This window comes from Microtetraspora sp. AC03309, assembly GCF_020826795.1.
Classification (GTDB): domain Bacteria; phylum Actinomycetota; class Actinomycetes; order Streptosporangiales; family Streptosporangiaceae; genus Microtetraspora; species Microtetraspora glauca.
Window position 1 is genome coordinate 55336 of sequence record NZ_JADDIL010000016.1, and the last position, 55351, is coordinate 110686.

The 55351-nt window shown below is 70.6% G+C and carries 56 protein-coding genes, 1 tRNA gene and 1 pseudogene (2 of these 58 running past the window's edge); 27 read left to right on the top strand and 31 right to left on the bottom strand.

Annotation, left to right across the window (positions count from 1 at the left end):
• The 3 genes in view from IMZ11_RS11725 to IMZ11_RS11735 are tightly spaced (each overlapping or abutting the next) and all read left to right on the top strand, a layout consistent with a single transcriptional unit that may run on beyond the window.
• Nucleotides 1-86, top strand: partial view of an MFS transporter gene (locus tag IMZ11_RS11725; protein WP_228640623.1) — the 3' portion only. It extends 1171 nt beyond the left edge of the window; only the last 86 of its 1257 coding nucleotides appear in the window; its start codon lies beyond the left edge, outside the window; it ends in the stop codon at nt 84-86.
• On the top strand, nt 83-430 hold the full coding sequence (locus tag IMZ11_RS11730) for a metalloregulator ArsR/SmtB family transcription factor (protein ID WP_228640625.1): 348 nt from the start codon (nt 83-85) through the stop codon (nt 428-430). Before IMZ11_RS11725 ends, IMZ11_RS11730 begins: the two co-directional genes overlap by 4 nt.
• The gene (locus IMZ11_RS11735; protein WP_228640627.1) at nt 427-1479 is read left to right on the top strand and encodes an ArsO family NAD(P)H-dependent flavin-containing monooxygenase; all 1053 of its coding nucleotides are present in this window, start codon (nt 427-429) and stop codon (nt 1477-1479) included. The genes IMZ11_RS11730 and IMZ11_RS11735 overlap by 4 nt, the downstream gene beginning before the upstream one ends.
• 201 nt (nt 1480-1680) lie before the next feature.
• Here IMZ11_RS11735 and IMZ11_RS11740 read toward each other — a convergent pair.
• The 3 genes and pseudogenes from IMZ11_RS11740 to IMZ11_RS11750 form a co-directional block, all read right to left on the bottom strand.
• Nucleotides 1681-1970, bottom strand: a pseudogene (locus tag IMZ11_RS11740) (arsenate reductase ArsC); the annotation flags it as partial.
• 20 nt (nt 1971-1990) lie between these two features.
• Entirely contained in the window at nt 1991-2590 is a 600-nt protein-coding gene (locus IMZ11_RS11745) for a hypothetical protein (protein WP_228640629.1), read from the bottom strand.
• The gene (locus IMZ11_RS11750) at nt 2572-2910 is read right to left on the bottom strand and encodes a PadR family transcriptional regulator (RefSeq protein WP_228640631.1); all 339 of its coding nucleotides are present in this window, start codon (nt 2908-2910) and stop codon (nt 2572-2574) included. Before IMZ11_RS11750 ends, IMZ11_RS11745 begins: the two co-directional genes overlap by 19 nt.
• Nucleotides 2911-2999: 89 nt before the next feature.
• Between IMZ11_RS11750 and IMZ11_RS11755 the strand changes: the two genes are divergently transcribed.
• Nucleotides 3000-3452, top strand: a complete 453-nt coding sequence (locus IMZ11_RS11755) for a hypothetical protein (RefSeq protein ID WP_228640633.1) — start codon at nt 3000-3002, stop codon at nt 3450-3452.
• Between the two features lie 90 nt (nt 3453-3542).
• Here IMZ11_RS11755 and IMZ11_RS11760 read toward each other — a convergent pair whose 3' ends face one another.
• The 9 genes from IMZ11_RS11760 to IMZ11_RS46165 all read right to left on the bottom strand — a co-directional run bounded on the left by IMZ11_RS11760 (nt 3543) and on the right by IMZ11_RS46165 (nt 9880).
• Nucleotides 3543-4094 (bottom strand): class I SAM-dependent methyltransferase, encoded by a 552-nt coding sequence (locus IMZ11_RS11760; RefSeq protein ID WP_374462261.1) that lies wholly within the window; start codon nt 4092-4094, stop codon nt 3543-3545.
• Between the two features lie 83 nt (nt 4095-4177).
• Nucleotides 4178-5515: an IS4 family transposase gene (locus tag IMZ11_RS11765; protein ID WP_228640637.1), complete on the bottom strand. Its 1338-nt coding sequence runs from the start codon at nt 5513-5515 to the stop codon at nt 4178-4180.
• A gap of 355 nt (nt 5516-5870) precedes the next feature.
• Nucleotides 5871-6287 (bottom strand): arsenate reductase ArsC, encoded by a 417-nt coding sequence (locus IMZ11_RS11770; RefSeq protein ID WP_228640639.1) that lies wholly within the window; start codon nt 6285-6287, stop codon nt 5871-5873.
• Complete coding sequence (gene arsB / locus IMZ11_RS11775) at nt 6280-7377, bottom strand: ACR3 family arsenite efflux transporter (protein ID WP_305075868.1); 1098 nt, start codon at nt 7375-7377, stop codon at nt 6280-6282. The genes IMZ11_RS11770 and arsB overlap by 8 nt, the downstream gene beginning before the upstream one ends.
• A gap of 47 nt (nt 7378-7424) precedes the next feature.
• Nucleotides 7425-7766: a metalloregulator ArsR/SmtB family transcription factor gene (locus IMZ11_RS11780; protein ID WP_228640642.1), complete on the bottom strand. Its 342-nt coding sequence runs from the start codon at nt 7764-7766 to the stop codon at nt 7425-7427.
• Between the two features lie 82 nt (nt 7767-7848).
• Nucleotides 7849-8499: an arsenate reductase ArsC gene (locus tag IMZ11_RS11785; RefSeq protein ID WP_308066780.1), complete on the bottom strand. Its 651-nt coding sequence runs from the start codon at nt 8497-8499 to the stop codon at nt 7849-7851.
• Between the two features lie 187 nt (nt 8500-8686).
• Complete coding sequence (locus tag IMZ11_RS11790; RefSeq protein ID WP_228640644.1) at nt 8687-8953, bottom strand: GNAT family N-acetyltransferase; 267 nt, start codon at nt 8951-8953, stop codon at nt 8687-8689.
• A 223-nt stretch (nt 8954-9176) separates the two neighbouring features.
• Nucleotides 9177-9356, bottom strand: a complete 180-nt coding sequence (locus tag IMZ11_RS11795; RefSeq protein WP_228640646.1) for a hypothetical protein — start codon at nt 9354-9356, stop codon at nt 9177-9179.
• Nucleotides 9353-9880 carry an aromatic-ring-hydroxylating dioxygenase subunit beta gene (locus IMZ11_RS46165; protein ID WP_308066781.1) on the bottom strand — a complete coding sequence of 176 codons (528 nt, stop codon included), beginning with the start codon at nt 9878-9880 and terminating at the stop codon, nt 9353-9355. Before IMZ11_RS46165 ends, IMZ11_RS11795 begins: the two co-directional genes overlap by 4 nt.
• Here IMZ11_RS46165 and IMZ11_RS11805 point away from each other — a divergent pair.
• From IMZ11_RS11805 to IMZ11_RS11815, 3 genes are all read left to right on the top strand, one after another.
• A complete protein-coding gene (locus IMZ11_RS11805) occupies nt 9813-10019 on the top strand; it encodes a hypothetical protein (RefSeq protein WP_228640648.1) in 207 nt (68 codons plus the stop codon). The two genes, IMZ11_RS46165 and IMZ11_RS11805, sit on opposite strands and share 68 nt — an antisense overlap.
• Nucleotides 10020-10374: 355 nt before the next feature.
• A complete protein-coding gene (locus IMZ11_RS11810; protein ID WP_228640650.1) occupies nt 10375-11157 on the top strand; it encodes a hypothetical protein in 783 nt (260 codons plus the stop codon).
• Nucleotides 11133-12014 carry a LysR family transcriptional regulator gene (locus IMZ11_RS11815; protein ID WP_228640773.1) on the top strand — a complete coding sequence of 294 codons (882 nt, stop codon included), beginning with the start codon at nt 11133-11135 and terminating at the stop codon, nt 12012-12014. Before IMZ11_RS11810 ends, IMZ11_RS11815 begins: the two co-directional genes overlap by 25 nt.
• Before the next feature lie 151 nt (nt 12015-12165).
• Here IMZ11_RS11815 and IMZ11_RS11820 read toward each other — a convergent pair whose 3' ends face one another.
• The 3 genes from IMZ11_RS11820 to IMZ11_RS11830 form a co-directional block, all read right to left on the bottom strand.
• Nucleotides 12166-12321 carry a hypothetical protein gene (locus tag IMZ11_RS11820; RefSeq protein WP_228640652.1) on the bottom strand — a complete coding sequence of 52 codons (156 nt, stop codon included), beginning with the start codon at nt 12319-12321 and terminating at the stop codon, nt 12166-12168.
• Between the two features lie 409 nt (nt 12322-12730).
• On the bottom strand, nt 12731-14287 hold the full coding sequence (locus IMZ11_RS11825; protein WP_228640654.1) for an OmpA family protein: 1557 nt from the start codon (nt 14285-14287) through the stop codon (nt 12731-12733).
• 807 nt (nt 14288-15094) lie between these two features.
• Nucleotides 15095-15168, bottom strand: a tRNA-Pro gene (locus IMZ11_RS11830).
• Nucleotides 15169-15257: 89 nt separating this feature from the next.
• Here IMZ11_RS11830 and IMZ11_RS11835 point away from each other — a divergent pair.
• From IMZ11_RS11835 to IMZ11_RS11860, 6 genes are all read left to right on the top strand, one after another.
• Nucleotides 15258-15683: a hypothetical protein gene (locus IMZ11_RS11835; RefSeq protein WP_061258970.1), complete on the top strand. Its 426-nt coding sequence runs from the start codon at nt 15258-15260 to the stop codon at nt 15681-15683.
• Between the two features lie 203 nt (nt 15684-15886).
• Nucleotides 15887-16777: a MurR/RpiR family transcriptional regulator gene (locus IMZ11_RS11840; protein ID WP_228640656.1), complete on the top strand. Its 891-nt coding sequence runs from the start codon at nt 15887-15889 to the stop codon at nt 16775-16777.
• Between the two features lie 103 nt (nt 16778-16880).
• Nucleotides 16881-18326, top strand: coding sequence for an APC family permease (locus IMZ11_RS11845; protein WP_228640658.1), 1446 nt, complete (start codon nt 16881-16883; stop codon nt 18324-18326).
• Nucleotides 18323-19612, top strand: coding sequence for a glutamine synthetase family protein (locus IMZ11_RS11850; protein WP_228640660.1), 1290 nt, complete (start codon nt 18323-18325; stop codon nt 19610-19612). Before IMZ11_RS11845 ends, IMZ11_RS11850 begins: the two co-directional genes overlap by 4 nt.
• The gene (locus IMZ11_RS11855) at nt 19602-20786 is read left to right on the top strand and encodes an amidohydrolase family protein (protein WP_228640662.1); all 1185 of its coding nucleotides are present in this window, start codon (nt 19602-19604) and stop codon (nt 20784-20786) included. Before IMZ11_RS11850 ends, IMZ11_RS11855 begins: the two co-directional genes overlap by 11 nt.
• On the top strand, nt 20777-21937 hold the full coding sequence (locus IMZ11_RS11860; RefSeq protein WP_228640664.1) for a M20 family metallopeptidase: 1161 nt from the start codon (nt 20777-20779) through the stop codon (nt 21935-21937). Before IMZ11_RS11855 ends, IMZ11_RS11860 begins: the two co-directional genes overlap by 10 nt.
• Nucleotides 21938-22025: 88 nt before the next feature.
• On the opposite strand, the gene IMZ11_RS11865 is transcribed toward IMZ11_RS11860, so the two are convergent.
• The 6 genes from IMZ11_RS11865 to IMZ11_RS11890 all read right to left on the bottom strand — a co-directional run bounded on the left by IMZ11_RS11865 (nt 22026) and on the right by IMZ11_RS11890 (nt 30187).
• Nucleotides 22026-23429 (bottom strand): NAD(P)/FAD-dependent oxidoreductase, encoded by a 1404-nt coding sequence (locus IMZ11_RS11865; protein WP_228640666.1) that lies wholly within the window; start codon nt 23427-23429, stop codon nt 22026-22028.
• Nucleotides 23430-23561: 132 nt separating this feature from the next.
• On the bottom strand, nt 23562-24527 hold the full coding sequence (locus tag IMZ11_RS11870) for an NAD(P)-dependent alcohol dehydrogenase (protein ID WP_228640668.1): 966 nt from the start codon (nt 24525-24527) through the stop codon (nt 23562-23564).
• A gap of 78 nt (nt 24528-24605) precedes the next feature.
• Nucleotides 24606-25556 carry a permease prefix domain 1-containing protein gene (locus IMZ11_RS11875; protein WP_228640670.1) on the bottom strand — a complete coding sequence of 317 codons (951 nt, stop codon included), beginning with the start codon at nt 25554-25556 and terminating at the stop codon, nt 24606-24608.
• Nucleotides 25553-25888, bottom strand: a complete 336-nt coding sequence (locus IMZ11_RS11880; RefSeq protein ID WP_061259002.1) for a PadR family transcriptional regulator — start codon at nt 25886-25888, stop codon at nt 25553-25555. The genes IMZ11_RS11875 and IMZ11_RS11880 overlap by 4 nt, the downstream gene beginning before the upstream one ends.
• 236 nt (nt 25889-26124) lie before the next feature.
• Entirely contained in the window at nt 26125-29718 is a 3594-nt protein-coding gene (locus tag IMZ11_RS11885) for a WD40 repeat domain-containing serine/threonine protein kinase (RefSeq protein ID WP_228640672.1), read from the bottom strand.
• Between the two features lie 46 nt (nt 29719-29764).
• Entirely contained in the window at nt 29765-30187 is a 423-nt protein-coding gene (locus tag IMZ11_RS11890; RefSeq protein ID WP_228640674.1) for a DoxX family protein, read from the bottom strand.
• Between the two features lie 77 nt (nt 30188-30264).
• Here IMZ11_RS11890 and IMZ11_RS11895 point away from each other — a divergent pair, with 77 nt between their 5' ends.
• Nucleotides 30265-30738, top strand: a complete 474-nt coding sequence (locus IMZ11_RS11895; RefSeq protein WP_228640676.1) for a MarR family transcriptional regulator — start codon at nt 30265-30267, stop codon at nt 30736-30738.
• A gap of 80 nt (nt 30739-30818) precedes the next feature.
• Here the strand turns inward: IMZ11_RS11895 and IMZ11_RS11900 are convergent, their stop codons facing one another.
• A complete protein-coding gene (locus IMZ11_RS11900) occupies nt 30819-32006 on the bottom strand; it encodes an MFS transporter (protein WP_228640775.1) in 1188 nt (395 codons plus the stop codon).
• 83 nt (nt 32007-32089) lie between these two features.
• On the opposite strand from IMZ11_RS11900, the gene IMZ11_RS11910 reads away from it, so the two are divergent.
• The 3 genes from IMZ11_RS11910 (at nt 32090) to IMZ11_RS11920 (ending at nt 34939) form a co-directional block, all read left to right on the top strand.
• Complete coding sequence (locus tag IMZ11_RS11910) at nt 32090-32989, top strand: LysR family transcriptional regulator (protein WP_305075869.1); 900 nt, start codon at nt 32090-32092, stop codon at nt 32987-32989.
• Nucleotides 32990-33259: 270 nt separating this feature from the next.
• Nucleotides 33260-34030 (top strand): hypothetical protein, encoded by a 771-nt coding sequence (locus IMZ11_RS11915; protein WP_228640678.1) that lies wholly within the window; start codon nt 33260-33262, stop codon nt 34028-34030.
• 102 nt (nt 34031-34132) lie between these two features.
• Nucleotides 34133-34939, top strand: a complete 807-nt coding sequence (locus IMZ11_RS11920; RefSeq protein ID WP_228640681.1) for a hypothetical protein — start codon at nt 34133-34135, stop codon at nt 34937-34939.
• 53 nt (nt 34940-34992) lie between these two features.
• Here IMZ11_RS11920 and IMZ11_RS11925 read toward each other — a convergent pair whose 3' ends face one another.
• The 4 genes from IMZ11_RS11925 to IMZ11_RS11940 all read right to left on the bottom strand — a co-directional run bounded on the left by IMZ11_RS11925 (nt 34993) and on the right by IMZ11_RS11940 (nt 38710).
• Nucleotides 34993-36369, bottom strand: coding sequence for an ATP-binding protein (locus IMZ11_RS11925; RefSeq protein WP_228640683.1), 1377 nt, complete (start codon nt 36367-36369; stop codon nt 34993-34995).
• On the bottom strand, nt 36366-37031 hold the full coding sequence (locus IMZ11_RS11930) for a response regulator transcription factor (protein WP_228640685.1): 666 nt from the start codon (nt 37029-37031) through the stop codon (nt 36366-36368). The genes IMZ11_RS11925 and IMZ11_RS11930 overlap by 4 nt, the downstream gene beginning before the upstream one ends.
• Nucleotides 37032-37158: 127 nt before the next feature.
• On the bottom strand, nt 37159-37815 hold the full coding sequence (locus IMZ11_RS46170; RefSeq protein WP_228640687.1) for a phosphatase PAP2 family protein: 657 nt from the start codon (nt 37813-37815) through the stop codon (nt 37159-37161).
• 301 nt (nt 37816-38116) lie between these two features.
• Nucleotides 38117-38710: an ankyrin repeat domain-containing protein gene (locus IMZ11_RS11940; RefSeq protein ID WP_228640689.1), complete on the bottom strand. Its 594-nt coding sequence runs from the start codon at nt 38708-38710 to the stop codon at nt 38117-38119.
• A 129-nt stretch (nt 38711-38839) separates the two neighbouring features.
• Between IMZ11_RS11940 and IMZ11_RS11945 the strand changes: the two genes are divergently transcribed.
• Both IMZ11_RS11945 and IMZ11_RS11950 read left to right on the top strand, forming a co-directional pair.
• A complete protein-coding gene (locus IMZ11_RS11945) occupies nt 38840-41893 on the top strand; it encodes a BTAD domain-containing putative transcriptional regulator (RefSeq protein ID WP_228640691.1) in 3054 nt (1017 codons plus the stop codon).
• 267 nt (nt 41894-42160) lie between these two features.
• Entirely contained in the window at nt 42161-43090 is a 930-nt protein-coding gene (locus tag IMZ11_RS11950; protein ID WP_228640694.1) for an IclR family transcriptional regulator, read from the top strand.
• Between the two features lie 26 nt (nt 43091-43116).
• On the opposite strand, the gene IMZ11_RS11955 is transcribed toward IMZ11_RS11950, so the two are convergent.
• From IMZ11_RS11955 to IMZ11_RS11975, 5 genes are all read right to left on the bottom strand, one after another.
• On the bottom strand, nt 43117-43890 hold the full coding sequence (locus IMZ11_RS11955) for an SDR family NAD(P)-dependent oxidoreductase (protein ID WP_228640695.1): 774 nt from the start codon (nt 43888-43890) through the stop codon (nt 43117-43119).
• Nucleotides 43891-43978: 88 nt separating this feature from the next.
• Nucleotides 43979-44398 carry a MaoC family dehydratase gene (locus IMZ11_RS11960; RefSeq protein ID WP_228640697.1) on the bottom strand — a complete coding sequence of 140 codons (420 nt, stop codon included), beginning with the start codon at nt 44396-44398 and terminating at the stop codon, nt 43979-43981.
• Nucleotides 44395-45498, bottom strand: coding sequence for an acyl-CoA dehydrogenase family protein (locus IMZ11_RS11965; protein WP_228640699.1), 1104 nt, complete (start codon nt 45496-45498; stop codon nt 44395-44397). The genes IMZ11_RS11960 and IMZ11_RS11965 overlap by 4 nt, the downstream gene beginning before the upstream one ends.
• Nucleotides 45498-46112, bottom strand: a complete 615-nt coding sequence (locus IMZ11_RS11970; protein ID WP_228640701.1) for a MaoC family dehydratase N-terminal domain-containing protein — start codon at nt 46110-46112, stop codon at nt 45498-45500. Before IMZ11_RS11970 ends, IMZ11_RS11965 begins: the two co-directional genes overlap by 1 nt.
• Nucleotides 46109-47269, bottom strand: coding sequence for an acyl-CoA dehydrogenase family protein (locus IMZ11_RS11975; protein ID WP_228640704.1), 1161 nt, complete (start codon nt 47267-47269; stop codon nt 46109-46111). Before IMZ11_RS11975 ends, IMZ11_RS11970 begins: the two co-directional genes overlap by 4 nt.
• A 99-nt stretch (nt 47270-47368) precedes the next feature.
• On the opposite strand from IMZ11_RS11975, the gene IMZ11_RS11980 reads away from it, so the two are divergent.
• The 8 genes from IMZ11_RS11980 to IMZ11_RS12010 form a co-directional block, all read left to right on the top strand.
• Nucleotides 47369-47974 (top strand): TetR/AcrR family transcriptional regulator, encoded by a 606-nt coding sequence (locus IMZ11_RS11980; protein WP_228640706.1) that lies wholly within the window; start codon nt 47369-47371, stop codon nt 47972-47974.
• A gap of 253 nt (nt 47975-48227) precedes the next feature.
• Entirely contained in the window at nt 48228-48659 is a 432-nt protein-coding gene (locus IMZ11_RS11985) for a Zn-ribbon domain-containing OB-fold protein (RefSeq protein WP_228640708.1), read from the top strand.
• Nucleotides 48656-48778, top strand: a complete 123-nt coding sequence (locus tag IMZ11_RS45175) for a hypothetical protein (RefSeq protein ID WP_255706324.1) — start codon at nt 48656-48658, stop codon at nt 48776-48778. Before IMZ11_RS11985 ends, IMZ11_RS45175 begins: the two co-directional genes overlap by 4 nt.
• Complete coding sequence (locus tag IMZ11_RS11990; protein WP_228640709.1) at nt 48775-49959, top strand: lipid-transfer protein; 1185 nt, start codon at nt 48775-48777, stop codon at nt 49957-49959. The genes IMZ11_RS45175 and IMZ11_RS11990 overlap by 4 nt, the downstream gene beginning before the upstream one ends.
• Nucleotides 49960-50088: 129 nt before the next feature.
• Complete coding sequence (locus IMZ11_RS11995) at nt 50089-50730, top strand: PaaI family thioesterase (RefSeq protein ID WP_228640711.1); 642 nt, start codon at nt 50089-50091, stop codon at nt 50728-50730.
• Nucleotides 50731-51279: 549 nt separating this feature from the next.
• Entirely contained in the window at nt 51280-52863 is a 1584-nt protein-coding gene (locus IMZ11_RS12000; RefSeq protein WP_228640714.1) for an ABC transporter substrate-binding protein, read from the top strand.
• 168 nt (nt 52864-53031) lie between these two features.
• Nucleotides 53032-54678: an AMP-binding protein gene (locus IMZ11_RS12005; RefSeq protein WP_228640716.1), complete on the top strand. Its 1647-nt coding sequence runs from the start codon at nt 53032-53034 to the stop codon at nt 54676-54678.
• Nucleotides 54675-55351 carry the 5' portion of a CaiB/BaiF CoA-transferase family protein gene (locus IMZ11_RS12010; protein WP_228640718.1) on the top strand. The gene runs 436 nt beyond the window's last position, so the window shows 677 of its 1113 coding nt (coding positions 1-677); the start codon lies at nt 54675-54677; its stop codon lies beyond the right edge, outside the window. The genes IMZ11_RS12005 and IMZ11_RS12010 overlap by 4 nt, the downstream gene beginning before the upstream one ends.

Here is a 55351-nt window from a genome sequence, read left to right on the forward strand (position 1 = left end):
CCGCATGTGGGATCGCCTCGTTCGCGCTGGTTGCCTACCATCGCCTATCATTTAGACCGATATCAAATCAGGAGGTGTTGTCGTGACCGCCACTACTGGCCAGTGCTGCGCGCCGATCGCCCGCGAGCCCTTGTCGGAGACCGACGCGGCCGAACTCGCAGTGCTGCTCAAGGCGGTCGCCGATCCGGTTCGGCTGCGTCTGCTGTCGATGATCGGTTCCCACTCGGGCGGCGAGGCGTGCGTGTGCGACCTGACCGACGCCTTCGACCTGACCGCCCCCACTATCTCCCACCACCTCAAGGTGCTGCGCACCGCCGGTCTGATCGACTGCGAACGGCGCGGCACCTGGGTCTACTACTGGATCATCCCCGCCGCGGTGGCCCGGCTCGGCGCCCTCTTCACGCCGTTGGCCGAACCCGCCACCGCATGACCTCATCCTTGGTCGACGTCCTCGTCATCGGAGGGGGCCAGGCGGGTCTGGCGGCCGGGTACTACCTGCGCCGGGCCAAGGCCGACTTCGTCATCCTCGACGCCCAGGACACTCCCGGCGGCGCGTGGCAGCATGCCTGGCCGTCGCTGCGTCTGTTCTCGCCCGCGCAGTACAGCTCACTCCCGGGCCGGGGAATGCCCCCGCCACCAGGCGGCGGCTATCCCAGCGCGGCCCACACAGTGGCCTATCTCAGCGAATACGAACAGCACTACCAGCTGCCGATCATCCGGCCCGCTCGCGTGCGTGCTGTACGGCGAGGCGTCGACCGGCTGACGGTCGAAACCGACGTGGGCACGTGGCAGGCTCGTACCGTCATCAGCGCGACCGGTACGTGGTGGCGCCCCTACGTCCCGTACTATCCCGGCATCCGAGACTTTCACGGCCGGCAGCTTCACACCGCGGACTATCGGGGTCCCCAGCCCTTCCACGGCCGGCGTGTGGTGATCGTCGGCGGCGCCAACTCCGCCGCGCAGATCCTCGCCGAGGTCTCCGCCGTCGCCGAGACCACCTGGGTCACCTTGCGCCCGCCTCGGCTGCTGCCCGATGAGGTGGACGGGAGAGCCCTGTTCGAGCTGGCGACCCGCCGCTACCAGGCGGTCCAGACAGGCCAGGACGCGCCGAGCGTCGCCGATCTCGGTGACATCGTCGCGGTGCCGCCGGTCCGTGACGCGCGTGATCGGGGTGTGCTCAAGGCTGAGCCCATGTTCGCCCGCATCACTCCGCACGGTGTCGCATGGCGCGACGGCACCGAGCTGGCCTGCGACGTCATCGTGTGGTGTACCGGCTTCCGCCCAGCGCTCGGCCACCTGGCCCCGTTGGGGTTGCGCGGCTCCGACGGACTCATTCCGACCGAGGGCACCCGTGCGCTGGGCGAACCGCGACTCCACCTGCTCGGCTACGGCGACTGGACCGGCCCTGCCTCCGCAACGCTGATCGGAGTCGGCCGCACCGCGCGCGACGCCGTCGCTGAGATCACCGCCCAGCACTGAAAGCCCGGACGGTTACTCCCGAACCCAGGCGTGTTCCAACGGCCATCATTCGTTCCTGGGACGCCTCCTCTCCCGGCCCCGGTCCGCAGCGATCGCGTTGGCAGAGGCTCGGAGTATGGACCGACCTCCTTGGCGACACGCGGCTATGTCCTCCAGAGGCCGCTGGCAGCGGCGAGGGGCCAGGACTTCGACATGACACTCCCGTTTGCCGGGAAAGAAGGGGCAGGTGTCGCCGCAGCCCATGGTGATGACCACGTCGGAGGCCTCAACGGCTTCCGGGGTGAGGATCTTGGGCCGGCCGTCGGTGATGTCGATGCCGACCTCGCGCATGGCCTCGACCGCGACAGGGTTGGTCTGCTCTGCCGGAGCGGATCCGGCGGAGCGGACCTCGATCCGGTCCCGGCCAGATGGGTGAGCCAGCCCACGGCCATCTGGGAGCGTCCGGCGTTGTGGACGCAGACGAACAGAACGCTGGGCTTGCGGTCAGGCATGGACGGTCACGCCACGCCGCTCACCGAGAGCCGCCGTCCGATCGGCTGAGCGCCGGTGACAGCAGCGCCCGGAGCGTGGCGATGATCCGGATCAGGCTCGCCGACAGGGCCGGCATCAGCGGCCGCAACGCGGGCGAGGGCGCCATGGTAGCGGCCGCGAGCATGATCGCGTCCAAGGTGATCAGCGCAATCGCGCCGACCAGCGTCGCCGCCTGAGTCCGCCGGTAGGCCCGCTTCTCTGTGGCGGCCGCCAGCAGGGTGAGGGCTGTCGCAACGAGGGCCACGCCGTAGGTGATCCGGACGGCCAGAGGGATCGGCCAGGTCCACGCCTGAGCGCACACAAGGCTGAGGCCCCAGACTGCTCCCATGATCGGGCCCGTGGCCAGTAGGGCCACGGCTGTCCGCCGCCATGGAGATTCGCGACAGAAGGCGGCCGTGATCATTTTGGCGTCGCCGAACTCGGCGATCGCCGCTCGTGCGGCCGCGTCAGGGTCGTTCACTACCGCGAGGTGGGTTTCATAGGTTTCCTGTAGCCCGTCGGCCAACTCCTCCACCGCCTGCGCGGGGAGCCGAGAGGACAGGATGTCAACCTGAGCGGCGATCAGCTCGTGGCCGGCCATGGCCGTGTTCCCAGTGCGGCGGTGACGGCGCTGGCGAACTCCTGCCAGCTGTCGCGTTCGTCGCTGAGCGCCTTGCGCCCTTCGGCGGTGAGTTCATAGGTACGGCGGCGCCGCCCGCCTACGACCGACCAGCTTCCGGATATCAATCCCGCTCGCTCCAGCCGGTGGAGGGCTGGGTAGACGGTGCCGGTGGGCAGGTCGATGTGTCCCTCGGTCGATTCGCGCAGTGCCTCTTTGACCGCGTAGCCGTGCTGTGGCCCACCCTCGAGTGTCGCGAGCAGCAGGCCGTCCAGGTGTCCTTTGAGTGCTTCTGCCCTCATAGGTAGTAACGCTATACCGGGTCTTCTTTCGCGGGCAATGACCGGAGTAGCGTCACTATAGATAGAGACACTACGCATGGGAGCTCACGATGCACGAGATCGACATCTTCGGCATCCCCGTACCCGACGCGGGCCCGCTCTTCCTGACAGCCCTGGCCTTTCACATCGCGTCCGGCCTGACATGCGTCGCATGCGGGGCCGTGGCAGCCCTGTCACGTAAGGGCAGCGCCCGGCATCTCCGGTTCGGCCGGGTCTACCTGTGGGGGCTCGGGGTGGTGTTCGCGTCGATGACGGCCCTGTCGATGATCCGCTGGCAGGAGAACTCTCATCTGTTCGCCATCGGCTCCTTGGCCTTCACCGTCGGCCTGGTCGGCTCCCTGTACAGGCGGCGACGGTCCTACCTCCACATCGCAGGGACGGGTTTGTCGTACATCGCCCTGCTCACCGGGTTCTACGTCGACAACGGTCACAACCTGCCGATCTGGGACCGGCTGCCCCCTGGAGCTACTGGGTCCTGCCGAGTCTGCTCGGCCTCCCCGTGATCGCCCGCGCCATCTGGCAGAGACGGCTGGCTTCGCTGTGACAGGACAGGAGCTGCACCGGTGGCGCTTGGAGCGACAGCGATGGAGCGGTCAATGTTGATGATCTACGGGCATCGCCACGCCATGGATTATCGGCACGGTGAACGGGAGGTTGGGGTGGGGCGCGATCGTTTCGATATGGTGCACGACCAGGTCAGCCTGCTCGATCGCGGCCTGTGTCCGGCGGTTGGGACGGCATCCTGCGCCGATGCGCCGCCACAGCGGTGTGAGGAGGTCCTGGATCCGTCCACGCATACCGGTGTCGCGTACGTGTTCGCAGAACACGAACGTTCCCGTCAGTCTCAGCACCCGGCGGACCTCGGCCAATGTTCGATTCAGATCATCGACTGAGCACAACACGAGCGTGCTCACCACCGCGTCGAAGCTGGCGTCAGGGTAGGGCAGTTCCTCACCGCATGCGGAACTGATCTCGACCGGAACGCTTGCCTCGCGCTTGCGTCGGCGCAGACGCTGACGCATGGCGGGGTCCGGTTCCGCCACGACCACTCGTTCGGCCTCGCGGTAGTGAGCGAGGTTGGCCCCGGTACCCGCGCCGATCTCCAGAACCTGGCCGCTCAGATTCCCGACGAGGTGGTCGCGCAATGCCCCCAGCCAGCGCTCCTCGGCCCCTCGTGTGATGCGGTCATAGAGCCAATGCCGTGTAGTTAAGGGTCTGGGGCTGCGGGTCAAGGGTCTGTGGTGAGGATGTCGATGCTGGTAGTAGCTTTGTAGCTGGTCCGGTCGACGGTTCCTTTGGCGTTGTACTTGGAGATCGCGCGTTTGACGACGCGGGGGCGGGTCCGGATGCGCCGGGCGGGCAGGAGGCCGGCCAGGACGTGACTGCCGATGGTGCCGACAAGGTCGACGACGGCGTCGGCGATGACGCCTGCGGCTTGGATGACCAGGTCGCGGGCGGTGTGCAGGGCGATAGTGAAGCTGGCCCGGTCGGGGTCGATCTCTGGCCGGGTGCCGGTGGCGTCGGCCATCGCCAGGCGCAGGAGCTGGTAGGTGAGCAGCAGGGCGTACATCTCCTGGTCGATGCCGTCAGGGGTGCGGGCGCGCAGGACACGGCCGCCGAGGACGGTGGATTTCACCTCCAGGTAGGCCGACTCGATCTCCCATCGCTCGTGGTAGAGCGTGACCAGTTCGGCGGCGGGGTGGGTGCGGTGGTCGGTCAGGGTGGTGACCAGCCGGTACAGGCCGGTGCGGCGGCCGGTGGCGGTGGCGATGGTGATCTCGCAGTCGATGACGCGGACTGCGACGGTACCGAGCATCGAGGTGTAGGAGCCGTCCCTCAGGCGGCGCAGCACGGGTAGCCGGCGGCCGTTCTTGACCCGGACCAGCGTCTGGGCGCCTGTCGCCGCGATGGCGGACACCAGGGCCTGGACGGCGAAGCTGCGGTCCAGCAGCACGATGATGCCCGCGTGCAGGCTGCGTAGCAGGCCTGGCGCATACGTCGTCTCCCCGTTGGCGGTCGTCCCGAACACCGCGTCCATGAGGGTGCGGGTGCCGCAGGAGACCAGTACCAGCAGCCGGATCGACGGATAGCCCGAGCCGCCGTGGTTGCAGCGATGCTTGGTGAACCTGCTCAGATTGGCCGCGGTGTCGGGCACCGCGATCGTGGTGCCGTCGATCGCGCAGACCCGCAGCCCCCGCCACCACACGCCCGGGGTGGCGATCCCCGCAGCCGGGCCGCGCAGGAGTTCCCACAGCCACCACATCGGCTCGAGGCCCACCCGTCGGCGGGCCTGCACCAGCGCAGCCGCCGTCGGGACGGCGAGCTTCAACCCGGTCAACCCGGCCGTCAGCCTCTGCCATACCTGCCGCCAGCCCAGCTCGGGGAACAAGCACCCGGCCAGCAGCGAGTAGACCACCACCCGCGAGGGCAGATCCCGCACGCGCACTTGCGTTCTGCCGGTGTGCGCCAGCGCCTCATCGACCATCTCGAACGGGATGAGCCGGGTCAGCTCACCCAGATGGCCGGGCGCGAACGCTCCTGCGGCCACCACAACATCACGACGCATGACAGACTGGACATCCAACGGAGCTCCCGCCGAACAGTGATCTTGGTCGACACCGTTCTAGCAGGAGCTCCGTTGTTGTCTTCACCCACTTGACAGACCCGCCACCACGCTAACTAAGCGGCATTGGTCATAGAGCAGCGCGAAACACCGGTGTCCGTGGGCGGCCCCATGCTCGGCCATGGCAACCCCCTCTCCCGCCACGCCGGATCCATGCGCCCACGGACGGAGATTCAGGCGCGCGGTTCTCGGGAAGACCCGCCGAGGCCAACAACGCCGAGAGCCATCTACCACTGTGTTCTTTCAGGAGCCTCCCCAACGGGAGGAGGCCCCTGGGATTTGACCCGACCTGGGATGGTTACCTGGTCGGCGCCGGGTCGAGTTCCGCGATCAGCTTTTCGATCCGGGTGCGGATCTCGTCGCGGATCGGACGGACGGCCTCTACGCCCTGTCCTGCGGGGTCGTCGAGCTTCCAGTCCTCGTACCGTTTGCCGGGGAAGAAGGGGCAGGTGTCGCCGCAGCCCATGGTGATGACCACATCGGAGGCCTCAACGGCTTCCGAGGTGAGGATCTTGGGCTGCCCGCCGGTGATGTCGATGCCAACCTCACGCATGGCCTCGACCGCGACCGGATTGATCTGCTCCGCCGGAGCGGATCCGGCAGAGCGGACCTCGATCCGGTTCCCGGCCAGATGGGTGAGCCAGCCCGCGGCCATCTGGGAGCGTCCGGCATTGTGAACGCAGACGAACAGGACGCTGGGCTTGCGGTCAGGCATGGACGGGCTCCTTCGTGAACAGGCGGCGGCCCCAGAGGCTGACGTAGACCAGGGCAACCAGCACGGGCACTTCGATGAGCGGGCCGACGACCCCGGCGAGGGCCTGGCCCGAGGTGACGCCGAACACCCCGACGGCGACCGCGATGGCGAGCTCGAAGTTGTTGCCCGCGGCGGTGAAGGCCAGCGTGGTGGTGCGGTCGTAAGGGAGCCCGATGGCACGGCCGGCCAGGAACGAGCCGCCCCACATGACGACGAAGTAGGCCAGCAGCGGCAGCGCGATCCGGGCGACGTCGCCGGGCCGGGAGGAGATGGTGCCGCCCTGCAGGGCGAAAAGGATGACGACGGTGAACAGCAGACCGTACAGGGCCAGCGGGCCGACTCTGGGCAGGAATCGGGTCTCGTACCAGTCGCGGCCCTTGGCGCGCTCTCCGAACTTCCTGGACAGGTATCCGGCGGCGAGCGGGATGCCGAGGAAGATCAGCACGTACCCGGCGATGTCCCAGGCGGAGACCTCGAGCGCGGACTGCGACAGGCCGAGCCATCCAGGCAGTACCTGCAGGTAGAACCAGCCGAGAGCGCCGAAGGCGACGACCTGGAAGATCGAGTTGATGGCGACGAGTACGGCGGCGGCCTCCCGGTTGCCGCAGGCCAGGTCGTTCCAGATGAGGACCATGGCGATGCAGCGGGCCAGCCCGACGATGATCAGGCCGGTGCGGTACTCGGGCAGGTCGGGCAGGAAGATCCAGGCGAGGGCGAACATCAGGGCCGGGCCGATGAGCCAGTTGAGCACCAGCGAGGAAATGAGGAGCCGCTTGTCGCCGGTCACGGTGCCGAGGCGGTCGTAGCGGACCTTCGCCAGGACCGGATACATCATCAGCAGTAGGCCGAGCGCGATCGGCAGAGAGATGTCGCCGACCTTGACGGCGTCCAGGGCAGTGTTCAGGCCAGGGACGAGCCGTCCGAGGAGCAAGCCGGCGACCATGGCGACGCCGATCCAGACCGGCAGAAACCGGTCCAGCGTAGACAGGCCGCCGATCACGCCGGTTTCAGGCGGGGCGGACGCTGGGGCGCGGGTCGGGCTCGATGACATGAGGAGTGATCTTCCTTACGTGCTGGAGAGGGCGGAGCGGATGCCGCTCAGACCGTGGCGGGGACGCTGAGCAGGGCCGATAGCTCCGCGAGCGTCGCGGGGACGACGCGGTAGTACACCCAGGAGGCGCGGCGCTCGGAGGTGAGCAGACCGACATCTTTGAGGACCTTGAGGTGGTGGCTGATCGTCGGCTGGGACAGGTCGAAAGCGGCGGTCAGATCGCATACGCACGCCTCGCCCCCCTGGTGACTGGCCACGATCGAAAGGATGCGCAGCCGTACCGGATCGCCGAGCGCCTTGAACACGCGCGCTACTCCTGCGACCTGCTCGCCGTCCAGAGGCTCACGCGCCAGCGACGAGCTGCACTCCAGAAGCTCCAGCGGTTCCATCCGTCCCTCCCTGTGTCGATGTCTGTCGATATCAATGTATGTCAATATTGATGGGTGTCTAATCAGCACGGTCCGTGTGATGTCAGACGGAAGGCAGGTTGAGCTGGGCGAGGAGATCGCGCACACGGCGCTCGATCTCATCCCGGATCGGACGGACCTCCGCGAGCCCCTTCCCGGCGGGGTCGCCAAGCTCCCAATCCAGGTAGCGCTTGCCGGGGTAAACCGGGCAGGCGTCCCCGCAGCCCATCGTGACCACGACGTCGGCCGCCTGGAAAACCTCGTCCGTCCACGGCTTGGGAAACTCCGCGGAGATGTCGATACCTCGCTCGGCCATAGCCGCTACCACTGTGGGGCTGATCTCGTCGGCGAATTCAGAACCGCCCGACCAGGCCAGCGCGTTCTGACCGGCCAGTGCCCGGAAGAACCCGAGCGCCATCTGGCTGCGGCCCGCGTTGCGCACGCACAGGAACAGCACGACAGGACGCCCGTCGCTCCCGCCTTCCACCCTCGCCAGGGCGTGCAGCCGCTGGCGGGCGAAGCGCTCCGCCAGCAGAGGAAGGAAGTTGGTGACCCGGCCATTCTCGGCGAACTCGTCGTAACTGGCCTGAAGGAACCGCGCGATCGTCTCGGCTCCGAACGTGCCGGCGAACTCATCGCTCAGGCGGCGCGCAGCTGTGTCCAGGGCCACCTGTTGATCGATGGTCAGATGGCCACGCTTGTAGGTGCTGGTCATCGGTCGCTCCTGCGGGAGGGCCCAACACTGAATCGATGGGCGTCTACTTCGATTAACGCCAATATCGATGCTCATCGATACCGCGCCGAGGCGAATGGCAGATGAACATCTCGTGTCGAAGGCCGGGCCTCAACGTGGTGAGTGGCGGCGACCGTGGGCGTCTTGGCGACGCGGTACTCAGCTTCCTTCAAGCCATGAGGGAGGCGGCCACCCAGCCCGTGATCCGGCCCGTCTCGGTTTCGGCGGCCACGTAGCGAGGGTGGGCCAGCTTGCTCGCATCGAAGGTCTCCCAGCTAGGCGCAGTCGTCTCGAAGCTGGACTGGCCGGTATCAAGACCGGCTTGGTAGACGGCAAGCACCTCCTCAGCGTCCGCCGAACGTATCGGTCGGATCTCCAGCCCGGCCGCGAGGGTGGCTGAATGCACACCGTCGCAACGATCCGCGTCGTACGTCATCAAGGGCTCCTCAAACACAGGCCGGCGAGCGGGAGTTGAGTTCCCATCACACATCAGAGCGGGGGGAAGCAGCTCCCGCACCTGTCGTTTATCCGACGCCAGCCCGAATCTATCGGGCGGGGCCAGTGGGAGAAGGCGGTTCAATCTGTTGGTCAGGCCAACATCGCACTCTTGGTCAGCTGACAGATTCCCCACCCTCGATGCAGAGTTATGCGCCTGTTTGTCACCTCTGTCTAATTTGGCAGCAGCCGTGTTCACGCACGCACACGACGCGGATCTCGGCGAACTCGTTGGCGATCACGATAGGGTCGCCCACCGCGTTCTCGAGGAGGCGCCGCCGTTGGGTGGCGGCCAGCTCCGCGGTGCGACGGTCCTCTGCCTCGCCCTCCCGTTCCAGGTTCATAGGAAGATCGCCAGATTCTGCATGCGGATCACCGATTCGTCGGTGGAGATCAGTCGACGGGCCAGCTTCCACTCGCCATCACACTGCCGCAGGAGGTCTTCGCGACCTGCTGAGACGAGAGCCGATTCCCCAACGTCGCCGCGGCTGCGGAACAGCAGCACGGCGGACTCGACGATGAGTTCATCGTCTTGGTCGGTGGCGAACGTTCGCACGTTGGTCACAAAGTGACGGAGCCGGGATGAGACGTCCCTTCGCGGAGCACGACAGCCAGATCCCGAGACCTCTGACCCGCAGGTACATGAGCGGACCACAGCCCGCCGGTACTCCGCGGCGTACAAGGCTCGGATCCTGCAGGAGTACGAACAGCTCGACAAGGTCGGCAAGGGCGCGCTGCTGCGTCGCGAGGGCCTGTACTCCTCCCTGATCTCCAGTTGGAAGACCGCTCGCGACCACGGGGTGGCCCAGGCGCTGGCTCGGCCGGTCGGCCGTCCCAAGGCCGACCCGCGAGACAAGAAGATCGACACGCTGGAGGGCGGGGTCGAGCGGCTACGCGCCGAGCTCGACAAGACCCGCCAGGTGATCGAGGTGCAGGGAAAGCTCTTCGCGCTGCTGGATCAGCTCGCCACCGGCAGCGAGAACTCGACGGCTCGGGGCGAGCAGTGACCGAGATCATCCAGAGCGCCCAAGCCGAGGCGATCGAGGCACTCACCCCGTTGCTCGGGCGCCGCAAGGCGTGCGCTGCGGCCGGAGTGCCACAGGCCAACTGGTACCGAAACAACCGCCGCAGCACGGCTCCGCCCCTGCGGGTGCCGAATATTCATCCGTGCAGGTCGTATGTCAGTCCTGGGGTGCGAACGGGTGCAAGACGCCTCAGGAGTGAGGAAGGCAGGAAGTCGACGAGGTATCCGGTCCGACCTCCTGTCGATCCTCCTGGCTCACGAACGCGGCCGGCCCCGCGATGGTTGGTCCGCCGACCGCGTGACGTCGAAAACTGACCAGATCCTGGCCGCTCGCCCTGGTGGTGATGGGCAGCGCGCTGCTGCTGGGGCCGGCAGACCCGGTGATCAGCATGATTCTGATCGCCCTGATCGTCTATGCCCTGGCCACGATGCTGGACCGGATCGAGGAAGTGACCGCCGCTCGCCTGTCGCTGGCGATGACCGCGGCGGCCGAAGAACGGCTCCGCATCGCGGCGGAACTCAACCAGAGCCTGGGCGCCGCGCTCGACACGATCGCGGCCAGCGCCCGGAAGGGCACGCCTGACGTGGAATCGGCCCGGCACTCGCTGAGCGAGGCCAGGGCCGCCGCCGTCGGCTACCGCGCGATGTCGCTGGCGCCCGAACTCACCACCGCCAAGGGCATGCTGGTCTCCGCGGGAATCGCCACCGAGGTGCGGATGCGGCACGCGGAACCGCTCGGCCCGGCCGGCGCGCTGCTGGCCACCGTCCTGCGCGAGGCCGTGACCGAGATCGTCCGGCACCGCGCCACCTCCCGCTGCGTGATCGACTCCGCCACAGAAGACGGCACCGTACGACTGAGCATCGCCCACGACGGCACCCGCAGCGCCACGGACGAATCCCTGACAGATCTCCCCGCCCAGGTCGCGGCGGCCGGCGGCACGCTCACCACCGGCATCGACGACAACGCCCATGTCTTCGTGGAGGTGGCGGTGCCCAGCACCACGCTGCCGGCCCCACCCGCCCGCCTCGCATCTACGACGGATCCGATAACGTCCTTCAACCCTGAAATGAAAGATTCGGAGGCCCGCCCGTGGAGATGCGAGAGATCGAGATCTTCCTGACGCTGGCCGAGGAGCTGCACTTCAGCCGTACGGCCGAGCGGCTGGGCATCAGCCCCGCCCGCGTCAGCCAATCGATCAAGAAGCAAGAGCGGCGCATCGGCGCGCCCCTGTTCGACCGCACCACTCGAGCGGTCCGCCTCTCCCCGCTCGGTGAGCAGCTGTACCAAGCGCTCAAGAGTGGCCACCGGCAGATCATGCAAGGTATCACGACCGCTCAGGCCACCGCCGACGGCACCGCGGGCACACTGACCCTCGGCACGCTCGGCCCGCTCTCCACGCAGATCACGAACGTTCTCGACCTGTTCCTCGCCCGCCACCCGAACGCCCGACTCCAGCACCGCGAGATCCAGCCTGCCTCCCCTCTGGACCTACTGAAGTCGGGCGAGGTGGACGTGGCGCACCTGTGGCTGCCGATTCGCGAGCCCGATCTGACCATCAAACCGACCTCGTACGCCTCCGACGTGGTGTTGATGGTCTCCGCCGACCACCCTTACTCGGGACGAGACTCCATCTGCCTGGAGGACCTCGGCGACTGCACCGTGGTCGAAGGCCATTCGATCCCCTCCTACATGGAGGAGATCTTCAACCCCTACCACACCCCTTCCGGTCGCCCCGTCCGCCGCGGACACAAGGTCACCACCTGGCAGGAGACCCTCAGCGCCGTCGCCTCGGGCCAAGCCACCGCCGGAGTCACCGCGGAGGCCGCGACCTTCTACCCCTGGCCCAGCCTCGCCTTCGTCCCGATCCGCGATGCCCCGCCGTGCCAGTGGACCTTCGCCTGGCGTACGGCGAGCGAGACGCCACTCATCCGCGCCTTCGCCCGAGCAGCAGCCGACACCCGGCAACCGACGGAGTAGCACCCCCGAATCCGACGTTCTTTGCCGTTTGTCGAGTATCCGGCACGGCCCGGTTTTGCGGTTTGAGTCAGCTGTGGCCCAGAGGAACATGAGGGCATGACCGATCAGTTGAACACAGCCAAGTAGGCAGGCCTCATCAGCCGGCCCGACATCACCGAGTACGCGGAGCGCGGGCCTGCGCACCGGCCTGCTGCTCGTCGACGGCGATGACGTGGCGGGGGTCGTGACGCTGCTGCTCCGGGCCTTGACAGCGCCGGAGCACCAGGTCGGCGACTGGTGCCGTGGTAGCCAGTGCTCTGGCCTCCACGAGGGCTCATCACTGTTCGTCCGGTGCTGGCCGCAACTTCTACGCCACGGGGACAACCAGCCAGGACGCAGCCGGCAGGGACTGAGCCTCGAACGCGTCCGCTTGCTGGAACGGACCGGCGGCAACGTGGGGCGGTTCGCCTCCCGGCGGGTGCGGGCGGTGTTGCGTCCGGCCGAGGTCGGTCAGATGCGCCGGATCGTGCGGTCGGCGGCTTGGGCGTCCCGCCGATCCCGCTATACCCGGTCAGCACCGGCGGCAACTGGGGGCTGGGCTCCCGTGAGCCGGCCTGGATGGGGTGCGGCGCCGCTGCGGGGGGCGTCACAGCCTTCGGAAAAGAGACCGGCCACGGGCTCGGCGAACGCCCCGGGCAGGCCCCCACCTCATGAAGGAGCCCGCGCGAGGCGCGGGCTCAGGACAGGGGCACCTGTAGGGCGCGCCAGGTGGCTACCTTGACGGTCAGCGCGTTAGCCTGGGCGGGCAGGGCATACAGCGACCAGAACTCCTTCGTCTCCCCTGGCTCGAAGCTCATCGCCGACAATGCCACCCCGGAGGTGTTCGTGCATGCGCAGTACGTGCCCGGCTCCTCCCCCTTGGCCACGATCACGCGGGCCGGGCGGTACAGGCGGCGCGCGGCGGGGTCGGTCACCTGGATGTTCGTCGCTGCGTGGTACTTGAAGGCGTTCCAATCATCGGCCCAGTTGAGGTCGTGGTACCACGCCTCGCCGTCACCCCGGTTGGTGATCGTGTAGCGGAGCAGGCCCAGGTCACCAGGCATCCGGCGGAAGGCCGTCACCTTCAGGTCGAACGGCACCCCCTTCGCGCGCACCGTCGCGTTCGTCCCTTCGCCCCCAAGCAGCGGGGACGCGGTGGTGCCGGCGGCCGGCACTTCAGCCGGCGCGGGCTTGGCGAACGTGATCGTCACCCGGCGGTTGCGGCGCCGTCCCTCGTCGGAGCCGTTGCTGTACAGCGGGCGGCGGGAGCCGTATCCGTGGGCCCTGAACGTCACCTGGTCGCGCGTGATCAGCTGCGTGAGGGCCTGGCGCACTGCCTCCGCGCGTCGGCGGGACAGCGGTTCGTTGATGGCGTCGGTGCCGGAGGAGTCGGCGTGGCCGTCGACCTCGATCGTCGTGTCCGCGGACGTGTCGATGAGCTTGGCTGCCTTGGCCAGCACCGTGCGGGCGCGCGACGTGAGCGTCGCCTTGTTCAGCGCGAACAGCACGTCGGAGGAGAGGCTGACCTTGAGGTCGGCGCCGTCGTCGGTCGTCTCCTCGGTGCGGTCGAGCGACTGCGACGGCGTCTCGATGAGGTGGCTGACGGTCTCGACCTGGGACGCGTCAGCTTCGGGCAGTTGCTGACCGGGGGGCGGCACGGGCGGGTCGTCGCTGATCGGGACGTCGACCATCGGCGGGCCGATCGGTGTGACGATCGTCGTGGTCGCCGGGTTGCCGGATGGCGCGGGCAGCACGGCGTAGACCGTCAGCGACTTGCCGGGGTCGATGATCGCTTTGAGGTCGTCGCGGTCGGTGTCGCTGCACAGGCATTCGCCGTCGGCGGGCTTGTACGGCATGAGCCATCGGTGGGCCGGGGCGTCGAGCACCGCGATGCCGGAGGGCCAGCGCCACTTGAGCGGCCGCATCGGGTCGGCGAGCGGCGCCTGCCAGTGCAGCGGTTTGTCGGTGCTGGTGGACAGGCGCAACTGCACCATCAGGTGCTTGCCGCCGATGCGGTTGAGCCCGACGAGTTCGGCCTTGTAGTTTGACTCGACGGTGCCCTGGACGGTGGCCAGCGCGGGTCGGGTGTCCCCACCGCCGGACGTCGCATTCCCGCTCGCGGAGGGCGAAGGAGCGCTGGTCGAAGGCGCGGGAGGCGGTGCGGTGGTCTCGCTCGCCAAGGGCGCGAGGGGTAGCTGACCACATCCGGCGGCCGTTAAGGCGACGGTGGTCAGGGCCATGATCCGGATACGCATGCCGGGCATTGTGCCATGACAAAATCAAAGGCGGTCAGTCAAGGAGATCGTGGCCGGGCACGCGCCGGGCTGGGACCGGCCGCTCCGACTATGGTCAACGCCCGCGCCGCGTCCGAGCCCTCTCGCGCCGTCGTGGCCGCCAGCGGATCCAGCCGTCTGATCCGCCGCTCCAAGCTTCCCCGCGACGGCACCGCCAGCCCTAGGATCTTGCAGTGCCGGACGGCCTCTGTGTAGACCGCGCTCACCGAGCGGCACTGCCTGTAACTCGTTCTCCCCGCCATGCTCGTGATGATCGATATGAGCGAGCTGCACCTGGCCGTACCACGCCTGAGTGCCGATCTCGCCCCCAGCGGGCCGTCACCACTGATTGGCGAATCTGGCACATCAACATTTCGTACGCCCCGATCAGCGCGAAGGAACGGCCAGGCGGCAATGACCCGAGCGATCAAGGTCGGGTCGGCCATGGCCACGTTCGTACCCGAACTCCCCAGGCAGCCGATCACCAACAGAAACCACGCAAGCACTTCCCCGCGACGATCGTGCCTGCCGACAAGCACCTCAGCGCGAGCTTGAACGATCACGCAGCCATGCGAAACCGCAGGTAGAAGCTCTGAAGATTCCGCGCGTACCCCCTCCGAGGCACCGCACCCAACCTTCGGCAGGCAAAACCTTGCCCCCTTGACCCGCGGTCAAGAGAGTTAGGCACCACGATCTGTCCAGGTCTGTCCCCATCTGGTCCCCGGAAGAACGCTGAAAGGCCGTTCTCGATTTCTCAAGAACGGCCTTTGACCTGCGGTTTCTCGCAAGTCGGGACGACAGGATTTGAACCTGCGACCCCTTGACCCCCAGTCAAGTGCGCTACCAAGCTGCGCTACGTCCCGTTGCCCGGCTGGCCGAGCGAGACCAACCTTAGCGCAGATTCCGGCCATGTGCGTACACGCGGATCCCTGGCGGACCTAAGCTGGCGATCATGGGAAGGAAACCGCTGGTCGATCACGAGGAGCTGGCCCGCCTGGCAGCCGAGGGCTGGTCGAATGCCGACCTCGCCGCACATTTCGGCGTGACCGAGTCCGGCATCCTCCAGGCGAAGAGGGCCGCCGGCCTCTCCAAGCGGATGACCGACCACAGCCGGGCTATCCCTTGGAAGCTGAACCGCGAGCACAACCAGTCCGGGCCCGCCACGAACCTGCGCAATCTGTCCGCTGTGGCGCAGGGCCGTACGATCCCGAAGGAGAAGCTCAACACGGCGCTCCGCTGGGCGAACCGCCTGGTCGAGAACGGTCTCGACATCGCCTACGACCCCGGGCGGGGGTTTCATGAGGTTCCCGCCGCGGCTGAATCCCACGTCGCCTCGGTTCTCGCGGACGCCCTGGCCGCGCTCGAGCCGCCCGGTTGACGCGATCGAGCCTCGGTCCGGCACGACCGGATGACTCATGCTGATCTACAACGTAAAGGCGCTGCCATCGCGAGCGCGGGGCGCGCTCGCCGTCACTCGTGGAAGCCGCCCAGGAAGCCACCCCGACCGCCGGCCGCCCGGCTCGGCCGTACGGCAGGCCAGAATGAACCGAGAAAGGCCGATACGGCGGAGAGGTGGCACCCATGACCGGTGACAGCGGAACGGTCCGGGAGGACGGCGTCGCGGAGGACCTGCTCTCGGTCGCCGAGCGGGTACGGCGCAGCCTGGAGGGCTCGTCGGCCGGAGAGCGGCTGGTCGCCCGGGTGCTGCTCGCCAACTACCCAGCGGCCGGGCTGGAGACCGCGTCCCGGCTGGCGGAGCGCGCGGGGGTGAGCGCGCCGACCGTGGTGAGGTTCACCGCACGGCTGGGGTTCCAGGGGTACCGGGCGTTCCAGCAGTCGCTGCGGGACGAGCTCGAGGCGCGGCGTGCCTCACCGCTGACGCTGTCGCAGCAGATCGGCGATGCCGGGAACTCGCTGCGCGTGTCGGCGGGCGCGGCCTTCCGGCAGCGGCTGGACGAGACGTTCGCCGCGCTCGCCGACTCCGAGCTCGACGCGGTGCTCGGTCTGCTGGCCGATCCCGGGCGCCGGGTGGCGCTGATCGGCGGGCGCTATTCCCACATCCTCGCCGAATACCTCGACCTGCACCTGAGGCTGCTGCGGCCGGGCACCCGCGTGCTCGATCCGCGGCCGGAAAGCCTGGCGGCGTTCTGTGTGGACATCGGGCGGCGTGACGTGGTCGTGGTCTTCGACTACCGGCGCTACCAGCGGGACATCGTCGAGTTCGCGCGCCGGGCGCACGACAGGGGAGCGAAGATCGTGCTTTTCACCGATCCGTGGCTCTCTCCGGCCGCGGATGTGGCCGACATCGTGATCCCCGCACGGGTGGAGGCGCCTAGTCCGTTCGACAGCCTGGTTCCCGCGCTCGCGCTGGTCGAGACGGTGGTCGCGGGCGTCATGGCCCGGCTCGGTGAGGCCGGTGAGGAACGGTTGCGCCAATGTGACGACATCGTCGGAGACGTCACTGTCGGCTGACGGAGTGGATGCAACGGCTGTTTCATAGAGCCTTGTTTTCGTTCTTGCTGAAAGATATCTTTCAGCAAGTCGTAGTCGCGGCTGCCCACCCCCAGGAGCTGCAATGACCGAAGAACTGCGTCCCCCGCGCAAACTCCGCCTGTGGGAGGCTCTGGCCCTGTCCGTCGGGCTGATGGGTCCCACGCTCGCCATGGCCCTGAACGGGGCGGGCGTCGCCGCCACCGTCGGCAAGGCCGTCCCTCTCGTCTTCCTGCTCGGCTTGATCGGCGTCGCTCTCGTGGCTTACGGCTTCGTTCGCCTGACCAGGCACTTCAACCATGCCGGATCGGTGTACGCGCTGGCCGGGGTGAGCCTGGGCCCGCGCGCCGGGTTCTTCGGCGGTTTCGCGCTCCTGGGGACGTACCTGTTCTTCGCGGTCTGCACGCTCGCCGCGACGGCGGTGTTCACGGAGGCGTTCGCCGGGGCGCTCGGCCTGTCGTGGAACGTTCCCTGGTTCCTGGTCGCGCTGGCGGCCGGGCTCGGCGTGTGGGCGGTGAACTCGCGCGAGTCCCGGGTGACCGCGCGCACGCTGCTGATCGTCGAGGGTGTCGGCATCGTCAGCATGCTGCTGCTCAGCCTGATCATCGTGCTGCGCAACGGCACGGGTAACGCGCCCGGCCACCAGACACTCGACCTGTCGGTGTTCGGCTTCGGCGGCACGACGATGAGCGCCGTGGTCACCGCCACGGTGTTCGCGTTCCTGTCCTGGGCGGGCTTCGAGGCGTGCGCGTCGCTGGGGGAGGAGACGGACGACCCCCGGCGCAACATTCCCCGCGCGCTCGCCGGAAGCGTGCTCCTCACCGGTGGCCTGTACATCTTCGTGATGGTCGCCCAGACCATCGGCTTCGGCACCGACGCCCAGGGCGTGGCCGCCTTCTCCGGCGCGGAGTCGTCCCTGTCGGCGCTGGCGCAGACCTACATCGGCACCTGGTTCTCCCTGGTCATCGCCTTCACCGCGATGGCGTCGGCGTTCGCCGCCTCCATCAGCTCGATCGCGGCGGCCAGCCGTCTCATGTTCGCCCTCGCCCGCGACGGCTTCGGTCCGTCCGCCCTGGCCCGCACCGACCGGCGGACCGGCGCGCCGACCGTGGCCCTGGTGGTCGCGCTGGCCGCCGCGCTGCTCGGCGACGGCCTCCTCGACGTGACCGGGGTGTCGGCGTTCGACTCCTACTACTGGTTCGCCACCCTCGGCGTGCTCTGCCTGCTGGTCGCGTACGCCGTCGCGGGCGCCGGGGTCAGCGCCTTCATCCTCTCCGGGCGCGGGAGGATCCCCAAGTACGAGGTCGTGGTCCCCATCCTGGCGATCGGCTATCTGTGCTTCGTCTTCTACAACCAGTCGGCGGGGCAGGACAGCCCGTACAACTACTTCCCCTGGATCGCCGCCGCCTGGTGCCTGGCCGGGCTGGTGATCGTGCTGGTCGCGCCGGGTCTCGCCCGCCGCATCGGTGAGCGGCTCACCGCCGAGCTGACCACCGCCGTCGAGACGGAGGACGCGGTGGTGCGGGCATGACCTCACCTGTGACCGGAACCGTCTTCGTCGCCACCTGCGACCTCGCCGCCCAGATGCGCGGCCGTGCCGTACCCGCCTCGAGGGAGGACGCGGTTCTGCGGTCGGGGACCGGCTGGGTGCCCGCCGACCTCGCGCTGACCTGCTTCGGGCCGATCGCCGACAACGTGTTCGGCTCGACCGGCGACCTGCGCCTGATTCCCGACCCCGCCACCCGGCTCGACGTGCCCGCCTCCGGCGGCGTGCCCGGCACCCGGATCTACCTCGCCGGGCAGGCGCAGCCGGACGGCACTCCGTGGGAGTGCTGCCCGCGGTCCTTCCTCGCGTCGGCGCTCGACGAGCTGCGCACCGAGCTGGGCCTGACGGCGGTCGCCTCGTTCGAGCACGAGTTCACGCTCGCCGGCGTGCCGGCCGCGCCGCCGTTCTCGTTCGAGCGGTTCCGTGCCGCCGAGCCGTTCGGCTCCGAGCTGGTGGCGCTGCTCGACCAGGCCGGGTTCGCCCCCGAGAGCTGGCTCCCCGAGTACGGCGACGCCCAGCACGAGATCACCCTCAGCCCCGCCGAGGGCATGGCCGCCGCCGACCGCGCCGTGCTGCTCCGCGAGATCGTCCGCGACCTCGCCAGGCGGAACGGCCTGCGTGCCTGCTTCGCGCCGATCCTCCACCCGGAGGGCAGCGGGAACGGCGTGCACGTCCACCTCTCGTTCCTGGACGCCGACGGGAACCCCGCGTTGTACGACCCGTCCCGGCCGGGGCAGCTGTCGGAGCTGGGCACCCGGTTCGCCGCCGGGATCCTGCGCCACGCCGCGGCCGTGACCGCTGTGACCGCGGCCAGCCCGGTGTCGTTCCTGCGCCTGACGCCCCACCGGTGGAGCGCGGGCGGGGTCTTCCTCGCCGAGCGCAACCGCGAGGCGCTGCTGCGCATCTGCCCGGGGTCGGGGCCGGACGCGGGCCACCAGCTCAACCTGGAGTTCCGGGCCGCGGACGCGACGGCGAACCCCTGGCTCGCGCTCGGCACGCTGCTCAAGGCCGGGCTCGAAGGCGTCCGCCGCGGCTATCCCGAGCCCGTCGTCTGGTCCGAGTCCGTGACCGAGGCGGAGCTGTCGGCGATGCCGTCCCTGCCCAAGGGGCAGGCCGAGGCGCTGGACGCCCTGGAGTCCGACCAGGTCGTACGCGGCTTCTTCGCGCCCGACCTGCTGTCCACCTACCTTTCGGTGAAGCGGGCGGAGCTGCGCTCGCTCGACGGTCTGGACGAGACGGAGCGCTGCGAGAGGATCGCCGATGTCTACTGATCCGGCTGCTTCCACCGCCCCGCCCGGGGACGGCCTGGCCGGGGCGATCGACGATCTGCCGCTGGTCGACCACCACGTGCACGGCGCGCTCGCCGGAGACCTGGATCGCCGGGAGTTCGAAGAGCTGATCACGGAGTCGGACCGGCCGATCCCGTCGTGGATGACGCAGTTCGACTCCCAGGTGGGCTTCGCGATCCTGCGCCACTGCGCGCCGGTGCTCGGGCTCGCCCCGCACGCCGACCCGGCGGCCTACCTCGCCCGCCGCGCCGAGCTCGGCGCGGCCGAGGTCAACCGTCGCCTGCTGGGGGCGAGCGGCATCGGGCACTTCCTGATCGAGACGGGCTACCGCGGCGACGAGATCCTCGATCCGGCGGGGATGGCGCGGGTGAGCGGCCGTCCCGCCGACGAGGTCGTCCGGCTGGAGGCCGTGGCCGAGCAGGTGGTCGCGGCCGGGACGGACGCGGCCGGGTTCGCCGACCGCTTCGCCGCCGCCCTGTGGGAGCGGAGCCGTACGGCACGCGGCCTGAAGACGATCGTCGCCTACCGTCACGGGCTCGATTTCGATCCGCGGCCGCCCGCGCCCGCCGAGGTCGCGGAGGCGGCCGGACGCTGGTTGCGCGCCGTCGAGAGCACCGGCCGGATCCGCGTCGACGACCCCGTGCTGCTGCGCCACCTGATCTGGACCGGCGTCGATCGCGGTCTGCCCCTCCAGTTCCACATCGGATACGGCGATCCGGACGTGGACCTGCACCGCGGCGACCCGCTGCTGCTGAGGGGGCTGATCGAGCTCGCGGAGCCCAGCGGTGTGCCGCTGCTCCTGCTGCACTGCTATCCCTTCCACCGGCATGCCGGATACCTCGCGCAGGTCTACCCCAACGTCTACTTCGACGTGGGGCTCGGCGTGAACTACACCGGCGCGCGCTCGGCCGCCGTCGTGGCCGAGAGCCTGGAGCTGGCCCCGTTCGCCAAGATCCTGTTCTCCTCCGACGCCTGGGGTCCGGCCGAGTTGCACCACCTCGGGGCGCTGCTGTGGCGCCGGGCGATGACCCGTGTCCTCGGCGGCTTCGTCGCCGACGGCGAGTGGAGCGCGGCCCGGGCCGTGCGTGTGGCCTCCATGATCGGGGTGGAGAACGCCCGCCGGATCTACCGCCTCGGAGACGCGACGTGTCCGTGACCCAGACCACGCACGACCGGCTCAGGGCGGCCCTCCACGAGGAACTGCCCGCCGCCTGCGAGCTCCGCCGCGTCCTGCACGCCGAGCCGCAGGTGTCGGGTTCCGAGGAGCCGACGCGCAAGCGGATGCTCGACGCGCTGCCCGCGGGCCACGTCGAGTTGGTCGCCGGTGCGGGGGCGCTGGTGCGCGTGGGCGGTGACGGTCCCGCCGTCGGCGTCCGCGGTGAGCTGGACGCGCTGCCGATCGTCGAGGAGACCGGCGTGCCCTGGGCGGCGGACAACGGCGCGATGCACGCATGCGGTCACGACGTGCACCTCGCCGCGCTGGTCGCGCTGGCCAGGGCGGTCGACCGGGTGCGGCCGCCGACGCCGATGGTCGCCGTGCTGCAGCCGCGTGAGGAGACCTATCCGTCGGGCGCGCTGGACATCGTCGAGTCCGGTGCCCTCGGCCGCCACCAGGTCACGGCCATGATCGGGGCACACGTCCAGCCGGTGCTCGCGGCGGGAGAGGTGGCCTGTACCCCCGGCGCGGTCAACGCGTCCTCCGACGAGTTCACGGTCACCGTCCGGGGCCGGGGCGGGCACGCGGCCTACCCCCACCTGACCCGTGACCCTGTTCCGGTGCTCGCGCAGATCATCCTGGCCGCCCAGCAGCTCGTCAGCCGGGACGCCGACCCCATGGTCCCCACCGTGGTGACCTTCGGGACGCTGTCGGCGGGGACCGCTCCCAACGCCACCCCGAGCCAGGCCGCGGCCCGGGGAACGCTGCGGACGATGTCGGAGGAGTGGCGCCGGAGGCTGCACGAGCGGCTCCGTCAGCTCGCCGACGGCATCGCCCTCGCCCACGGCTGCGAGGCGACGGTGGAGATCGTTCACGGCGAGCCTGTCCTCGTCAACGACACCGCTCTCGCCGAGGACACCTCCCGGCTGCTCGCCGTCTCCGGCCGGGCCGTACCGGCCGTGCTGCGCTCGTGCGGGGCCGACGACTTCGCCTATTTCGGGGCGGCGGTACCGTCCCTGATGCTCTTCGTCGGCACCGACACCGCCACGGGGCTGCACACCCCGACGTTCCTGCCCGGCGACGAGACCGTGACCGCCGTCGCGGAGAGCCTGCTCGCGGGCTACCTCGCCGCCGCCCGGATCGAGGGGTGACCGCCCCCATGTGGCGGCACGCTCGTTCCGGCGAGCCGCCGCCACCCGGAGCGGGCGCCCGCCGGAAGCCGCATCCCCGGGCACATGGTCACAGGCCGTACTCCTCCAGGAGGCGCAGCCAGATCTCGCTGACGGTGGGGAAGGCGGGGACGGCGTGCCAGAGTGTGTCGAGGGGGACCTCCGCGGTGACGGCGACGGTGGCGGCGTGGAGCAGTTCCGCCACGGCCGGTCCGGCGAAGGTCACGCCCAGCAGGACACGGCGGCGTTCGTCGATCACGGCCTTGGCACGTCCGGTGTAGCCGTCGCCCCGCAGGTACGCGCCCGAGACGCGGCCCAGGTCGTATTCGACGGTGCGGACGTCGAAGCCGTCGGCGCGGGCGGCGTGCTCGGTGCGGCCGACCGCGCACACCTGCGGGTCGGTGAACACCACCTGGGGCGCCCCGCGCCCGTCGGCGGTGTCGCGGAGGGCGGGCAGATCGTCAGGGCGGCCCTTCGCGCGGGCGACGACGACGTCCCCGCAGACGCGTGCCTGGTACTTCCCCATATGGGTGAGGAGGTTGCGGCCGTTGAGATCGCCGACGGCGTACAGCCAGTCGACGCCGGGGACGCGCATGCTGTCGTCCACCCTGACGGGGCCGCCGTCGGCCAGTCCGACCGCGTCCAACCCCAGGTCGTCGACGGCGGGGCGGCGCCCGGTGGCCACCAGCAGCTCGTCGGCCTCGATCGCGGACCCGTCGGCCAGGTGGACCACGACCGGGCCCGCGTCCCGCTCGACCCGGGTCACCTCGGCGCCCAGCCGTACGTCGATGCCCGCGGCGCGCATCGAGTCGGCGAGCAGGTCGCCCGCGAAGGGTTCCATCCGGCCGAGCAGCCCGGAGCCGCGCACGAGCAGCGTCGTCTCGCGCGCGCCGAGGGCGTGCAGCGCCTGTCCCATCTCGCAGGCCACCACCCCGCCGCCCAGTACGGCCAGGCGGGCGGGCACCCGCCGTACCGTGGTGGCGTCCCGGCTCAGCCAGGGCCGCGCCTCGGCCAGGCCCGGGACGGGCGGAAGGACGGGGACGCTGCCGGTGGCCAGCACCACGGCGTGCCGGGCGCGCAATCGCGTGACGGTGCCGTCCAGCGCGGTCACGTCGACCAGGCGGGGCCCGGCGAGGCGTCCGCGGCCACGAAGCAGCGTCGCGGGCAGCTTCTCGATCCAGTCGACCTGGCCGCCGTCGTTCAGCCCTGAGACCGCCTCGTCCCGCCGGGCCAGCACCGCCGCGGGGTCCACCGGGCCCAGCTCCAGTCCGGGCACCCGCCGCACCTCGGCGGCCAGTTCCATCGGCCGCAGCAGCGCCTTGCTGGGGATACAGGCGTAATAGGAGCACTCGCCTCCGGCCAGGTGCTCCTCCACGACCGCGCACGACAGGCCGCCGCGGACCACCCGACCGGCCACGTTCTCCCCGGCCGGCCCGGCGCCGATCACGATCACATCCACGTCTGTGCTCTGCATCGCCGTCCAGCCCCTGTCCGTATCGCCGCTTCTGTCCTCCCGACCGTACGGCCGGAGGCGCCAAGGGGCATGCACTTCCCTACGACGGGGCGGTGGCTCCTTCGCCGCCGGGTGCGGATCGTGAGCCGGGGTTCACACCGTGAGCACGATCTTGCCGCGGGCGTGCTCCGCGTCGAGGAATCGGATGGCGTCGGCGGTCTCGCTCAGTGGATAGGTCCGTTCGATCACCGGGGTGAGCGTGCCCGCGGCGACCAGCTCGGCGAGGTGGGTCAGGTCGTCGGTGCTGCGCCTGACGGCCAGGACGCGGAGCCGCCGGCTCAGGAACGGCGAGGTCGTGACGACGGCGATCAGTCGCGGCAGCGGGCCGAGAACCGCACCGCCGGTGCCGCTCGATGAGACGTAGACGCCCTTCGGCGCGAGCACCCGGCGGAACTCCGAGAGCCGGTGGTTGCCCGCGAGGTCGATGATGACGTCGAATCGGTCCGCGCCCCGGGTGACGTTCTCGCGGGTGTAGTCGATCACACGGTCGGCGCCGATCGAGCGCACCAGATCCGCGTTGCGGGTGCTGCAGACGCCGGTCACCTTCGCGCCGAGCGTCTTCGCGAGCTGCACGGTGAAGGTGCCCACCCCGCCGGAGGCCCCGTTGACGAGCACCGTCATGCCGGGCTCGACCGCGCCGAGCCGCAGTGCCTGCAGCGCGGTCGTCGCCGCCACCGGCAGGGTGGCCGCCTGGGCGTACGTCACGCCCGCCGGCTTCGTGGCCAGGTGGGCGTGCGGCGCCGCCGCGTACTCGGCGAAACCCCGCTGGCTCATCTCGCCGAACACCTCGTCGCCGACCTGGAAGCGTGTCACCTTCGTCCCGACCGCTTCCACCTTCCCGGCGATGTCGCGCCCCAGGATGGTCGCCTTCGGACGCCGGAGCCCGAACGCGAGGCGCAGGACGGCGGGGGAGCCGTGCATGGCGGCGCGGTCGCCGTGGTTGATCGACGCGGCGCGGACCCGCACGAGCACCTCGTCGTCGCCGACGGCGGGCTTCTCGGCGTCGGTGTACCGCAGGACGTCGGCCGAGCCGTATCTCTCGTACACGATCGCTTTCATGGTCGCTCCTCGTGGGGACGGTTCACGGGCAGGGGGCATCGCCCGGCGTGGTTCTTCCGGGTGGGGACTCGCGGCCGCTCAGCGGCGACGGGCGCGGGTGATCCCCTCGGCGACGGCGTGGACGAGCGTGCCGATGGAGATCGCGACGAGCCCCGCGTTGATCCACCGCGGGAGGCTCGAGGGCCAGCCGGCCGCCTCGGTGAAGGCCGGGTTGAGCACCCGGTCGTTCGCGGCGAGCCAGATCAACGTGATCGCGCAGGCGACGCCGACGAGCGATCCGGCCAGGGCGAGGGGAACGTTCCAGCGCGCGTAGTACTTCGCGAAGGAGAAGCCGAGGTCCGCGACCACGAGGGCGATGAAGAGGTGGACGACGCCCGTATCCCACAACCAGGGCGAGAGTACGCCGATGGGGTCGCCGGCCGCGTCGGTCTCGGTGCTCACCACCGGCGAGAGGAGCACGAAGGTCGTGATGAGGACCAGCAGCACGGTCTCGGTGACCAGCTCGCCGTACCGGGCGCGGCGGCTGGGCGGCTCGGGCAGCGCGTCGGGGGTCCAGGACCGCGCCGGTGTCCGGCGCAGTGCCGGGACCCGTTCGATGATCACGAAGAGGAGCGTCGTCCAGAAGGCGATGTGGACGCCGGCCGTGAACGCCGCGCCGAGGGTGTCGCCGATGACGTGGAGGGCGGTGCCGCCCTGGAGGGTCCGTACGAGCCCGACGGCCGCGGCGACGGCGGGGACGATCGTCGCGAGCAGGGTGGTCACCAGTCGCGTGTAGTCGAGGTAGAGCGCGGGGCCGACGAGCTGGAGCGGGCGGTCCGCGTAGCCGGCGGCCAGCCGTGCCGGGTCGCCGAGTTCGGTGAGCACCGCGAGCTCCGCGTCGGCGGGATCGCTTCCGGCGTCAAGGCGGTCGTCGACGGCGTCCGCGATCGAGGCGCGGAGCTCCTTCTCGATGTCGGGACGTTGCCGTTCGGGGAGACGGCGCAGGGTCGCGTCGACGTAGCGGTCGATGAGAGCGCTGGTGGTGGTCATGACCCGCCTTTCAGGGTGCGGAACGCGGTGTCGAGCTCGCTCCAGTCACGGCTCAGGACGTCGGCGAGCGCGAGGCCCTTCTCGCTCGTGCGGTAGAACTTGCGCGGCCGTGACTCTTCGGTGTTCCAGTCGGCGGCCAGGAGCCCCTGCTTCTCCAGGCGGCGCAGGAGCGGGTAGAGGGTGTTGGCGTCGACGGCGAAGCCGCGCCGCCCGAGCAGGTCGAGCAGGGCATATCCGTAGTTCGGCTGTTCCAGGATGAGCAGGCAGGCGAGCACGACGGTCCCCCGCCGGAGTTCCTGCAGGTGCGTCGAGAGCAGCTCCTCATCCAGCATGTACGACACGATATTGTGTGCCACACACTATTGCAACAGGCGTCGAGAGGCAGCCGACATCGCTCTCTCCTGCGGCGCCGGGGGCGTCCCGCCGCGCGGCCTCGCCGGGAGCTCCAGCCGGGCAGCGCGACCGGCCCGGCGCACACGAAGGGCGGCAGGGGACAGCGCTCTCCGCCGGATCCGAGGCGAGCCGGTGAGGGTGCCCCGTCAGCGGATGACCGGATCCGAGGCTCCCGTCAGCAGACGGCCGTGTAGGGCGCCTCGCTCCCCACGTGTTCGCGCCACTCGGCGGGAGTCAGCGGCCGGCCCGCCCGCCGGCACACGTCCGCTACGGCACGCTCCGGGTCGAGCGGAAGCTCCTGGAAGGTGCCGTCGTGCCCGATCACGCGCAACAGGGCGCCGTCGGGCGTGAAGGCCAGGGCCGGCGAGCCGTCCCGCACCTGGGGCGTGGTGACGGTCAGTGGGCTTCCGAGCTGCTGCCCGGCGGCGACGTCGAACAACGTGACCCTGGTGTCGTGAGTGACCGCCAGGAACCGGCCGTCGGGGGAGAACCTCGCGTCCAGCACGTCCCCTGACAACCTGAGCACCTGCCCGGTCGGCCTCCAGGTGCGCGTGTCCCACAGCGTCACCGCCCCGCGCCCGTACGGCGAGGCCGCGAGCGTGCCCTTGGGGGCCAGCGTCATCCACCCCTTGGCGAGCGTCCCCGGCCCTTTCGCGCGCGGCAGCACCTCCTTCGTGACGAGATCGATCACGTCGACGCCGCCCTGGTCTCCGGTGACCAGGGTCCTGCTGTCGGCGCTGAAGGACAGCGGCCCTCCCGCGACGGAGCGGAACCGCATGACCTGCTCGCGCCGGGCGAGGTCCACGATCTGGACCTCGCCCTGGCCGTAGTAGTCGTTGGGCAGGGTGCTGCTGACGGCGAGGAGCCGGCCGTCCGGGCTTGTCTCCACGGCGACCTTCTCCGCGCTCTCCGACTCCAGCGGGACGTCACGCAGCTTGCGCCGGGTGGCGACGTCCCACAGCGTCACTCCCCGGGTGCCGTCGTTGAATCTGACGGTCGCCAGCGTGCGCCCGTCGGGGGTGACGGCGACGCCCACCTCCTCGTACTCCTCGCCGGTGCCCGCCTTGATCCCCAGGTCCGTCTCGGTGAAGCCGGGCAGCGACCAGGAGTGCACGACGCCGCCGGACACCGCGAACACCTCGTCCGCTGTCGTGGTGAACCGCTTGCCGACGGTGTCGGCGGCCAGCACGCGCGGCTGTGTGTTCCGGCTGATGTCGTACGTCGTGACCTGGCCGGAATCGTCCAGGAGGGTCAGCGTGCGGTTGTCGGGGCCGATCCTCGGCGGCCCGATGATCGTGAAGGTGACGGGCAGTTCGACGAGCTGGGCGCCGTCGCTCAGCCGCCACAGCAGGACGGAGGTCCCGCCGTTCCGGGAGCCCAGAGTGACCATGAACCTGCCGTCCGCGCTGAAGACCGCCACCTGCGCCGCGCCGGGGAACTCCCGCGTGTCCCATCTGCCGGAGGACAGGTCCCACAACCTCGTCCTCTCGTCCTCGCCCACGGCGGCGAACGCGCCGTCGGGGGTGAAGGCGAGTATCGAGCCCTTCGGGTCCCGTGGGAGCCGCTTGCTGCCGACCGGTCCGTCATCCGGGAAGGACCGCAGCCGGGTGGTCGCCGTCCCGGTCTCGGGGTCGGCGGCGGTGACGGAACCGAGGCGGTCGCCGGGACCGAGCGTGACCTCCGCCGGGGGCTCCTGCCGCTCGTCCGGGATCTCCAGCCGCCGCCTGGCGACGTTCCACAGCCCGCGGTAGGGGCCGCCGATGTTCTCCGACACCGTGATGTAGCCGCCGCCGGGACTGAACCGCATGTCGTCGGGGTCGCCGCGGTTCGCCCCGTAGCTCTTCGGGGTGGACCGGCCGTCGCCGAGCGGCCCGCCCGTTCGCAGGCTCCACAGGTGGATGCCGTCCTTGCCGAGCGCGAGCGTGTCACCGTCCGGGCCGAGCGCGGCGCTGAAGGGGCCCTCGCCGATCCCGGTGAACGTCCTGATCGTCTTTCCCGTGAGGACGTCGTACGCGGTCACCTTCCCGGCGCCCGCGCTCACCAGCGTCCGGCCGTCGACGCTCAGCGCCCGTCCCTCGTTGGCCGGCACCGGATCCTTGAAGACCTGGCGCTCCTGCTGGGCGAGCGAGCTGTAGACCGCCGCGCTCGCCTCGGGGACGTGCGCGACGCGGTACGCCGCCACGCTCAGCAGCATGGCCTTCACCGGATCGCTCGCGCGTAGCGCGTCGGCCTGCAGCGCCACCTGCCTGGCGACGGTCCGCGCACGCTGCTCGGCCAGCCGCCGGTCGCTCTCGTCGCTCTTCCGGGACTGCTGCCAGGCGAGGGTGCCGGCCGTGAGCGAGGCGACGAGCAGGACCGCCACGGCGGTGGTCACGAGGGTCCGCCACCTCCTCTGCCGTACGGATCTCGCGCTGCTCGCCCGCAGGAACGCCGTCTCGGTGAGGTTCAGGGTCAGGCGCGCGGACGCGGACCAGGCCAGGGCGTCGCGCAGCGCGGTGCCGCGCAGGAGGTCCTCGGCCAGCCGTCCGTTCGCCGCCCAGCGACGCGCGGCCTCGCCCAGCCGGCGATGACGGTCGATCGCGTCCCGGTCGCTGCTGATCCACTCGTGCAGCCGGGGCCACGCGCGCAGCAGCGCGCCGTTGCACACGGTCACGGTGCCCGCGTCGCGGCGGATCAGCGCGGCGTTCTCCAGGGTGTCGAGCACCCGCTCGGCGGTGGTCGGGTCGGGCTGCCCCTCGACCAGTTCGCCGAGCGTGGCGTTGCGCGGGACCTCCTCGCCCTCGCGCACATCCACCAGCCGCAGCACCATCTGGCGGAGCGTCTCGCGTTCGGTCGGCGGCAGCGCGGCGTAGACCCCCTCGGCGACCGCCCCGAGCGGGGGTTCGGCCGCCATCTCCTCCGGAGCTCGTACGGCGACCGCCGCCTGGGCGCCGTCGGCCAGCAGCCTGCCGTCCGCCGGGAGGGTGCCACCGCCGAGCAGGCTCAGCAGCAGCCGCTGCGCGGAGGGGCGTGCGGCGGGGTCCTTGGACAGCGCGGCACGGACGAGCTCGCGCAGCCCCGGTGGCAGCATGCCGAGGTCGGGGTCGTGACCGAGCAGCCGGTTGATCACCGCGAACGTCGACGGAGCGGTGAAGGCGTCACGGCCCGTGGCGGCGAAGAAGACCACCGCGCCCCACGCGAAGACGTCGGCGGCCGGTTCCGCCCGCCCGCCGGAGAACAGCTCGGGCGCCATGTACATGGGCGTGCCGACGAGTTCCTCCGACGAGGTCACCGACAGGCCGGCGGCTCGGGCGATGCCGAAGTCGATCACCCGTGGCCCGTCGGAGCCGAGCAGCACGTTCTCGGGCTTCAGGTCGCGGTGCACCACCCCCGCCTGGTGGATGGCGGCCAGCGCGGTGGCCGTGCCGACGGCCAGCCGGTGCAGCGCGTCGCCGGTGAACGCCGTCCCCTCGATCACCGCCCTGCGCATGCTCGGTCCGGCGACGAACTCGCTGACGATGTACGGACGTTCGCCGTCGAGGTCGTGGCCGAGAACGCGTGCCGTGCAGAACGACGCCACCCGCTCGGCCGCGGTCACCTCCTTGACGAACCGCCGCCGCAAGGCGGAGTCTCCGGCGAGGTAGGCGTGCAGGACCTTGATCGCGACCCTGTTGGCGGCCTCGTCGTAGGCCTCGTAGACGACTCCCTGACCACCGGATCCGAGCTTGCTCGCGAGCCAGTAGTCCCCCAGCCGCACGGGATCCCCCGGGCGCAGTCCTTCGATCTTCACACCCGTTAGATGGCGCGTGGACCCGTCAGGTTGCCCACCGATTTCGTCAGAGTGCCGCGGGGGTGCGCCGCCGCTGCCAGAGGGCGTCGAGGGCGAGCGAGCCGCCGCCGCTGAAGCCGATCGCCACGGCGGACACGGCGAGGGTCAGCACGAACTCGTAGCCGCCCTTGTCCGCCGTGAACCCGTTGGCGCCGTGCACGAACACGATCGCGCCGACCATGTCCAGCGCGAGCAGCGTCCCGGCGAGCGGCAGGGCCGCGCCGAGGATGAGGGCGAGCCCGCCGGCGACCTCCAGCACGGCGACCGCCGGTCCCGCCAGGCCGGGAAGCGGCACTCCGATCTGCTCGAAGAACGCCGTGGTGCCGGACAGCCCCATGGTCGTGAACTTCTGCCAGCCGTGGACGAGGAAGACGACCCCGATGCCGACCCGGCCGATCAGCAGGGCCAGGGGGCGAATCCGTTCGAGCATCGACCTACTCCTTTGGTTCGAATTTGAACCAACCCTAGCCAATAGTTCTGATTCGAACAAACCACTAGACTGGGGGAGTGAAGGAAACCCCCTGGCTCGACGAGAGGGAGCTGGACGCCTGGCTCGCCTATCTCACCGCCTCACACCTGCTGGAACGGCGCATCGAAGAGCAACTGAAGGCCGACTCGGGCCTCACCCACGACCAGTACGAGATCCTCGTCCGGCTCTCGTCCGCTCCCGGCCGGTCGATGCGGATGACCGAACTGGCCCGAATGGTGGTCGTCTCCAAGAGCGGGCTCACCTACCAGGTCGGCGGGCTCGAGAAGAAGGGCCTGGTCGAGCGGACCTCCTGCCCCTCGGACGATCGGGGCGTCATGGCGGTGCTCACCGACGAGGGCATGCGCTGCCTGGAGAGGACGGCACCCGGACACCTGGCCGTCGTACGCGCCTACCTGATCGACCATTGCGACCCCGGCGAGCTGACGACGATGACGCGGATCATGCGGAAGGCCGCGACGGCGATGGGTGCCTTCCCGCCCACCTCGGCGTAGCCCGTGTCCGGCGCGATCGGGGCCCGGCCGCGTACGGTCTCCGGGGCGCCCCCCGCTCCGCGTCTGACCGCGCGACGAGTTCAGGCGTTCCGGGCGACGTCGAGACGCCGGGCGAGGATCACCAGGAGGCCGGCGGCGAGGGCCAGGGCCGCCGAGACGGAGATCACGCCGGACCATCCCTCCACCTGCCACTGGTGGGCGGCGAACGCGCCGAACGCCGAACTCCCGGCGTAGTAGGCGAGCAGGTACAGGCCCGCGGCCTGTCCGACGCCGACCCCGACCCGCTGCGCCCGGTCCGACACCCAGCCGCTGACCAGGGAGTGGGTGCCGAGAAAGGCGAAGGTCAGCACGCCGAGACCGGTCACGATCACCGGAAGCCTGGGCGACGCGGTGAGCAGGGTCCCCGCGAGCAGGACGACGACGCCGAGCAGGGCGGCCCGTCCCCGCCCCCGCCGCATGGCCAGGCGCCCGGCGGCGTGCGGCGCCGGGATCCCCACCGGGTAGGCCAGGAACACCAGCGCCCCCGCCCCGCCCAGCAGGTACGGCGCGGCCTCCAGGCGGAAGGTCAGGGCGTTGCACAGTCCCACGAACGCCCCCATGGTGGCCGCGCCGACCAGGCACAGCGCCATGATGGCGGGATCCCGCAAGGTGAGGCCGGTGTTGCGCAGCAGGTCCCGCGGCCGTGGGCTGGCCGGCTCGAATCGCCGTGACGGCGGCAGCAGGATCCACAACCCGACCGCGCACGCCAGGGCGATCCCACCCACGGCGGCGTTGGCGCCCGGCCACCCCCACAATGCCTGGAACGGTCCAGGGAGCAGGCGGCCGGCCGCCCCGCCGAGGGCCGTACCCGTGATGTAGGTCGCGTTCGCGCGCAGGTGAGCGTCCGGAGGCGCCTCCTCGCGCACGTACGCCAGGGCCACCGCGGGCAGCCCCGCCAGCGCCATGCCCTGAAGTCCCCGTATGACCAGCAGGCTGTGCCAGGTGGGGGCGAACGCGGTGGCGATGCCGAGCAGCGCCGAGGCGGTCAGCGAGACCCGCATGATCATCACCCGGCCGACGGCGTCCGAGATCGGGCCGACGAACAGCAGCGCGATCGCCAGCGTGATCGTGGCCACCGACAGCGCCGCCGTCGACTGCGACGCCGACACGTCGAAGCGCTCGGCGATGGCGGGCAGCAGCGGCTGGACGTAGTAGAGCGCCAGGAAGTTCGCCAGGCCGCCGAGCATCAGGCCGCACCTGATCCGCCGGCTCGATCCGAGGGTCGACATCACCCCGCGATCCTCCCTGTACGCCGCTGATGCTCAAAATTCATAATTTGACGGCATTGATGCGTATTGCGCATCATCGCTGGATGGATGTTCAGGCACTGCGCTGGTTCCTGTCGTTGTGTGACACGGAGAACATGCGCGACACGGCGGCGATGGAGGGCGTCAACCAGTCCACGCTGTCACGCGCGCTCGCCCGCCTGGAGAGCGAGCTCGGCGTCGAACTGTTCCACCGGCACGGGCGCAGGCTCACCGTCAACCGGTTCGGCGAACTGTTCCTGGAGCACGCCGCCCGCGCCGTCGCGGAGCTGGACGCCGCGCGCCGCCGCGTCGACGCCCTGGCCAACCCCGACACCGGCCTGATCAGGCTCGGGTTCCTGCACTCGGTGGGGCGCTGGCTGGTCCCCGGGATCCTCCGTGACTACCGGGCCGGAACCCCCGGCATCCGGTTCGAGCTCCACCAGGGCTTCGCCAGGGAACTGTTCGCCTGGCTGCAGCAGGGCGACATCGACGCGGCCCTGGTCACCCCGCCTCCGGCCGGAGACGGCGCGCGCTGGCACGCTCTGCACGAACAGCGGTTGTGCATCGCCCTCCCCGCCGGGCACCCCCTCGCCGCCGTTCCCGGGCTCGCGCTCAGGGACGTGCGCGACGAGCCGTTCATCGCCTTCGCCCCCACCACCGACCTGCGCCGGGTCATCGACAGGCTCTGCCACCAGGCCGGGTTCGAACCGATCATCGCGTTCGAGAGCGAGGAGATCGCCACGATGCGCGGTCTCATCGGCGCCGGCCTCGGCGTGGGCGTCCTGCCCCGGCCCGCCGTACTGGAGCACGACGACCCCGTCTACCGTCCCCTGATCCCCGCGCAGCACCGCCCCATCGGCCTGGCCTGGAGCCCGTCGCCGCCCGCCACGTCCGCCGCCGCCAGGTTCGTCGAGTACGTCACGCAGCCCCGTCCGGACCCGGACGGCATGGTCCAGAGCCGCTAGGCGGCGGCGCGTGCACGGCGACGGCCTGGTGCGCGGTGCGCCGGGACGGAGATGACGGGGAGTACGTGCCCCTCACGCCCACCCTGCCGCCGATGACGTGCGCGCCGCTCAGGTTGATTTCAGCCCCGCCGACCTACGCTCCTGGCGGCGGATCCGTGCGAGGGGCCGGGCCCGCCGAAGCGCTTCCGGTCGTCTCCATGGTGGGCACGCGGCATTCGCCCTGACATCCGTGTGATGTCCGCGTGCGCGCCTCGGACAGGGATGGGGAAAATGAAGAAGCTTCCGCAGGTCACCCTGGCTTTCTGGATCATGAAGATCGCGGCCACGACTCTGGGGGAAACGGGTGGTGACCTGCTCGCTCAGACGCTGAACGTCGGCTATGCCGTCAGCTCGATGATCCTGGTCGGGTTATTCCTCGTCAGTCTCGTCACGCAGCTGAGGGCGAAGAGGTTTCATCCGGTGCTCTACTGGACGGTCATCCTCTCGACGAGTACGGCAGGGACGACCATGTCGGACTTCATGAACCGCACGGCCGGGCTCGGCTACGCCAGGGGCGCTCTGGTCCTCATCACAGCGCTCGCCACCGTGTTCCTCATCTGGCGGTTCAGCGGCCATTCCTTCCACGTCGAACGCATCAGCACGTTCGGGGGCGAGCTGCTGTACTGGACGGCGATCCTGTTCTCCAACACGCTGGGCACGTCCCTCGGAGACTTCCTGGCCGACGACTCCGGCCTCGGCTACTCCGGAGGAGCGTTCCTGATCGCGGGCCTGCTGGTGCTGATCCTCATCGCGAGGTACCTCACCCCGGTCTCGGTCACGCTGCTGTTCTGGACGGCGTTCGTGCTGACCCGCCCGCTCGGTGCGACCGTGGGCGACTTCTTCAGCAAGCCCACCGCCAAGGGTGGTCTCGGCTATGGCACCATCGGCTCCTCACTGGTGCTCATGGCCGTCCTGGCCGCGCTGATCGCCTACACGATGTGGCAGCAGCGCAGGCGGACGGCACCGCCGGACGCGGAGCGAACGGCGAGCGCGATCGTCTGACGTCGTCTCCGCGAAGGTCCGTGGGGCGGGTCCGGCGAGCGGGCCGGCCCCACGAAACGCGATCAGGTCGTGTTCAGGTGGCCGCTGCCAGGCTGGGGCGCCATGACCACCTCATACGAAAGGCCCCGGCACCACGCCGTGGGCCACCGGACGCTCAACAAGGTTCCCGAGGTCACCCTCTACTTCTGGACCATCAAGATCCTCTGCACCACCGTGGGGGAGACAGCGGCGGACTTCCTGAACGAGAACCTGGGACTGGGCCTGACCTACACGTCCGCCGTCATGGCCGCGCTGCTCGTCCTCGCCCTGGTTGTCCAGTTCTCGGCGAAGAGGTACGTGCCGGGCGTCTACTGGCTGGCGGTCGTCCTGATCAGCGTCGTCGGCACGCTGGTGAGCGACAACCTGACGGACAATCTCGGCGTGGCCCTGGAGGCGACCACTCTCGTCTTCGGCGTTCTGCTGGCCGCCACCTTCGTGGCCTGGTACGCGTGTGAGAGGACCCTCTCCATCCACGCCATCTCCACGTTCCGGCGGGAGGCCTTCTACTGGCTGGCCGTCCTGTTCACCTTCGCGCTCGGCACAGCCGCGGGTGACCTCGTGGCAGAGCGGCTGGACGTGGGCTACGCGGTCAGCGCGATCCTCTTCGGCGGGCTGATCGCGATCGTGACCGCCACCCATCTCTGGCTCAGACTGGGCGCCGTCCCGGCATTCTGGATCGCGTACGTGCTGACCCGCCCCTTCGGGGCTTCCATCGGTGACTACCTGTCGCAGTCTCAGGACGACGGCGGTCTCGGCCTGGGCACGGTGACGACCAGCGGCCTCTTCCTCGCCACGATCCTGTGCCTGGTCGTCTATCTGAGCATCACCCGGAAGGACGAATCCGTACGGCAGCCGGCAGGAAGGTCCTGACTCCGCAGCGGCCGGGCGCGGCCGGTGTATGGGATCGGACCGAGTGGCGGGTGTCACCCGGCGGGCAGCCTCACCACGAATCGCGCACCCGCCGGGCATGGGGCCAGGTGGATGTCGCCGCCGGCCGCTCGGGCGAGGCGCCGCGCGAGGGCGAGTCCGAGACCCGCGCCGTCGTGCCCGTCGGCGGGGTCCGCGCGGCGGCCCGGCTCGAAGACGGCCGGACCGACGTCCGCGGGAACCCCCGGCCCGTCATCGGCGACGGCCACCTCGACACCGCCGGGAACCTGCGCGCATTCGATCGTGATCGTCCGTACGGCGTAGCGGCGGGCGTTGTCCAGCAGCGGGGTCAGGATCCGCTCCGCGACGCTCGCCGCGACCCCCGCGGTCACGGCGCCGCCACGAACGACGACGGGAACCGCCTGCGGATGTTCCTCCGCGCAGCGTCGAGCGAGATCACGCGCGAGGTCGGGCAACGCGCAACGCCCCGGCACCGACGCCGATCGGGTGCGGGCCTCGGACAGCAGCGTTTCGCAGATCCGCTGCATCGTCGCCGCGGCTGACGCGATCGCGGCGTGGGACGCCCGTTGCGCGGTCGCGTCCCTGCGCCGTGCCGTCAGCCAGTCGGTCTCCGCGACGATGCGGGCCAACGGGGTCCGTAGTTCGTGCGAGAGTTCGGCGGACTGCTGCTGCTCGTGACGCAGGACGGCGGCCAGTCGGTCGAGCAGTTCGTCGAGGTTGGCGGCGAGCGAGGCGAGCTCGTCCGGACGGCCCGCCACGCCGAACCGCTCGGCGGCGCCGCCCTCGCTCCATCGCGCCGCCTGCGCGCTCATCTCGGCGACCGGCCGAAGGGCCCGCCCGACGATCGCGCGGGTGACGAGATAGACCACGCCGAGAAGCAACAGTCCGAGGACCGCCGAGCCGGCGAGTGTCGCGCGGGCCATGCTGCGGTACGGGTCGAGGCCGACCGAGGCGACGACGGTCCCGACCTGCCGCCCGCTGTTGTGGGGAGCGTGGACGGCCAGGGCGTAGAGCCGCGACGCGTGGGGTCCGGCGGTCTCCGTGAAGACCTTGCCGTGTCCCGCGAGCCGGTCCGCCTGCCGCTGCAGCCGCAGGGGTGCCTTGGGCCGTTCGATCGCACGGTCGCCCTGGTAGATCCAGATGCCCGCGTCAAGCGCGCCGTCGTCCGCCGGTTCGTGGACGACGATGCCACCGTCCGGCCGTGTCTCCAGGGTGGCCGCCACGGCCGCCGCCCGGGTACGCAACAGGTCGTCGGCCTGGTCACCCAGACGCGCGGACAGGGCGAGGTTGAACCCCCCGGTGAGCAGGGCGACCCAGAGCGCTGTGGCGATCAGGGCGAGCAGGGCGAGGCGGCCGCGTAGCGTGTCCGGCCCTGGAACGCGCCACGGCGTGGTCGTCCGGAGCCGCCTCATCCGAAGCGGTACCCCACACCGCGGACGGTTCCGATGCCCAGCCGGCTGTTCACCTCACGCAGCTTGCGCCGCAGCCGGGCCAGATACTGGTCCAGGGTGTTGTCACTGACCTGGGCTCCCTCGGGCCAGGCCGCGCGCAGCAGCACCCGTCTGCGTACCACGGCGCCGGGGGACGCCATCAAGCAGGCCAGCAGGCGGAACTCGGTGGGGGTGAGGGCCACCGGCACTCCCGCCACCTCCAGGAGGTGCCTGACCGGGTCGAGCCGCACCCCTTCGACCGCGACGGACGGCTCTCGCCCCGCTCGGCGTAGGGCCGCGCGAACCCGGGCCGCGAGCTCGGCCACGTGGAACGGCTTGCCGAGATAGTCGTCGCCTCCCACGGAGAAGCCGGAGAGCCGGTCGGTGAGGTTGTCGCGGGCGGTGAGGAACACCACGGGGACGTCGATGCCCGACGCCCGCATCGCCTGGCACACATCACGACCGTCGGAGTCCGGCAGGCCGATGTCGAGGACGACCGCGTCCACCCCGTCCTGGACGGCCCGCAGCGCCGCTGCCCCGTCGGCGGCGGTGAGCACCTCAAAGTGCTCCTCGCGCAGGCCGCGGGCGACAACGTCGCGAAGCCCGTGGTCGTCCTCGACGACCAGGACGCGGTAGACCGTCACCTGGTCAGTATCACCTGCTCCCGCGGTGTCTCCGTGACGCTGACGCGCAGCGTTCAGGTTACGTAAAGGTCGGGCCCGCACGGTTCCCGGAGCGCTCTCAGACGTCGTCGACCGCGTTCCGCGATCCTCATCGGTCCGCGGGGCCCGGGGGGTCATGGATGATCGGCGCCCGGCCGATCCAGCGGTCGATGCCGCTCCTCAGGGCGATGACAGCCGAGGTTCCGGCACCGGCGGCGAGCATCGAACCGATGACATCGGTGGGGTAGTGAACGCCGAGATACATGCGAGCGACGGCCTGGGCGGCCACGAGAACGGCGCCCATGGACACGACGAGCGGGAACCGAGGGGTGCCGGCGGCGAGAAAGCCGGCGGCGATGGCCAGCGAGAGCGTCAGGGTGACATGCCCGCTGGGAAAGCTGTCATGGCCGATCATGTGGAGAAGCTGGCCCGACACCGGCGGGCGAGGCCGGGCGATGATCTGTTTGAAGATCGAGCTGGTGGTCCAGCCCATCGTGACCATCAGGGTGACGAGGACCGCCGTACGAACGCGCCCCATCACGGCGAGCGTGACCGCCAGCGACACGATGATCCACACGCCCACCACGGGTCCGAAGGTGACGTTGAGGCCGTCGGCGACCGCCGTCAGGGTGGGAGTGCGCAGGGTCTCCAGGGCTTCGTCGACGCGCAGGTCCTGCCGGGTGACCTCGGGCGTCCGCGCGGCGATCCCGAGGAGACTGGTCGCCACGATGAGGAAGGCGGGGAGGCGGAGACGCTGGAAAAGCACGGAACTCCTCGATCACAGATCACGTGGACGGCGAGCGGTGGACGGCGGGCGACTCACCGTCACCGCCCCGGCCACCGGCACCCGATGCCGCAGACCCTCCCGAGCGGCCCCGGTGAACGGCGAGGCCGCCGGAAGCAGATTCGAAGACGCAGGTCAGGATGGCGACCAGCATATGCGGCGATGCTCGGCCGGTACGCGTGCCGAATGCGCAGGCGGCCCCGGCTCCGGCCGCCTGGAGGCGCGCGGGCGGTCGGGGCCGCGGGTGACGACCGGATCGATCGCGGCGGAGGACGAGGACGGGTCAGTGCGCCCCGGCAGCGCGGAGCAGGTCGGCCACTTCGGTCTGGCCCCTGGCGACGGCGTGGCCGAGCGGGGTGACGCCTTCGCGGTCGGCGAGGTCGACGTCGGCGCCCGCCGCGACGAGCAGGCCGACGATCTCCTGGTGCGGGGCGCCGCCGTCGCCGAGGATGACCGCCTCAAGCAGGCCGGTCCAGCCGAGGTCGTTGACGTGGTCGACATCGATGCCGGTCTTCAGCACCTCGCGGACGTAGTCCACGTGCCCGCGTTCGCAGGCCGGGATGAGGGAGACGCCTCCGTAGCGGTTCCGTACGGTCAGGTCGGGCCCGGCCGGGAGGAGGGTCCTGAGCATCGCCACGCTGCCGGTGACACCGGTGACCAGCCAGGGTGTGTCGTGCTTGAAGTCCGGCGCGTTCGGGTTCGCGCCCGCCGCGACCAGCACTTCGGCCGCCTCGACGTGATCGGCCGCCGCGGCGAGCAACAGTGCCGTACGGCGTCGCCCGTCGCGGGCCTCGACGTCTGCCCCGGACCGGAGTGCGTCACGGACGGCGGCGGCGTCCCCGCGCGCGGCGCCCGCCAGCAGGTGTTCGTTGTACATACTCGATCCTTTCATCTCGCCGCTCGCCGCGAGAGGAGGGGATCACGCCGATCCGCGGAGGTGTGTTCAAGGGTTCACCGTGCCGAAACGAGCTTCGGGGATCCTTCTTACGCCCCTAAGGTCGGGCGTATGCGCTTTGGAGTGCTTGGGCCGGTGGCGGTATGGACCGACGCGGGCGAGGCCGTCACCATCCCCGGCCTGAAGGTGCGCGCGCTGCTCGCCGACCTGCTCGCCCACGAGGGGCGCGTCGTCGCCGCCGACCGGCTGGTCGACGACCTGTGGGGCGACGACCCGCCCGGCAACCCGGCGGCGGCACTGCACGTGCGGGTCTCGCAGCTGCGCCGCGCGCTGGAGGAGGCCGAGCCGGGCGGGAGGGCGTTGGTGGTCTCGCGCGCCCCCGGCTACGCGCTGGAGTTCGGCCAGGACGCGGTGGACGCCGCGCGTTTCGCGCGGCTGGTGGGGGAGGGCAGGCCGGCCGAGGCGCTGGGGTTGTGGCGGGGGGCGGCGTTCGCGGACTTCGCCGACTTCGTGTTCCTCCGTCCGGTGATCGCGCGGCTGGAGGAGGCGCGGCTGGCCGCCGTCGAGGAACTCGCGGAGGTACGGCTGGTGGCGGGTGAGCCGGTGGACGTCGCCGAGTTCGTCGCCGAGCATCCGCTCAGGGAGCGGTTGCGTGCCGTGCACATGAAGGCGCTGTACCGGGCGGGACGGCAGAGCGAGGCGCTCGCCGCCTATGGTGAGTTGCGCGAGCGGCTCGCCGACGAACTGGGGCTGGATCCGTCGCCCGAGCTGGCCGAGCTGTACGCGCGGATCCTGCGGCAGGACCCCGCGCTGAGTGGCAGGGCCGAGCGTCCGGTGACGAACCTGCCCGCCGCGGTCGGCGAGCTGATCGGCCGCGGCGGGGCGGTGGACGAGGTGCGCGCCCTGCTGGAGGCGGGCAGGCTGGTCACGCTCACCGGACCGGGAGGAGTGGGGAAGACCAGCCTGGCGCTGGAGGTGGCGAGGCAGTCGGCCGGCGGACATCCCGACGGCGTGTGGCTGGTGGAGCTGGCCCCCTACGACCGGCACACGCCGTCTCTGGCCGAGGCCGTGCTCGTCGCGCTCGACATCCGCGAGGAGTCCGCGGGTGCCCAGGAACGGCTCGTCGAGGCGCTGCGTGACCTTCGGCCGCTGCTGGTGCTCGACAACTGCGAGCATGTGGTCGACCAGGCCGCCAAGCTGGCCGAGGTACTGCTGCGTTCCGCGCCCGGACTGCGGATCCTGGCGACCAGCCGCGAGCCGCTGAACGTGTCCGGCGAGGTGCTGTGGAGCGTGCCCGCGCTGGAACTGCCGCAGGGGTCCGAGCCGCTCACGGTGGCGAAGGCCGACGCCGTGCGGCTGTTCATGGCACGGGCGACCGCGGCGGCTCGCGGGTTCACGCTCGACGCCGGGAACGCCGCCGCGGTCGCGCAGCTCTGCCGCAGGCTGGACGGCATCCCGCTGGCGTTGGAACTGGCCGCGACCCGGGTCAGGGCGCTCGGGATCCAGGAGCTCGTGGCCAGGCTGGACGACCGGTTCCGGCTGCTGACCGGTTTCCAGCGCGGGGCCCCGGAGCGCCAGCGGACCCTGATGGCGATGATCGACTGGAGCTGGACGCTCCTCACCGACGCCGAACGGGTCGTGCTGCGCCGCCTGGCCGTGCACGCCGACGGCTGCACGCTGGAGGCGGCCGAGGAGGTGTGCGCCGAAGCCGGGATCGACGTGCTCCACATGCTGGCGCGGCTGGTCGACCGGTCTCTGGTGGTGGCCGTGGACGGGCCGTCGGGGGTGCGTTACCGGCTCCTGGAGTCGGTGGCGGCCTACTGCCTGCGCATGCTGGACGACGCGGGTGAGGCGGAGCCGGTTCGGCAGGCGCACGTCGGCTACTACGTGACGCTCGCCGTACGGGCCGAGTCGCACCTGCGGGGGGCCGAGCAGGCGCACTGGATGCGGCGGCTGGACGTCGAGGCCGCGAACCTTCGGGCCGCCCTCGACGCCGCCCCCGCGGCCGGTGCCCTGCGGCTGGTGAACTCGCTGGCGTGGTACTGGTTCCTCCGTGGCCGGCTCGGCGAGGGGCGGCGCTCGCTGGAGGCGGCGCTGGCCGCCGAGGGCGACGCGCCCGCCGCTGATCGGGCGCGGGCGCGCGCCTGGCACGCCGGGTTCGCCCTGCTGCTCGGTGAGGACGTCGACTGGGAGCCGGCCCTGGACATCGCCGATCCCGGTGAGCGGGCGCGGGCGCAGTGGTTCGTGGCGCTGGGCCTGACCGACGAGCCGTCCGCGCGGGCCCTGGTCGACGCCGCGCTGGCGACGTTCCGCGAGGTCGGCGACCGGTGGGGCGTGGCGGCGGCCCTGAGCCGGCGGGCCCGCGACGCCTTCACCCTGCGCGACCTTGCGGCCCTGGAGCGCGACGGCGGCGAGAGCGCCGAGCTGTTCCGGGAGCTGGGCGACGGATGGGGCCGGTTGCAGGCCACCGAGTGGCTCGCCGGGCTCGGTGAGATCCGCGGCGACTACGAGTGGGCCACCCGGCTGTTCGCCGAGGGCCTGCGCACGGCCGAGGAGCTCGGGCTGTGGCCGGACGCCGTGCGGCGGCTGTCGTGGCTCGGCTGGCTGGCCATGAACACCGGTGACTACGACCAGGCCATGGAGCACTGCGGCCGGGCGCTGCGCCTGGCCACCGGTCAGGGCTACCGGGAGGGACAGGTCTTCGCCGGGATGGGATACGGCTACTCCGCCCGCCGGGCGGGCCGGTTGGAGCTGGCGGAAGAACATCTGAACCACCTGCTCGACGGGGTGCCTCGGGACGGGGAGCCCCCGCTGTTCCTGCCCACCACCCTGGTCGAGCTGGGCTTCGCGCACGAGTCGCGCGGCGACGCCGAGGGCGCCCGCGAGCTGTTCCAGGAGGCGTTCGCCGTCGCGAGGAAGGTCGGCGATCCCCGTACGACGGCGTACACCGTGGAGGGACTGGCCGCCACGTCGGCGCCGGAGCAGTGCGCCCGGCTGCTCGGCCTGGCGGCCGCGGCCAGGCAGGCGCACCGCACCCCGGCCTCCCACTCCGAGCAGGACGAGGTGCGGCGGATCGCCGGCAGGGCCAGGGACGCGCTGGGGGAGGAGGCGTTCGCCGCCGCCTACGCCCACGGCCGCGAGCTGACCTTCGACGACGTGTCCTGAACCGCCGGGCGCTCGGCCGGACGGTCGAAGAACTCCAGCCGGCCCGCCTCGGCGATCTCGAACTCGGCGGTCTGCGTCGTGGCTGCCCTCTCGCGGGTCTCGTATGGCGCTTCCGACGAGATCCACAGTGCCGGACGCTCCTTACGGACCCCTTCAGGTGTCCTTGTGGCCGCGTCCCGGGCCCGTGCCGTAGGGAACACCGAGGGCTCGTACATCGCATTACCAAGCAACTGCTAGGTTGATTGAAAGCAGCGAGAGAGGTGCGCCTTGAATCTTCTTGAGACCGACGCCTCGGATACGAGCGTCGTCGCCGCGAAGGACCGCGAGGACTCCCGACGATCTGTGCTCGGGCGGATGACCGAGATTCTCGACGTTTTCCTGGAAGGGCCCGAGTGTCTCTTCCTCGGGGATGTCACCGCGCGAACCGGGCTTCCCCGCTCCACTGCGTTTCGCATCCTGAGCCAACTCGTGGAACTGCGATGGCTCGAGCACGATGAGCGCGGCTACCGGATCGGCAGCCGGGTGTACGGCATGAGCGCCCGGCGGGCCGACCACAGTGATCTGCGTAACGCCGCCGCCGTGGCACTGAACGATCTGCATGCCGTCACCGGCGCGGTGGTGCACCTCGGCGTCCTTGAGGGGCTCGGCATGCATTATGTGGACAAGATCGGCGGCGTCGCCGGGCGGTCGATCCCCTCCAGGGTCGGGTCGCGCTACGCGGCCCTGGGAACCGCCGCGGGACGCGCCATGCTGGCCTACCTGCCGACCGAGCGGGTGGAGGCCATGATCCGGCTGGAGATCGGGGAGCCGTCTCCGTCGCTCCTCCTCAAGATCCACCGTGAGCTCAACGAGACCCGGCGCCGTCATGGGCTGTCGGTCGTCCACGGAACCCCGCGAGGGACCGAGATCAACGCGGTCGCCGCCCCGATCCTCGGTCCGGACGGCCCGGCGGGCGCCATCGCGGCCATCGGGCGCAACCTCCTGGTCGAGCCCATCGCCCCCGTCGTGCTCGCCGCCGCCCGGCGTGTCGGGAAGGAACTGTTCCCCGGCTGGTCGCCCGTCACGCGCCGTGGTCACATCGGTCGCACGGCCTCCGGGTGGACCGGGCGTATCTCGCCCCGTGGTCCGCACCGGGCGGAGCGTGAGGGTGAGGCCCATCGCGTCGGCGAGCGTACGACGCTCAGACTGGGCACGTAGCCGGTGGTGCGGCGCCTCGCCGGCGGTCAGACTCCGTAGCCGCCGTCGACGTCGATCTTCTGGCCGCTGATGAAGCCGGCCCTATGGGAGGCGAGGAAGAGCACCGCCTGGGCGATGTCCTCGGCGGTGCCGAAGCGGCCCAAGGGGATGTTCGCGCGCGCCACGTCCAGCGCGACCTCGTCGAGCTCCCGCGAGGCGATCAGACGGCTCGCCATCCCGTCCGTGAGCATGCCGGGGCCCACGCAGTTCACGCGTACGCCGAACCGTCCCTCCTCGGCGGCCAGCGCCCTGGCGAGGGCCTCCACGCCTGCCTTCGGCACCGAGGAGAGCCCGTCGCGCTTCGGGTACCGGGTGGTGGCGGCCGTGGTGACGGCCACGACCGACCCCTTGGAGCGCCGCAGGTGGGGGAGCGTCGGATGGACGAGGTTGTAGAACCCCAGGAGGTCCTGTTCGACCTGCTCCCGCATCACCGCCGGTGTGACGCGGGAGAGATGGGTCATCGGAACGTGCGGGCCCGCCGCGTGGACGAGCGTGTGCACCGCGCCGAACCGGTCGGCGACCTCCTCCACGAAGGCGGCCGTGGCCGCGGCGTCGCCGAGGTCGAGCCTGGTCGCGATGCCGGTCTGGCCGTGTTCGGAGAGTTCGGCGGTGAGCCGGTCGGCGGCCTCGTCGTTGGACCGGTAGGTGAAGGCCACGGCCGAGCCGGCCCGCGCCAGTCCCAGGCAGATCGCCCGGCCGATGCCACCGGACCCTCCCGAGACGATCGCCACACCGGCCAGACCCGCGAAGTCGGTCACCATCGCATCCTCTCAAGCAAGCACTTGATTGGGAGGCTAGAGGGCGACCGGCCGAGCCGTCAACGTGACGGCGGCACCCGTCCCGGGCCGCTCAGGCGGTCCCGTGGGGGAGCAGCACCACGACGTCGCCGTGGACGTGCACGCCCAGACCGTTCTCACCCCGTACGGCGAGCGTCACCAGCGCCCCGTCCACCTCGGTGACCGATCCGGTCAGCGTCATGGTGTCGCCGGGGTAGTTGGGCGCTCCCAGGCGGATTCTGATGCGCTTCACCACCGCGCCCGGGCCCGCCCAGGACGTGACGAACCGGTCGACGAGACCGTTGGTGGTCAGGATGTTCATGAAGATGTCCTTCGACCCCCGCTCCACGGCGAGATCGGGGTCGTGATGCACGTCCTGGTAGTCCCGGCTCGCGATGGCGGTGGCCACGATCATGGTGCGGGTGAGCGGAATCGCCAGGGCGGGCAGCTCGTCGCCGACGCTCACACCGTCCGCCGTACGGGCCCCGCTCACGCGGTCTCCCCGGCCACGAGGAGCTCGCCCAGGTCGGCGAGGACCGTGCCCGGCGCGCCCAGGGTCCCGGACAGCTGCTTGCCCCACAGGAAATGACGGTGCACCGGGTAATCCACGTCGACGCCCATGCCGCCGTGCACGTGCTGAACCCGGTGCACGACGTCCAACCCGCCCTGCGCGGACCACCACTTGGCCACCCGCACCGACCGCTCGGCCGCAGGGTCGTCGCCGTCGAGATCGCTGATCGCCTGCCAGAGCGCCACCCGCATGGCGTCGATGTCGATCCAGCAGTCGGCCAGCTGGTGCTGCAGGGCCTGGAAGCTGCCGAGTGGCCGCCCGAACTGGATCCGCTCGGAGGTGTAGGCCGCGCCCAGCCTCAGCCCTCCTTCGGCGACGCCGATCTGCACCGCGGACACCGCGACCATGGCGCGCAGGAGCACCCAGGTGAGGGCCGAGGCGCCGCCGAGCGGGGTCGCGGGGGCGCCGTCGAGGACCAGGTTCGCCGTCCTGTCACGGCTGGTCGTCTCGCCCCACTGCCAGGACACGCCGGGAGCGGCGGCGTCCAGGAGGTACAGGCCGGGCCCGTGCTCGCCGGTGGCCGAGACCAGCACATGGGCGGCCGTCGAGGGCGTGGGCACGGCCGCCTTCACGCCGGTGAGTCGGACGCCGTCGCCTTCGGCCGCCGCGGTACAGGCGGGGCGCTCGGGACGGGCGCCGTCGAACTCCTCCAGGGCGAGCGCGATCCGCAGCTCTCCCGAGGCCGCGCCGGGCAGCAGCCCGGCACGTTGCTTGTCACTCCCGTGGGCCGCGACCGCCATCGCCGCGACGCCCGCCGACCACAGCGGGATCGGCGCGACCTTGCGGCCCTGCTCCTCCAGGACGACGCAGAGTGCGGCGAGCCCCAGACCGGCACCGCCGTACTCCTCGGGAAGGGCGACGCCGAGCAGACCGGCACGGGCGAACTCCGTCCACAGCGCCTCGTCGAAGCGCTCGTCGCTCTGTTCGACCTCGCGCACCCGGTCGTCCGTGGCCTTGTCCTCCAGGATCTCGGCGGCCAGCGCCTGCAGGGCGGCCAGATCCGGATCGAGCTGGAAGTCCATCAGTTCTCCCCTTCGTGGGTCGCTGGCGCGACATCGTGCTGGGCCGGGCGGAACCGGAGGGTCCGCCAGCGTTGGGTGGCGACGACCTCGCCGTCCGCGTCGCGGTAGATCTTCAGCGTGGTGACGAATCGGCCGGTGCCGAGTCCGGTGCGCTTCTCCGCGGAGATGTCCTCGACGACCTCCTCCAGGCTGACGCGGTCGCCCGGCCGGAGCTCGCGTACGAACTCGAAGTCGGAGTCGGTGGCGACCACCGAGGTGTAGCCGCCCTCGTCGAGCAGGTCGACGAGCTCCCGCGCGCCGTCGACCTCACCGGTGGCGGTGGCGGTGGCGGTGGCGGTGCCGGTGCCGGTGCCGGTGCCACTGGCGGTGGGACGCACCGTGGCCGCGTAGCCGCGCATCACCCATGCCTGCGTCATCGACGCCGGCGCGACCACACCCTCGCGGCCGTTGGCCCGCGCGGACGCCTCGTCCAGGTAGATCGGGTTCGCGTCGTCCATCGCCTCGACCCAGTGGCGGATCATCGGCACGTTCACCGGGTCGGGTCCGAACCTGGTCGCGTTCAGGGTCCGCCCGACGAACCCGGCCAGGCGCTCCTCGTAGGTCCGCGCGGTCATCGCTTCACCCGCGGCATCCCGAGCGCGTGCGTCGCGACCATGTCGCGCAGGACCTCGTTGACGCCGCCGCCGAACGTGTTCACGATTCCCTGGCGCGAGATCTGCTCCAGCTGCCCCTCCAGGGCGGCCCCGGTGGAGCCCGGACGCAGCCGCCCGGCCGTGCCGAGGATGTGGGTCAGCGTGCGCTGCACGTCGATGTGGGTCTCGGTGCCGTACGTCTTCGCGGCGCCGGCCATCGCTCCGGGCAGGTCGCCACGGGTGATGGCGGCCGCGAGCTTCCAGTTCATCAGCCGCATCGCCTCGAGCCTGGCGTAGGTGCGGGCGAACTCCTGGGCCACCCACGGCCGCTCGGCCACTCCGGTCTTCCGGGCCCAGGCGAGGGTCTCCTCCCAGAGCTGGATCATCCGGCCGCCGAGTGCGGCCAGGGCCACCCGCTCGTGGTTGAGCTGGGCGGTGATCAGCTTCCAGCCGCCGTCCACCTCGCCCACCACCTCGGTGGAGGGGACGCGGATGCCGGAGTAGTACGTCGCGGTGACGCTCATGCCGCCGACCGTCTTGATCGGACTCCAGCTGAAGCCCGGGTCGTCGCACGGCACGATCAGAATCGAGATCCCCTTGTGCTTGGGCGCGTCCGGGTCGGTACGGCAGGCCAGCCAGACGTAGTCGGCGGTGTTGCCGCCGGTGGTGAAGGTCTTCTGGCCGTCGACGACGAATCCGTCGCCGTCAGGCACCGCCCGGGTCTTCAGCGAGGCCAGGTCGGTGCCCGCCTCCGGCTCGGTGTAGCCGATGGCGAAGACGATGTCCCCGGTGAGCATCCCGGGCAGGTACTTCCGCTTCTGCTCCTCGGTGCCGAACTCCATCAGCGTCGGCCCCACGGTGTTGATCGTCACCAGGGGGAACGGCACGCCCGCGCGCTGGATCTCGTCGTAGAAGACGAACTGCTCCTCGGCGGTCAGTCCACGCCCGCCGTACTCCGTGGGCCAGCCGACCCCCAGCCAGCCGTCGCGACCGAGCATCCTGACCACCTCACGGAAGCGGTCGCCGCCGGCGCCCCCCTCGCGTACCTCGCGCAACTCGTCCGCGGGCAACAGGGTCGCGAAGTAGGCCCGCAGTTCTCGGCGGAGCCGCTGCTGGGCGGGGGTCTCATGAAGATCCATGTCACTCCTCAAGCGTCTGGTCGGTCAGTATTGATGCGTGAATAGACACGTGTCAACCAGATGTATATCCATGCGTTTACACGGGACTACACTGCGGGCATGGAAACTCAGGCCCGGGTCGTCCAGCGGATCCTGTCCCCTGCCAGAGCCGTCACCAGGGAGCGGTTGATCGACTCCGCGATCGCCCTGGCGACGGAGGGCGGGTACGACGCGGTCACCATCCGCCAGGTCGCGGCCCGCGCGGGCGTATCGGTTCCCACGGCGTACCAGCACGTCAGCTCCAAGGATCAGCTGCTGGTCGAGGCGTTGATGACCCTCGGCGTGCGCTCCACCGAGACGCTGCGCCAGCGGGTGCCCGCCGGTGAGACCCCCGCCGACCGGCTCGTGCAGGTGTTCCGCCGCGTCATGCGGGATGCGAGCCGGAAGCCGCTCCTCTACCAGGCCATGTACCGCGCGTACGTCGTCTGCAGCCCCGCCCTGGTCGAGACCGACGCGACCGTCGGCTTCGGCCCAGAACGTGCCAAATGGATCGGCGAGACGCTGCGCGCGGGCGACACGCAGGGGCACTCCGAGGAGGACCTGGAGTCGGCGTCCCGGATCCTCAGCTGCCTGTTCCTGGGCGCGATGGTCGGGGTGGCGGCGGGACGTGATGTCGAGGAGGCACTCGGGATCCTCGACGAGACCACGCGCAGGCTGCTTCCCTGACCCGTCCGGCCGGGACGCGGACTCCGTCCGGCCGGGACGCGGACCCCGGCCGGCCGCGGCACCGGTCACCGCCGCCGCGTGCCCGGATCACCTGGTGACGCCCTCTTGCTCTCGGTCGCGACACGGGTGTTAGCATCCACGATCAAGCGCTTGCTCAAATGAAGACCGAAGGCGTACATGGGCGTCGGCGGCGAACCCCTGACGAGCGGTTCCGGCCCCTCAGGTTCGCTTCGGCCCCGAAGGAGAAGGTCGTATGAACGAGGAGACCGTCGTGCGGACCGCGGTCCCGCGACTGGTGGTGACCCAGGACAACGAGTTCTGGTTCCGGGCCGCACGTGAGGGACGGCTGGAGATCCAGCGCTGCGCGGACTGCCACGTCCTGCGCCATCCGCCCGCACCCGTCTGCCCGGAGTGCCGTTCGTTCGACTGGGACACCGTGGAGTCCAGCCGACGGTGCACTCTGCACAGCTACACCGTCCTCCACTATCCCCGCGACGACGCGTTCGACTACCCCCTGACCGTCGGCCTCGTCGACCTGGAGGAAGGGATCCGGCTGGTCGCCGACATCGCCGGCGTCGACCGCGACGAACTCGAGTTCGGCATGGAGCTGGAGGTGGGCTTCGCGGAACACGCCCACGGCGAGATCCTGCCCCAGCTCCGGCGCCCCCGAGGGAGCCGGAGATGAACCGGGACGACCGGACGGTCGGCACGGTTGGCACGGTGCCGCCCATCCGCGGCGACGAAGGACGAGTCCACGCGACCACCGACATGACGGTGGCGCGGGTGGAAGGAGACACAGCGTGACCAGGGCCGGATTCTCCGGTGCCGCGGCGATCGCGGGCATCGGCGCGACCGAGTTCTCGAAGAACTCCGGCCGCAGCGAGTGGCAGCTCGCCTGCGAGTGCGTGCTGGCGGCCCTGGACGACGCCGGCATCGACGTGGCGGAGGTGGACGGGTTCTCCCTGTTCACCATGGAGAACAACCCGGAGATCGCCGTCGCCCGCGCGCTCGGCATCCCCCAGCTCTCGTTCTTCAGCCGGATCCCGCACGGCGGTGGCGGGGCCTGCGCCCCGGTGCAGCAGGCGGCCCTCGCCGTGGCGGCGGGCGTCGCGGACGTGGTCGTGGTGTACCGCGCCTTCAACGAGCGGTCCGGCCACCGCTTCGGCGCCGGCCCGCCGCCGTTCGCGTACAACCCTTCCACCGACCAGGAGTACCGGAACTGGATCAACCCCTACGGCCTGCTGACACCCGCGCAGCAGGAGGCGTTCCTGGCGATGCTGTACATGCACAAGTACGGCGCCACCAGTGAGGACTTCGGCCGGATCTCCGTGCTCTCGCGCAAGCACGCCGCGAACAACCCCAAGGCGTGGTTCTACCAGCGCCCCATCACCCTGGAGGACCACCAGAACTCCCGCTGGATCGCGGAGCCGCTGCGCCTGCTCGACTGCTGCCAGGAGAGCGACGGCGGGCAGGCGCTGGTCATCGTGAGCACCGAGCGGGCTCGCGACCTGCCCAACCCGCCCGCCGTGATCCGGGCGGCCGCCCAGGGCGTCGGGCCGCAGCAGATCTCGATGAGCAGCTACTCCCGCGCGGACATCGACCGGCTGCCCGAGGTCAACCTGGTCGCCGAGCAGCTGTGGCGCCAGGCGGGCCTCGGGCCTGAGGGGATCGACGCCGCCGTGCTCTACGACGCGTTCACCCCGATGGTCCTGCTCCAGCTGGAGGAGTACGGCTTCTGCGGCATCGGCGAGGCGAAGGACTTCGTCGCCGACGGCAACCTCGAGGTCGACGGCCGGTTGCCCGTCAACACGCACGGCGGACAGCTCGGAGAGGGCTATATCCACGGCGTCAACGGGATCGCCGAAGGTGTCCGCCTGATCCGCGGCACCTCCACCAACCAGCCCGCGAAGCCGGTCGAGCACGTTCTCGTCACCGGCGGATCGCCCGTGCCGCACAGCGCGATCGTGCTCGGCACGGACGACTGATCCAGGCGCGGATCGACGCTCCGGCTCGGTGCAGGCGGAGGCGGCGCCGATGACGGCGGACCTCGGCCGGCCGTGCGTTCCGGCGTGTTCGCGTCCGGGTGCGGAGCACAACGAGAGAAAGGAATCCGGATGACTGAGCGGTTCGAGCCGGACCACGGGACCGTGCTCGCCGACGTGACGCCCGAGCGACGACGGGCGTCGATCGACCTGATCACCGCCATCCGGGAGGTGATGCTCGCCGCCGCCGTCACCGACCTGGACGTCGATGAGATGCGGGCGGCCGAGCGTGCCCTGACCGAGGTCGCCCGGACGCTCGGTAAGCGGACCCGCACCAGGGTGGTCCGCGCGCCGTTCGGCGGACCCGCCGCGGCCTTGGCCGCGGGGCGGGGCGGCTCGTGGCCGCTGTTCGCGCACAATCCGCTCGGCATCCCCCTCGAAATCCATCTCGACGGCGACAGCGCCATGGCGCGGCTCACGCCGAACGCGCTGCACGAGGGGCCGCCGGACCTGCTCCACGGCGGCTTCGGCGCCGGTCTGATGGACTGCATGCTCGGCGTCCTGATGCAGGCGCGCGGCAAGCGGTCGGTCACCGCCAGTCTTGAACTGCGCTTCCTGCACGGGACGCCGCTCGACCGGCCGCTGGAGTTGCGCTCGCGGATCGTGGAGGTCTCCGGGCGCAAGGCGGTGGCCGAGGGCTGGATCGAGTGCGAGGGGCGCCGCACCCTGGAGGCCCGCGGCCTGTTCATCGAGGTTCGGCGGGACGGCGCGTGATCGGCCCGTTCTCCGGGCGGAAGCGCCGCTCCGGCCTCCGCGTGCCCCGGCGTGCGTCCGCGGTCCCCGCGTGTACGGGGCCGTACGGCGACCCGCGCCGCGGGCCGCGTGGGCGGCATTTCGGCAGGTGAACGGCTGTGCTCGCGCCTGCCGGACAGGATCATCACGGCACTATTGATTGATGGTGAGGCCGGGTGCTAGCTTATCAACCGAGCGCTTGTTAGGTTGGTGAATCCGGTACGGCGACCCCGGACCTTGTTCCCCCCCGTTGCGGCTCAGGCGGGTCGAACCGAAGGAATTCGTGTGGCGGCCGGCGCAGGACAGCGCCCATCGCGCAGACATATCGAAAAGTGAGCGGCTGACGTCGCGACAGGCCATACGCACGGGCGTGCCGTCCGCGTGTGGGCCGGAGTCGCCGCGCCATCCCGACACCGGAGCTGCGCCGACACATCCCGCGATCGGCACCTGTGAGGGACACCTGCCCTTCTACCGGTGCGCACCGCTTCCTCGACGGCCGGCCAACCGAACCATTTTTGCGAAAGGACGAGTATGAGCGTCATCGGCAGAACGAGGCTGCGTTGCCTGGCCCTGGCCACCGCGGCTGTGGCGGCCGTCGCGGGTTGCGGTGGTTCCGGCACCGATGGAGCCGCCTCCGCTCCGGGGCGTACGGCCTCGGCCGGGGACATCTCTCCCAGCGCGGTGCTGAAGTTCACCTCGTCCGCACCGATCCAGAACCTGGACCCGGTGACGCACGTTCCGGGTGGATATCCGTATCTGGCGCTGACCTACGACCGGCTGCTGATGCTGGACGCCAAGGACACCGTGATTCCCGGCCTGGCCACCGAGTGGTCCTTCGCGAAGGACGGCTCCTACCTGGAGCTCAAGCTCAGGAAGGACGTGACCTTCCACGACGGCACGCCGTTCGACGCCGAAGCGGTCAAGGTCAACATCGAGCGTGGGCAGACGCAGCCGGACAGCACCATCAAGGCCGACCTCAAGGACATCACCGGCGTCGAAGTGGTCGACGCCCAGACCGTGCACCTGAAGCTGAAGAAGGGGACGGGTGTCGCGCTGCCCTCCGTCTTCACCGGTCACACGGGGATGATGGTGTCGCCGAAGGCGATCGCGGCCGGCGCGGATCTGAAGAACAACCCCGGTACGGCGGGCTCCGGCCCGTACATCATCACCGAGTTCGTGCCGAACGAGAAGGTGGTGGTGAAGAAGGCCGACAGTTACTGGGACCCGGCCGCCGGTCGGCTCGGCGGGATCGAGCTGCTGCGGGTTCCCGACGCGGCGACCCGGTTGAAGGGTGTTCAGACCGGTCAGACCGACCTGTCCTTCGTGAGCTCGGCCAACGATGTGGTCCAGGCGGAACAGCTCGCGAAGTCCGGAGTCCTGCAGCAGAACACGACGACGTTCCGCAACGTGCTGGGCGTGCTGCTGCGCGCCAACAACGGTGACCTGGCCAAGCCCGAGGTGCGCCAGGCGATCGCCCACGCCATCGACCCGAACCAGGTGACCGCGCTGTTCTCCGGGAAGTGCACGGCGACCCGGTCGCTGTACCCCGCGGACAGCGCCTGGGCCGACCCCGGATACACCTACCCCTACGCGTACGACCCCGCCAAGGCCAAGGCGCTGGTCCAGAGCGTCGGCGGGGCCAAGGTCTCGATCTCCTTCGCGGCGGGGACCAACACCGAGCAGCCGGCCAATGTCATCCTGGCCGCGATGACGGAGGCGGGCATCGAGGCGGAGCTCAACCCCGTGCCGAACTCGGAACTCGAACCCCGCTTCATCGCCGGGGACTTCCAGCTCGAGGTGTCCAACACGTTCAACCCGCGGATCGACCCGGCGGGCACCGTGGACAACTACCTGCTGGGCGGCTACGGTCTGGCGACCGACCCCGGGCTGATCAAGAAGACCACCACGGAGGCGGCGGACCCGCGGTTGACCGAGCAGGAGCGGGCGCCCAAGTACCGCGAGGTGTGGGGGAAGGCTCTCGAGCAGGTCTGGTTCATCCCGCTGTGCAACATGACCAACGCCGCGATCTACAACGACAAGGTGGTGGGCGCGGACAACGTGCCGTGGGCGAACCTCGGCCTCTGGGACCTCCGCGGCGTGGCGCTGACGAAGTGACGAGACGTCGCTGACCGACGGCGCGATCGGGTGGTCCCGCGCGCCGTCGGCCTGATCGGCGACCTCAAGACGAACCGACCCGTGGCCCGAGGCGACTCGGGAACGGACCGCAATTGAGTACAAACCGCGCCCTGTCCCCGTAGGGGCGGCTCGGGAAGGGACGACCAGTTGAGCCCGCAGTACGAGAACGTGAACGCCGACCCGGTCACCGTCGCACTGGAGAAGCGACTGCAGACCGACCCCGGGATGCGTGTCTTCCTCGATCGAGAGCCCTTCACGATCGAGGAACTCGATCGCCAGGCGCGCGCACTCGCGGGCTCCCTGAGTGAGTTCGTCCGGCCGGGCGATCGCATCGCGCTGATGGCTCGCAACGGCCGGGTCGCGTTGCTCACCTGGTGGGCCGCCACGTTCTGCGGTGCCTACCTCGTACCGCTGAACACCAACAACAGGGGCGCGATCCTGACCCACCAGGTGGCGGACAGCGAACCTGCCCTGGCCGTGGCGGAACAGGAGTTCGCCGAGCTGCTGGCCGAGTCCCTGCACCTGGCGGGTCTCACCGTCCCCTTCGTCGTGCACGACCCCGACGCCACCGGCGGATCCGACGCGCGGCAGGGTGAGGGACCCCGGTTGCGTTTCGACGACCTGGTCGCGGCCGGTACGCCGGTGGCGGCGCACGCCGACATCGACCCCTACGGCACCAGCCACCTGGTCTACACGGCCGGAACGACCGGACCGTCCAAGGCCTGCATGGTCAGCCACGGATACATCGCCAACATGGCGCGGCAGATGTGGGAGAACCTCGAGCGACGGCCCGACGACCGCCTCTGGACGCCGATGCCGCTGTTCCACCTCGCGGCCATCGGACACGTCACCGGCTCGCTGCAGCTCGGTTCCGAGATCAGCGTGGCGAAACAGTTCTCGGTGTCCCGCTTCTGGGAGGACATCCGGGAGTCCGAGGCCACGATGGCGGCGCTCATGGGATCGATGCTGCCCATGATCGCGCGGGCGGAGGAGAGCCAGGCCAGCCGGGACGCCTACGGCCGGCTCCGCGTCGTCTCCGGCTCCCCGGTCACCGCCGAGCTGGCGCAGACCTGGCGGGAACGTTACGGAGTCGAACGGGTCGGCTCGGGCGCGTACGGGATGACCGAGGCGTGCCTGATCACGGCGACCCCGCCGAACGCGTACCGCGCAGGCTCGGCCGGAACCGTCACCGACTCCTTCGAGGTCCGCATCGTCGACGAGCGGGACAATCCGCTGCCGACCGGCGCGGCGGGGGAGATCGTCTGCCGCCCCACCCGGCCCAGCATCATGTTCAACGGGTACTGGAGGCAGCCGGAGAAGACGCTCGAGGTGTTCCGCGGCCTGTGGTTCCACACGGGTGACTTCGGCAGGTTCGACGAGGACGGCTACCTGTTCTTCGTCGACCGCGGAAAGGACTACATCCGCAAGGGCGGCGAGAACATCTCCAGCTATGAGATCGAGGCGATCATCGCCACGCATCCGCTGGTCCGCGAGGTCGCGGTCCACGCGGTGCCCTCGCCGCTCAACGAGGACGAGGTGAAGGTGACGATCGTGCCCGCCGCGGGCGCGGCACCGGATCCGGAGGAGATGTTCGGGTGGATCGCGCCGCGCGTGCCGCGGTACGCCCGCCCGTCCCACATCGAGTTCCGCGATGAACTGCCGAAGAACGCCGTGGGGCGGATCCTCAAGCGTGAGCTCCGGGCACAGGGGGTCACCGCGCGCACGTGGAGCACCGACCCCCGTTCCTACGACAAGAACCCGGGGCAGGGTTCGGAGAAGGCGGCCGCGAAATGACGGGCGGGCCCCTGCAGGGCATCAGGGTCATCGAACTCGCCGGGCTGGGACCGGTGCCGTTCGCCGCGATGATGATGGCGGACCTCGGCGCCGACGTGATCCGCGTCGATCGCGTCGCGTCGTCGTCCGCGCCGGAGAAGCGGGTGCCGCGGCACCACCTCAACCCGATCAACCGCGGACGCAGGTCTGTCCGGCTGGACCTGAAGTCCGCGTCCGGGAGATCCGAGCTGTCCCGGCTGCTGGAGCAGGCCGACGTGCTGCTCGACCCGTACCGCCCCGGCGTGCTGGAGCGCATGGGAATCGACCCGGCGAAGCTGACGGAGGAGTTTCCGCGGCTGGTGGTGGCCCGGATGACGGGCTGGGGCCAGGACGGCCCGATAAGCACGGCCGCCGGTCACGACATCAACTTCATCAGCCTGTCCGGCGTGCTGGACTCGATCGGCACGAGCGAGACCGGACCGGTCCCGCCCCTGATGTATCTCGCCGACTTCGCCGGCGGCGGCATGGTCCTCGGATTCGGGGTGCTCGCGGCCCTGGTGGAGCGCGGCGAGTCGGGGCGGGGCCAGATCATCGACTGCTCGATGCTCGAAGGCGCGAGCCTGCTGACCATCGCCATCCGGGGCATGAAGGCCAGGGGGGACTGGAACCTCGCCCGCGGCACGAACGCCTACGA

Excerpts from the sequence above, each read along its gene's own strand:
- IMZ11_RS11735 (WP_228640627.1), top strand. The coding sequence starts at position 427 with ATGACCTCATCCTTGGTCGACGTCCTCGTCATCGGAGGGGGCCAGGCG.
- IMZ11_RS11745 (WP_228640629.1), bottom strand. The coding sequence starts at position 2,590 with ATGGCCGGCCACGAGCTGATCGCCGCTCAGGTTGACATCCTGTCCTCT.
- IMZ11_RS11750 (WP_228640631.1), bottom strand. The coding sequence starts at position 2,910 with ATGAGGGCAGAAGCACTCAAAGGACACCTGGACGGCCTGCTGCTCGCG.
- IMZ11_RS11755 (WP_228640633.1), top strand. The coding sequence starts at position 3,000 with ATGCACGAGATCGACATCTTCGGCATCCCCGTACCCGACGCGGGCCCG.
- IMZ11_RS11765 (WP_228640637.1), bottom strand. The coding sequence starts at position 5,515 with ATGCGTCGTGATGTTGTGGTGGCCGCAGGAGCGTTCGCGCCCGGCCAT.
- IMZ11_RS11770 (WP_228640639.1), bottom strand. The coding sequence starts at position 6,287 with ATGCCTGACCGCAAGCCCAGCGTCCTGTTCGTCTGCGTTCACAATGCC.
- arsB (WP_305075868.1), bottom strand. The coding sequence starts at position 7,377 with ATGTCATCGAGCCCGACCCGCGCCCCAGCGTCCGCCCCGCCTGAAACC.
- IMZ11_RS11780 (WP_228640642.1), bottom strand. The coding sequence starts at position 7,766 with ATGGAACCGCTGGAGCTTCTGGAGTGCAGCTCGTCGCTGGCGCGTGAG.
- IMZ11_RS11785 (WP_308066780.1), bottom strand. The coding sequence starts at position 8,499 with ATGACCAGCACCTACAAGCGTGGCCATCTGACCATCGATCAACAGGTG.
- IMZ11_RS11790 (WP_228640644.1), bottom strand. The coding sequence starts at position 8,953 with ATGACGTACGACGCGGATCGTTGCGACGGTGTGCATTCAGCCACCCTC.
- IMZ11_RS11795 (WP_228640646.1), bottom strand. The coding sequence starts at position 9,356 with ATGAACCTGGAACGGGAGGGCGAGGCAGAGGACCGTCGCACCGCGGAG.
- IMZ11_RS11815 (WP_228640773.1), top strand. The coding sequence starts at position 11,133 with ATGCGAGAGATCGAGATCTTCCTGACGCTGGCCGAGGAGCTGCACTTC.
- IMZ11_RS11825 (WP_228640654.1), bottom strand. The coding sequence starts at position 14,287 with ATGCGTATCCGGATCATGGCCCTGACCACCGTCGCCTTAACGGCCGCC.
- IMZ11_RS11835 (WP_061258970.1), top strand. The coding sequence starts at position 15,258 with ATGGGAAGGAAACCGCTGGTCGATCACGAGGAGCTGGCCCGCCTGGCA.
- IMZ11_RS11840 (WP_228640656.1), top strand. The coding sequence starts at position 15,887 with ATGACCGGTGACAGCGGAACGGTCCGGGAGGACGGCGTCGCGGAGGAC.
- IMZ11_RS11845 (WP_228640658.1), top strand. The coding sequence starts at position 16,881 with ATGACCGAAGAACTGCGTCCCCCGCGCAAACTCCGCCTGTGGGAGGCT.
- IMZ11_RS11850 (WP_228640660.1), top strand. The coding sequence starts at position 18,323 with ATGACCTCACCTGTGACCGGAACCGTCTTCGTCGCCACCTGCGACCTC.
- IMZ11_RS11855 (WP_228640662.1), top strand. The coding sequence starts at position 19,602 with ATGTCTACTGATCCGGCTGCTTCCACCGCCCCGCCCGGGGACGGCCTG.
- IMZ11_RS11865 (WP_228640666.1), bottom strand. The coding sequence starts at position 23,429 with ATGCAGAGCACAGACGTGGATGTGATCGTGATCGGCGCCGGGCCGGCC.
- IMZ11_RS11870 (WP_228640668.1), bottom strand. The coding sequence starts at position 24,527 with ATGAAAGCGATCGTGTACGAGAGATACGGCTCGGCCGACGTCCTGCGG.
- IMZ11_RS11875 (WP_228640670.1), bottom strand. The coding sequence starts at position 25,556 with ATGACCACCACCAGCGCTCTCATCGACCGCTACGTCGACGCGACCCTG.
- IMZ11_RS11880 (WP_061259002.1), bottom strand. The coding sequence starts at position 25,888 with ATGCTGGATGAGGAGCTGCTCTCGACGCACCTGCAGGAACTCCGGCGG.
- IMZ11_RS11890 (WP_228640674.1), bottom strand. The coding sequence starts at position 30,187 with ATGCTCGAACGGATTCGCCCCCTGGCCCTGCTGATCGGCCGGGTCGGC.
- IMZ11_RS11900 (WP_228640775.1), bottom strand. The coding sequence starts at position 32,006 with ATGTCGACCCTCGGATCGAGCCGGCGGATCAGGTGCGGCCTGATGCTC.
- IMZ11_RS11910 (WP_305075869.1), top strand. The coding sequence starts at position 32,090 with ATGGATGTTCAGGCACTGCGCTGGTTCCTGTCGTTGTGTGACACGGAG.
- IMZ11_RS11915 (WP_228640678.1), top strand. The coding sequence starts at position 33,260 with ATGAAGAAGCTTCCGCAGGTCACCCTGGCTTTCTGGATCATGAAGATC.
- IMZ11_RS11920 (WP_228640681.1), top strand. The coding sequence starts at position 34,133 with ATGACCACCTCATACGAAAGGCCCCGGCACCACGCCGTGGGCCACCGG.
- IMZ11_RS11925 (WP_228640683.1), bottom strand. The coding sequence starts at position 36,369 with ATGAGGCGGCTCCGGACGACCACGCCGTGGCGCGTTCCAGGGCCGGAC.
- IMZ11_RS11940 (WP_228640689.1), bottom strand. The coding sequence starts at position 38,710 with ATGTACAACGAACACCTGCTGGCGGGCGCCGCGCGCGGGGACGCCGCC.
- IMZ11_RS11945 (WP_228640691.1), top strand. The coding sequence starts at position 38,840 with ATGCGCTTTGGAGTGCTTGGGCCGGTGGCGGTATGGACCGACGCGGGC.
- IMZ11_RS11955 (WP_228640695.1), bottom strand. The coding sequence starts at position 43,890 with ATGGTGACCGACTTCGCGGGTCTGGCCGGTGTGGCGATCGTCTCGGGA.
- IMZ11_RS11965 (WP_228640699.1), bottom strand. The coding sequence starts at position 45,498 with ATGGACTTCCAGCTCGATCCGGATCTGGCCGCCCTGCAGGCGCTGGCC.
- IMZ11_RS11970 (WP_228640701.1), bottom strand. The coding sequence starts at position 46,112 with ATGACCGCGCGGACCTACGAGGAGCGCCTGGCCGGGTTCGTCGGGCGG.
- IMZ11_RS11975 (WP_228640704.1), bottom strand. The coding sequence starts at position 47,269 with ATGGATCTTCATGAGACCCCCGCCCAGCAGCGGCTCCGCCGAGAACTG.
- IMZ11_RS11980 (WP_228640706.1), top strand. The coding sequence starts at position 47,369 with ATGGAAACTCAGGCCCGGGTCGTCCAGCGGATCCTGTCCCCTGCCAGA.
- IMZ11_RS11985 (WP_228640708.1), top strand. The coding sequence starts at position 48,228 with ATGAACGAGGAGACCGTCGTGCGGACCGCGGTCCCGCGACTGGTGGTG.
- IMZ11_RS45175 (WP_255706324.1), top strand. The coding sequence starts at position 48,656 with ATGAACCGGGACGACCGGACGGTCGGCACGGTTGGCACGGTGCCGCCC.
- IMZ11_RS11995 (WP_228640711.1), top strand. The coding sequence starts at position 50,089 with ATGACTGAGCGGTTCGAGCCGGACCACGGGACCGTGCTCGCCGACGTG.
- IMZ11_RS12000 (WP_228640714.1), top strand. The coding sequence starts at position 51,280 with ATGAGCGTCATCGGCAGAACGAGGCTGCGTTGCCTGGCCCTGGCCACC.